General features: G+C 65.9%; 49 protein-coding genes (2 of these 49 only partly in view). 22 read left to right on the top strand and 27 right to left on the bottom strand.

The window, feature by feature from the left end; translation table 11 throughout:
• Together D6M19_RS08320 and D6M19_RS08315 are read left to right on the top strand one after the other, a co-directional pair.
• Nucleotides 1-590: the 3' end of an MMPL/RND family transporter gene (locus D6M19_RS08320; protein ID WP_123024708.1), read on the top strand. It extends 2,557 nt beyond the left edge of the window; the window shows 590 of its 3,147 coding nt (coding positions 2,558-3,147); its start codon lies beyond the left edge, outside the window; its stop codon occupies nt 588-590.
• Nucleotides 590-1,327 (top strand): glycosyltransferase family protein, encoded by a 738-nt coding sequence (locus D6M19_RS08315; RefSeq protein ID WP_234834759.1) that lies wholly within the window; start codon nt 590-592, stop codon nt 1,325-1,327. Before D6M19_RS08320 ends, D6M19_RS08315 begins: the two co-directional genes overlap by 1 nt.
• Here D6M19_RS08315 and D6M19_RS08310 read toward each other — a convergent pair.
• Nucleotides 1,318-2,571: a glycosyltransferase gene (locus tag D6M19_RS08310; protein ID WP_123024707.1), complete on the bottom strand. Its 1,254-nt coding sequence runs from the start codon at nt 2,569-2,571 to the stop codon at nt 1,318-1,320. The two genes, D6M19_RS08315 and D6M19_RS08310, sit on opposite strands and share 10 nt — an antisense overlap.
• 112 nt (nt 2,572-2,683) lie before the next feature.
• Here D6M19_RS08310 and D6M19_RS08305 point away from each other — a divergent pair, with 112 nt between their 5' ends.
• Nucleotides 2,684-3,400: a GAP family protein gene (locus tag D6M19_RS08305; RefSeq protein WP_123024706.1), complete on the top strand. Its 717-nt coding sequence runs from the start codon at nt 2,684-2,686 to the stop codon at nt 3,398-3,400.
• Nucleotides 3,401-3,898: 498 nt separating this feature from the next.
• Here the strand turns inward: D6M19_RS08305 and D6M19_RS08295 are convergent, their stop codons facing one another.
• Nucleotides 3,899-6,229: a thiamine pyrophosphate-binding protein gene (locus D6M19_RS08295; RefSeq protein ID WP_123024704.1), complete on the bottom strand. Its 2,331-nt coding sequence runs from the start codon at nt 6,227-6,229 to the stop codon at nt 3,899-3,901.
• A 182-nt stretch (nt 6,230-6,411) separates the two neighbouring features.
• Between D6M19_RS08295 and D6M19_RS08290 the strand changes: the two genes are divergently transcribed.
• Nucleotides 6,412-6,879, top strand: coding sequence for an Lrp/AsnC family transcriptional regulator (locus tag D6M19_RS08290; RefSeq protein ID WP_123024703.1), 468 nt, complete (start codon nt 6,412-6,414; stop codon nt 6,877-6,879).
• A 37-nt stretch (nt 6,880-6,916) separates the two neighbouring features.
• Here D6M19_RS08290 and D6M19_RS08285 read toward each other — a convergent pair whose 3' ends face one another.
• The gene (locus D6M19_RS08285; protein WP_123024702.1) at nt 6,917-7,612 is read right to left on the bottom strand and encodes a FadR/GntR family transcriptional regulator; all 696 of its coding nucleotides are present in this window, start codon (nt 7,610-7,612) and stop codon (nt 6,917-6,919) included.
• Between the two features lie 160 nt (nt 7,613-7,772).
• Between D6M19_RS08285 and D6M19_RS08280 the strand changes: the two genes are divergently transcribed.
• The 3 genes from D6M19_RS08280 to D6M19_RS08270 all read left to right on the top strand — a co-directional run bounded on the left by D6M19_RS08280 (nt 7,773) and on the right by D6M19_RS08270 (nt 12,033).
• Nucleotides 7,773-9,137: an SLC13 family permease gene (locus tag D6M19_RS08280; RefSeq protein ID WP_123024701.1), complete on the top strand. Its 1,365-nt coding sequence runs from the start codon at nt 7,773-7,775 to the stop codon at nt 9,135-9,137.
• A 179-nt stretch (nt 9,138-9,316) separates the two neighbouring features.
• Nucleotides 9,317-10,525 carry a CaiB/BaiF CoA transferase family protein gene (locus D6M19_RS08275; protein WP_123024700.1) on the top strand — a complete coding sequence of 403 codons (1,209 nt, stop codon included), beginning with the start codon at nt 9,317-9,319 and terminating at the stop codon, nt 10,523-10,525.
• Nucleotides 10,522-12,033: a carboxyl transferase domain-containing protein gene (locus tag D6M19_RS08270; protein WP_123024699.1), complete on the top strand. Its 1,512-nt coding sequence runs from the start codon at nt 10,522-10,524 to the stop codon at nt 12,031-12,033. Before D6M19_RS08275 ends, D6M19_RS08270 begins: the two co-directional genes overlap by 4 nt.
• A gap of 21 nt (nt 12,034-12,054) precedes the next feature.
• Here the strand turns inward: D6M19_RS08270 and D6M19_RS08265 are convergent, their stop codons facing one another.
• From D6M19_RS08265 to nthB, 6 genes are all read right to left on the bottom strand, one after another.
• Nucleotides 12,055-13,137 carry a substrate-binding domain-containing protein gene (locus D6M19_RS08265; protein WP_234834758.1) on the bottom strand — a complete coding sequence of 361 codons (1,083 nt, stop codon included), beginning with the start codon at nt 13,135-13,137 and terminating at the stop codon, nt 12,055-12,057.
• Between the two features lie 102 nt (nt 13,138-13,239).
• The gene (locus D6M19_RS08260; protein WP_234834757.1) at nt 13,240-13,680 is read right to left on the bottom strand and encodes a MarR family winged helix-turn-helix transcriptional regulator; all 441 of its coding nucleotides are present in this window, start codon (nt 13,678-13,680) and stop codon (nt 13,240-13,242) included.
• 80 nt (nt 13,681-13,760) lie between these two features.
• A complete protein-coding gene (locus D6M19_RS08255; protein WP_234834756.1) occupies nt 13,761-14,318 on the bottom strand; it encodes a DUF1097 domain-containing protein in 558 nt (185 codons plus the stop codon).
• Complete coding sequence (locus D6M19_RS08250) at nt 14,290-14,670, bottom strand: nitrile hydratase accessory protein (RefSeq protein WP_123024696.1); 381 nt, start codon at nt 14,668-14,670, stop codon at nt 14,290-14,292. Before D6M19_RS08250 ends, D6M19_RS08255 begins: the two co-directional genes overlap by 29 nt.
• Nucleotides 14,670-15,260 (bottom strand): nitrile hydratase subunit alpha, encoded by a 591-nt coding sequence (gene nthA, locus D6M19_RS08245; RefSeq protein ID WP_123024695.1) that lies wholly within the window; start codon nt 15,258-15,260, stop codon nt 14,670-14,672. The genes D6M19_RS08250 and nthA overlap by 1 nt, the downstream gene beginning before the upstream one ends.
• Nucleotides 15,261-15,302: 42 nt before the next feature.
• The gene (gene nthB / locus D6M19_RS08240; RefSeq protein WP_123024694.1) at nt 15,303-15,998 is read right to left on the bottom strand and encodes a nitrile hydratase subunit beta; all 696 of its coding nucleotides are present in this window, start codon (nt 15,996-15,998) and stop codon (nt 15,303-15,305) included.
• Nucleotides 15,999-16,255: 257 nt separating this feature from the next.
• Between nthB and D6M19_RS08235 the strand changes: the two genes are divergently transcribed.
• The 3 genes from D6M19_RS08235 to D6M19_RS08225 are packed head-to-tail and all read left to right on the top strand — an operon-like array spanning nt 16,256 to nt 18,296.
• A complete protein-coding gene (locus tag D6M19_RS08235; protein ID WP_123024693.1) occupies nt 16,256-16,483 on the top strand; it encodes a CbtB domain-containing protein in 228 nt (75 codons plus the stop codon).
• Nucleotides 16,484-16,495: 12 nt separating this feature from the next.
• Complete coding sequence (locus D6M19_RS08230) at nt 16,496-17,308, top strand: CbtA family protein (protein WP_123024692.1); 813 nt, start codon at nt 16,496-16,498, stop codon at nt 17,306-17,308.
• Nucleotides 17,295-18,296, top strand: coding sequence for an acetamidase/formamidase family protein (locus tag D6M19_RS08225; protein ID WP_123024691.1), 1,002 nt, complete (start codon nt 17,295-17,297; stop codon nt 18,294-18,296). The genes D6M19_RS08230 and D6M19_RS08225 overlap by 14 nt, the downstream gene beginning before the upstream one ends.
• A gap of 68 nt (nt 18,297-18,364) precedes the next feature.
• Here the strand turns inward: D6M19_RS08225 and D6M19_RS08220 are convergent, their stop codons facing one another.
• The 3 genes from D6M19_RS08220 to D6M19_RS08210 all read right to left on the bottom strand — a co-directional run bounded on the left by D6M19_RS08220 (nt 18,365) and on the right by D6M19_RS08210 (nt 22,305).
• A complete protein-coding gene (locus D6M19_RS08220; RefSeq protein WP_123024690.1) occupies nt 18,365-18,640 on the bottom strand; it encodes a hypothetical protein in 276 nt (91 codons plus the stop codon).
• Between the two features lie 47 nt (nt 18,641-18,687).
• The gene (locus D6M19_RS08215; RefSeq protein WP_123024797.1) at nt 18,688-21,477 is read right to left on the bottom strand and encodes an AAA family ATPase; all 2,790 of its coding nucleotides are present in this window, start codon (nt 21,475-21,477) and stop codon (nt 18,688-18,690) included.
• A 603-nt stretch (nt 21,478-22,080) separates the two neighbouring features.
• Nucleotides 22,081-22,305 carry a DUF3618 domain-containing protein gene (locus D6M19_RS08210; protein ID WP_123024689.1) on the bottom strand — a complete coding sequence of 75 codons (225 nt, stop codon included), beginning with the start codon at nt 22,303-22,305 and terminating at the stop codon, nt 22,081-22,083.
• A 122-nt stretch (nt 22,306-22,427) separates the two neighbouring features.
• Here D6M19_RS08210 and bcp point away from each other — a divergent pair, with 122 nt between their 5' ends.
• The gene (bcp, locus tag D6M19_RS08205) at nt 22,428-22,901 is read left to right on the top strand and encodes a thioredoxin-dependent thiol peroxidase (protein ID WP_123024688.1); all 474 of its coding nucleotides are present in this window, start codon (nt 22,428-22,430) and stop codon (nt 22,899-22,901) included.
• On the opposite strand, the gene D6M19_RS08200 is transcribed toward bcp, so the two are convergent.
• From D6M19_RS08200 to D6M19_RS08185, 4 genes are all read right to left on the bottom strand, one after another.
• The gene (locus D6M19_RS08200; protein ID WP_123024687.1) at nt 22,890-24,224 is read right to left on the bottom strand and encodes a dipeptidase; all 1,335 of its coding nucleotides are present in this window, start codon (nt 24,222-24,224) and stop codon (nt 22,890-22,892) included. The two genes, bcp and D6M19_RS08200, sit on opposite strands and share 12 nt — an antisense overlap.
• Before the next feature lie 113 nt (nt 24,225-24,337).
• Nucleotides 24,338-24,730, bottom strand: coding sequence for a holo-ACP synthase AcpS (acpS, locus tag D6M19_RS08195; RefSeq protein ID WP_123024796.1), 393 nt, complete (start codon nt 24,728-24,730; stop codon nt 24,338-24,340).
• A 10-nt stretch (nt 24,731-24,740) separates the two neighbouring features.
• Entirely contained in the window at nt 24,741-33,974 is a 9,234-nt protein-coding gene (locus D6M19_RS08190) for a type I polyketide synthase (protein WP_123024686.1), read from the bottom strand.
• Nucleotides 33,975-34,513: 539 nt separating this feature from the next.
• Entirely contained in the window at nt 34,514-35,245 is a 732-nt protein-coding gene (locus D6M19_RS08185) for a DUF1906 domain-containing protein (RefSeq protein WP_407665314.1), read from the bottom strand.
• 228 nt (nt 35,246-35,473) lie between these two features.
• Here D6M19_RS08185 and D6M19_RS08180 point away from each other — a divergent pair, with 228 nt between their 5' ends.
• The 5 genes from D6M19_RS08180 to D6M19_RS08160 all read left to right on the top strand — a co-directional run bounded on the left by D6M19_RS08180 (nt 35,474) and on the right by D6M19_RS08160 (nt 40,695).
• Complete coding sequence (locus D6M19_RS08180) at nt 35,474-36,634, top strand: epoxide hydrolase family protein (RefSeq protein WP_123024685.1); 1,161 nt, start codon at nt 35,474-35,476, stop codon at nt 36,632-36,634.
• 98 nt (nt 36,635-36,732) lie between these two features.
• Nucleotides 36,733-37,830 carry an ABC transporter ATP-binding protein gene (locus D6M19_RS08175; RefSeq protein WP_123024684.1) on the top strand — a complete coding sequence of 366 codons (1,098 nt, stop codon included), beginning with the start codon at nt 36,733-36,735 and terminating at the stop codon, nt 37,828-37,830.
• 2 nt (nt 37,831-37,832) lie between these two features.
• Nucleotides 37,833-39,017: an ABC transporter substrate-binding protein gene (locus D6M19_RS08170; RefSeq protein ID WP_123024683.1), complete on the top strand. Its 1,185-nt coding sequence runs from the start codon at nt 37,833-37,835 to the stop codon at nt 39,015-39,017.
• 38 nt (nt 39,018-39,055) lie between these two features.
• Nucleotides 39,056-39,895, top strand: a complete 840-nt coding sequence (locus D6M19_RS08165; RefSeq protein WP_123024682.1) for an ABC transporter permease — start codon at nt 39,056-39,058, stop codon at nt 39,893-39,895.
• Nucleotides 39,895-40,695: an ABC transporter permease gene (locus tag D6M19_RS08160; RefSeq protein ID WP_123024681.1), complete on the top strand. Its 801-nt coding sequence runs from the start codon at nt 39,895-39,897 to the stop codon at nt 40,693-40,695. Before D6M19_RS08165 ends, D6M19_RS08160 begins: the two co-directional genes overlap by 1 nt.
• Nucleotides 40,696-40,698: 3 nt before the next feature.
• Here D6M19_RS08160 and D6M19_RS08155 read toward each other — a convergent pair whose 3' ends face one another.
• A complete protein-coding gene (locus tag D6M19_RS08155; protein WP_234834753.1) occupies nt 40,699-41,469 on the bottom strand; it encodes a MerR family transcriptional regulator in 771 nt (256 codons plus the stop codon).
• Between the two features lie 292 nt (nt 41,470-41,761).
• Between D6M19_RS08155 and D6M19_RS08150 the strand changes: the two genes are divergently transcribed.
• Nucleotides 41,762-43,039 carry an MFS transporter gene (locus D6M19_RS08150; protein ID WP_123024680.1) on the top strand — a complete coding sequence of 426 codons (1,278 nt, stop codon included), beginning with the start codon at nt 41,762-41,764 and terminating at the stop codon, nt 43,037-43,039.
• A 3-nt stretch (nt 43,040-43,042) separates the two neighbouring features.
• Here the strand turns inward: D6M19_RS08150 and D6M19_RS08145 are convergent, their stop codons facing one another.
• Complete coding sequence (locus D6M19_RS08145; RefSeq protein ID WP_123024679.1) at nt 43,043-43,462, bottom strand: ChaB family protein; 420 nt, start codon at nt 43,460-43,462, stop codon at nt 43,043-43,045.
• A 160-nt stretch (nt 43,463-43,622) separates the two neighbouring features.
• On the bottom strand, nt 43,623-44,912 hold the full coding sequence (locus tag D6M19_RS08140) for a low temperature requirement protein A (protein ID WP_164478386.1): 1,290 nt from the start codon (nt 44,910-44,912) through the stop codon (nt 43,623-43,625).
• 62 nt (nt 44,913-44,974) lie between these two features.
• Here D6M19_RS08140 and D6M19_RS08135 point away from each other — a divergent pair, with 62 nt between their 5' ends.
• The 4 genes from D6M19_RS08135 (at nt 44,975) to D6M19_RS08120 (ending at nt 47,805) form a co-directional block, all read left to right on the top strand.
• Nucleotides 44,975-45,973 carry an NAD-dependent epimerase/dehydratase family protein gene (locus tag D6M19_RS08135; protein ID WP_123024678.1) on the top strand — a complete coding sequence of 333 codons (999 nt, stop codon included), beginning with the start codon at nt 44,975-44,977 and terminating at the stop codon, nt 45,971-45,973.
• A gap of 76 nt (nt 45,974-46,049) precedes the next feature.
• Nucleotides 46,050-46,547: an AfsR/SARP family transcriptional regulator gene (locus D6M19_RS08130; RefSeq protein ID WP_164478385.1), complete on the top strand. Its 498-nt coding sequence runs from the start codon at nt 46,050-46,052 to the stop codon at nt 46,545-46,547.
• A gap of 223 nt (nt 46,548-46,770) precedes the next feature.
• Nucleotides 46,771-47,193, top strand: coding sequence for a PPOX class F420-dependent oxidoreductase (locus D6M19_RS08125; protein ID WP_123024676.1), 423 nt, complete (start codon nt 46,771-46,773; stop codon nt 47,191-47,193).
• 81 nt (nt 47,194-47,274) lie between these two features.
• Complete coding sequence (locus tag D6M19_RS08120) at nt 47,275-47,805, top strand: DoxX family protein (protein ID WP_123024675.1); 531 nt, start codon at nt 47,275-47,277, stop codon at nt 47,803-47,805.
• Here D6M19_RS08120 and D6M19_RS08115 read toward each other — a convergent pair.
• The 8 genes from D6M19_RS08115 to D6M19_RS08080 all read right to left on the bottom strand — a co-directional run bounded on the left by D6M19_RS08115 (nt 47,798) and on the right by D6M19_RS08080 (nt 57,052).
• Nucleotides 47,798-49,081, bottom strand: coding sequence for an amidohydrolase family protein (locus D6M19_RS08115; RefSeq protein ID WP_123024674.1), 1,284 nt, complete (start codon nt 49,079-49,081; stop codon nt 47,798-47,800). The genes D6M19_RS08120 and D6M19_RS08115 overlap by 8 nt on opposite strands.
• Nucleotides 49,075-50,214, bottom strand: coding sequence for a CoA transferase (locus tag D6M19_RS08110; RefSeq protein ID WP_123024673.1), 1,140 nt, complete (start codon nt 50,212-50,214; stop codon nt 49,075-49,077). Before D6M19_RS08110 ends, D6M19_RS08115 begins: the two co-directional genes overlap by 7 nt.
• Before the next feature lie 4 nt (nt 50,215-50,218).
• Nucleotides 50,219-51,169, bottom strand: coding sequence for an enoyl-CoA hydratase/isomerase family protein (locus tag D6M19_RS08105; RefSeq protein WP_123024672.1), 951 nt, complete (start codon nt 51,167-51,169; stop codon nt 50,219-50,221).
• A gap of 14 nt (nt 51,170-51,183) precedes the next feature.
• Nucleotides 51,184-51,813 (bottom strand): Rv1363c family protein, encoded by a 630-nt coding sequence (locus D6M19_RS08100; protein ID WP_234834752.1) that lies wholly within the window; start codon nt 51,811-51,813, stop codon nt 51,184-51,186.
• The gene (locus tag D6M19_RS08095; protein WP_123024671.1) at nt 51,810-52,682 is read right to left on the bottom strand and encodes an Rv1363c family protein; all 873 of its coding nucleotides are present in this window, start codon (nt 52,680-52,682) and stop codon (nt 51,810-51,812) included. The genes D6M19_RS08100 and D6M19_RS08095 overlap by 4 nt, the downstream gene beginning before the upstream one ends.
• A gap of 145 nt (nt 52,683-52,827) precedes the next feature.
• Nucleotides 52,828-54,291 carry a FadD3 family acyl-CoA ligase gene (locus D6M19_RS08090; RefSeq protein WP_268812304.1) on the bottom strand — a complete coding sequence of 488 codons (1,464 nt, stop codon included), beginning with the start codon at nt 54,289-54,291 and terminating at the stop codon, nt 52,828-52,830.
• Nucleotides 54,288-55,478, bottom strand: a complete 1,191-nt coding sequence (locus D6M19_RS08085) for an amidohydrolase family protein (protein WP_123024670.1) — start codon at nt 55,476-55,478, stop codon at nt 54,288-54,290. Before D6M19_RS08085 ends, D6M19_RS08090 begins: the two co-directional genes overlap by 4 nt.
• Nucleotides 55,479-55,516: 38 nt before the next feature.
• Entirely contained in the window at nt 55,517-57,052 is a 1,536-nt protein-coding gene (locus D6M19_RS08080; protein WP_123024669.1) for an AMP-binding protein, read from the bottom strand.
• An 81-nt stretch (nt 57,053-57,133) separates the two neighbouring features.
• On the opposite strand from D6M19_RS08080, the gene D6M19_RS08075 reads away from it, so the two are divergent.
• Nucleotides 57,134-57,671: the 5' portion of an enoyl-CoA hydratase/isomerase family protein gene (locus tag D6M19_RS08075; RefSeq protein ID WP_164478384.1), read on the top strand. Its footprint extends 179 nt past the window's final position; the window shows 538 of its 717 coding nt (coding positions 1-538); it begins with the start codon at nt 57,134-57,136; the stop codon falls past the right edge of the window.

The following is a 57,671-nucleotide window of genomic DNA, read 5'->3' as shown; positions in this document are numbered from 1 at the left end:
GGGCTATCGTCGCACCGCTGTACCTCATCGCGTCGGTGGTCGTCTCGTACTTGTCGGCCCTCGGAATCGGTGTCGTGGTGTTCCAGGTGCTGCTCGGTCAGCAATTGCACTGGAGCATTCCCGGGCTGACGTTCGTGCTTTTGGTGGCGGTCGGCGCCGACTACAACCTCTTGCTGATGTCGCGCATCCGTGATGAGTCTCCGCACGGCGTGCGATTCGGCGTCATCCGGACCGTAGGTTCGACCGGCGGCGTCATCACCTCTGCGGGGTTGATCTTCGCCGCGTCGATGTTCGGGCTGGTGTTCGCCAGCATCAGTACCCTGATCCAGGCCGGGTTCGTCATCGGCATCGGGCTGCTACTCGACACGTTCCTGATCCGGACCGTGACAGTGCCCGCCATCGCTGCCTTGCTCGGCAGCACAAACTGGTGGCCATCTCGCGCAGCCCCCGCCGGCCGCAAAGGGCCGAAGCACGCAAAACCCCGCAGGGCACCGCCCCGCGCGAAGGCGGGCGACAAAGACTGGGAAATCGCAGACGAGGCATTGGACATGTATGACGTAACCGCGATCGTCACGAAGGTTGAAGTCTGATGGATCGGCTGCTGATCGGCGTTCCGGTGTTTGGCCAGCACGTCTACACCCACAAGCTCGTCGAGGACCTGGATCGGGAGGGCGCCGACTACGTGGTGGTCGACAACAGGGGTGACTATCCACGGCTGCACACCGAGCGCGTAATCGTGCCCGGTCGCAATCTCGGCTGGGCCGGCGGGTCGAATCTCATTTTCCGCGTCGCGTTCACCGAGGGATACACCCACGCCATGACGCTCAACAACGACACCCGGATATCAAAAGGATTCGTCTCCGCGATCCTCGACCCACAGTTGCCGAAGGACGCGGGTCTAATCACGCCCGTATACGACGACCGCCGCGCAAACAAATATCTCGAGGTGCCCTATGAAGGCCCCGCCGCGGAATACCGGCCCGTTGATCGGTACCGCAGGCTCCCCATGACCGATGGCACTGCACTTGCCATCAAATGCGAATCCTGGCTCGAGACGGGCGGTTTCGACGAACGGTCCTTCGGCCAGTTCTCGTGGGGCGCCGACGTCGACCTGAGCCTTCGGACTCTACGCACCGGCCGTGGTATTTATGCGACCGAACGGGCGTTCATCAATCACCTCGGCCGCAAGACGGCGACATCGGGCGCATTCGGGCGCGGATACCACGCCCGCGCCGCCTGGGGTATGTGGCGCGGGATGCAGACCGTGTGGGGTCCGAGGTGGCAACGCTTCCTTGATCCCCTGCAAGTCGTTGACTTTCAGACCTGAGAGACGAGCTGGCGCTCCAATAGATGGGCGGCCGCGTCGACGCTCTCATGGGGCGTGGTCAGTTGCGACGCGACTTCGTGCGCGCGATCGACACAACCCTGGCGAAGAATCCGTCGCAGGTCAGCCGCGAGCGATGTAGGGGTGGTGCCGTTGAGCCTGCCCGACTCACCCACCCCGAGCCGTTTGACCGCGGCGGCCCAGATCGGCTGATCGGCACCGACCCAGAGGACCAACGTGGGTACGCCTGCCCGCATGCCTGCCGCTGTCGTGCCTGCCCCGCCATGGTGCACCACGGCTTTGCACGCAGGAAAGACGACTGCGTGCTTGACGGCGGCGACGACCTTCGTGCGGTCATTCGCCATGCCCCCGGTAAAGCTGGTGCCAGCCAAGCGATTTGAGCAGATCAATGCCCGTTCGCCCAACTGGGCGCACACCGAGGCGATCATCGTGATCGTGTCCTCTGGCGTGTCGAGGGGCATGCTGCCAAAACCGAAATAGATCGGCGGAGTCCCGGCCTTCGCCCATGCCATCACCTCGTCGTCGGCCTCGGTATCGAGTTGCAGCGTCAGAGCACCCACGAATGGTCTGGAGCCGGCCCACTCCTGCGCCAGGCCCGGAAAGCACACCTTGTCGTAGGCCTGGATCTCCAGTGCTCCTCTCCGCATGCTGCGCTCACCCGATGTCGTGCTGGCCTCCGGCAGGCCCAACTCCCGTCGCTGGCGGTTTTCCACCTCCCGCGTCATCTGCCAGTGCAGCCACCAGATCGCGGAAGTGGCCGAGCGGATCACCGGCGCAGGGAACGGCAGGCCGGGAAAGGCGATGTGACCGTTGGCGCGCAGCGGGAAGTAATGCAGCGCGGCGGAGGGGATGTTGTAGTGCTCCGCAACGTTGGCTGCGACCTCCTGGTAGGTGGTGGCCGTCATGAGTAGGTCGGCGCCGTCCGCCAGCGACACCAGCGTCGCGCTCATCTCCGCCCACCCCTGCGCGAGATACTCCCGTCCCGCTCGGATGAGCGCGACCGGGTTCTGGATCCTCCAGAACTCTCTGAAGAACTCGCTATCCAACTGTTGCTGCGAGTCGGGACCGTATGCGACCGCATGCAGCCCGGCCGATTCGACGAAACCGATGAGATTCGGCGGAACCGCCATCCGGACCTCGTGCCCGCGCCGGGACATTTCGAGACCGAGCGCGGTGCACGGCTCGATGTCCCCCCGGGTGCCGTGTGCCGCTATAGCAAATAGCATTTGTTTGCTCCGAAATTGTATCGAGGACGGCAATCAGCGAAATAACATATCGTGTTCAGCGAACACAGTCTAAGCGCCACGAACCAAGTTGGGAGGGGGTAAATTCTTATCCATGTGGGGCACGGTTCTGGTCTTCGCGCTTGTGGCTGCAACCGACCCCATACGCATCGGAATCGCCGTCTTGTTGATCTCGCGTCCGCGCCCGGTCATCAACCTCTTTGCATTCTGGCTCGGTGGGATGGTGACCGGCCTCGCGGCTGCACTGGTCGTGCTGCTCTTCCTCCGGGACGCCGCGCCAGTGCTGGCCGAGACTGTGACGGCCACGATAGGCAGCCCGGCCGCTCGTCACATCCAGATCGCTGCCGGGGCAGCCGCGATCGTGATTGCGGTGGTGATCGCCTCACGTGCCACCGCGCCTCGGAGGATGCCCGTGGCTCCCGTCGCCGAAGGAACGGCCACCGCCCCGCCGATTCCTAACGCGATCGCACGGGCATGTGCGCGCGCAAGCGTTGCGCTGCAGGACCGATCACCCGGGATCCCCTTCGTCATGGGGCTCGGATCGGCGACGCCGCCGGTCGAATGCGTCTTGGTGCTTGCGGCGATCATGGCGTCGGGCGCGGCGATCGGCGCACAGATCGCCGCCGCCGTCCTTTTCACCATTCTGGCGTTCGCGATCGTAGAAATACCGCTCGTCAGCTTTCTGGTGAATCCGGGCGGCACTCTTGCCGTCATGTTGCGAATTCACGGGTGGTCGAGAGTCCACCGCCGCAGCATCCTTGCGGTGATGGTCGCAGTGGTTGGGGTGTTTCTGATGACCACAGGGATCTGACCCGAACGAAAGGGTGAAAATGATCAGACGTGTTCGGACATCACGCCGCACCGGGGCGACCTTCGCCCTTGCGAACCTGTTAGCACTCGCCCCGATGGCAGTTGCAACCGTGGCAACGCCGGCTCCAAGCTGGGCCTGTCAGATCGGTCAGGTCGCCGAAGAGGGCGGCTGCGCCCCCTACTGCGGTGAAGACACGCTACTGGACACGCGATCTGGTGAATGCCGAGATCCACTGTCCGCCTTGGTGTCTGACTTTTCCGGAGTCGACGACTTGCCGGCGTCACCGCAGCTGCCGGAAATATCTTCACCCAGCATCGACATCGGCCTCCCCGGGATCGGACTGCCAAGTATCGGGGTCGACGCAGCGCTGCCGTCACTGCCGGCGCGCGAGCCCATCTGCGGCCCAGGCGTGCAGACCCCCATTCCGATGGTCGGGTTCACGCCGTGCGTGTGACGATCTGGACCGGGACGGGTAGCGATGGTGCGTGGGTGTCGCCGCTACGTGGCGAGGTCGAGCGCGGCGCGCACGATGCTGTCGGTGTCGATGCCGTGATGACGGTAGACCGCGTCGAGCGAGCCGACCTGCCCAAACATGCTGACACCCAATGACTTCGACGCGACCCGATTGATCGAGGACAGGAATGCCAGGGTGTGGGGGTGGCCGTCGATCACGGTGACCATGGGTGCTGCGCGCTCCGGCGGGAAGATCTGGTCCAGGATCCACGACGGCGCCGTGCCCAGCCCGTTGCGGGCCTGCAGGGCCTCGAAGAGCAGACCTGGGCTGCTCACGCAGATCACCTCGGTGGTGATCTCGAGTTGCGCGAGCCGATCGGCGGCCTGCAGAGCTTCGGTGATCATGGCGCCTACGGCAACGATCGCGACGTCAGGCCGAGGGTGCGCGCGCAGCGTGTAGGCGCCGGCGATCACGTGACGGCGTCGCCGTTCGCGTGCGGCGGGGTCAGAGGGGATGCCTGCCAGTGCCTGCTCCACGGGCCTGGTCGATAACCGAAGGTAGGCGGACTGGCCGTCGGGCCGACCCAGTCGAGACATGCAGTGCAACAGAGTCCATTCGACCTCGACGGCAAACGCGGGCTCGTAGCTGATGCAGCCCGGTTGCTCGAGCCCGATCGAGGGCGTCTTGATGGACTGGTGCGCACCACCCTCGGCCGCCAAGGTGACCCCCGAGGGCGTGCCAACGAGGATCGATTGGCCGCCGGCATAGATGCCGTAGGACCACGGTTCGAGGGCCCGTTCGACGAAGGGGTCATAGAGCACTCCGATGGGAAACAGAGGCTGACCCCACCGACTCCAGGTGGCGCCGAGTTCGCCGATCAGCCCGACCAGGTTCGTCTCGGCGATGCCCAGCTCCATGTGCTGGCCCGTCGGCTTCTCGCGCCAGTGCATGATCGTTTCCGGGTCGTCGTCGAACCAGTCGCGGCGCTCCGAGGACGACCACACCCCGACCTTGTTGAGCCAGCCGGTCAAGTTGGTGCTGGAACTGACATCGGGGCTGACGGTCACGATTCGTTGGGCGACCTCGGGTGCGTCGCGAGTGAGGTCGAGCAGGGTGCGGCCCAGTGCCGCCTGGGTGGTGGTGATGGCTTGCGGCGTGCGGCCGATCTCGACCGGAACCACTGGCGGCGTAGCCTCGGATTGTTCTGGGCGCCTGAGCCTTTCGGTGGCCGCTGCGCACAGTCGGCCTGCCGGGGTGGCAGGAGCGAAGCGACTCCACGGCTGGCTAGGGTTCTTGCCAAGGGTTGCGGCGAGTTCGTCGAACTGCTCGACGGTCAGTAGGGCCGAATGATTCTGGGGGTGGCCTTGAGTGGGTAGGCGCCAGCCTTTGATGGTGTAGGCGATGATGACCGTCGGGCGGGTGTCGTCGATCTGTGCGAAGGCCTCTCGCAGGGACGCCAAGTCGTGGCCGCCCAGGTTGGCGATGGCACGCAGCAGCGCGGCATCGGTGAGGCCGCTGATCACCTCGGTGATATTTGGCGCGTCGGGCCCCGATCCCGGCAGCCGGGCCCGCAACTGCTCGGCGTCGCAGCGAAGCAGCCGTTGATATTCCGGGTTGGGCATCTCGATGATCCGCTGCCGCAGTTGCTGCCCGCCGGGCTGGTTGAACAGTTCCGTCAACAGGGTGCCGAACTTGACGTCGATAACCTGCCAGCCGGCGGCGGCGAACATCGCGGCGAGCCTGCCCGCTGCGATGCGGGGAACCACCCGGTCCAGCGACTGACGGTTCATGTCGACGATCCACACCACTTCACCGAGGTCGTGCACGGCAGGATCCAATATCGCCTCCCACACCGCGCCCTCGTCGAGTTCGGCGTCACCGACCAACGAGTACTGCCTGCCCTTGCCGGTGGACGCCAGTGTGGTGTCGACGTATCGGCGCGCGACCGCCCCCCAGATCGGTGCGGTGGCACCGATGCCCACCGACCCGGTGGAGTAATCGACTGGATCGGGGTCCTTGGAACGGCTGGGATAGCTCTGCAACCCGCCGTATTCGCGCAGCGTGGTCAGATACTTATCGTCCAAGAATCCGAGCAGGTAATTGATGCTGTGCAGCACCGGTGATGCGTGGGGCTTGACCGACACCCGATCCCCGGCTTGGAGTTGCTCGAAGTAAAGGGCGGTCATGATCGACACTATGGAGGCGCACGACGCCTGATGGCCACCCACCTTCATTCCGCTCGGATTTGGCCGAATATTGTTGGCGTGGTGCACGATCGCCGTCGACAGCCACAGCACTTGCTCGGCGATCTTTTCCAGCGGGTCGCTGTCGCACAGTTCCGACCGTGCGCGGTCGATGTCACCGCTGGTCGTCATCGGCGCTCCTCAACGGTTCGTTCTTGTCCATCTGCCGATAACCGCAGAGGCGCAGCCGGCGGATACGAGGGGCAGATTGCAGATCAAGTGCAGCACCTGGCATCAAAATGAGCAACTACCGTCACAATAATTGTGCAGAATGCACCCGTGGATCCCGTGGGCGACGTTGAGAGGTGCTCAGAATGACAACCAAAGCCGGCCCTGACCCGATCGACGCCCGGCTTCTTGTCGCGTTGGCACGTGATCCGCGGGCGTCAGCGATCGCCCTGGCTGCGCAGACCGGGGTGTCGCGCAATACCGTGCAAGCCCGGTTGAACAAGTGGGACCAGAGCGGGGCCCTGTTGGCATTCGACCGCCGCGTCAATCCGGCTTTTCTGGGATATCCGATGCGCGCATTCATCCGCGCCCGCCTCAAACAGCGTCTGCTGAGCCAAGTGTCCGATGCATTGGCGGAGATACCGGAGGTTGTCGAAGTGCTCGGCCTGAGCGGCGGTGCCGACCTTCTCATTCAGGTCGTTGCCCGCGACGCCGACGACCTCTACCGCATCGCCGGTCAGATCTTGAGCATCCGCGGCGTCCGACGCACCAACACGTCGCTGGTCATGCGCGAACTCGTTGATCATCGCCTCATCCAGCTGCTCGGCGGCTGAGCCGCGCTGGCCCCCCGTGCAAGAAGTGGATTAAAGGTCAGTCTGCGTTGCGTAGCAACGCGACGTCGGACACCAGCCGAATGTGGTCGGCCATCGCCCGTGACGCCGCGGCCGAATCTTGCTGGCGCACAGCCTCGGCGATCCGCCGGTGACCCTCGAGCGACTGCCGGGGCCGATGCTCTTGCGATAGGGACTCGATACGCGTTTCCCTGACCAACCCGGATATCTCGTGCATCAGCTTGGCGAGCAACGACGAATGCGCCGCAGTCGTAATCGCCTCGTGGAACATTTCGTCACCGACGACGCCACGGTCCCCTGCGTCGACCTCTGACTCCATCTTCGCGATCGCCGCGTCGATGGCTGCCATCTCTACTTCACTGCGCCGCGCGGCAGCAAGCCCCGCCAGCTTCACCTCGAGCGCCTCGCGCGCCTCGATGATGTCGGGAATGCGGTCAGCATGTTCGCGCAATGCCTTGATGGCGCGCTCCTCGGTGGGCCGCCGCACCAGGATGGCTCCGTCACCGTGGCGCACCGACAGGACGCCCTGCACTTCAAGGGCCACTAGCGCCTGACTCAGCGATGCCCGGCTCACGCCGAGTTTGGACGCCAAGTCACGCTCGGCCGGAAGCCGATCCCCTGGCGTCATCGCGTTGTCGGCGATGTACGAACAGAGTTGCTCGACGATGACCTCATACAGCCTTGGCCGGGTGACAGGTCTGAGTTGCTCTACCACTGACTCACCTACTCTCTGCTCCACCATACTCAACCCCTCCGGCGGTCCAGTGATGTGCGGGTCACAATGCGGGTTGACAGTGACTGCGCTCACTGTTTTACTGGCTAGGCCAATGCTCCACTAGGTCAGTCGGCCCAAACGGATAGATCCGGAGATCGTCATGCCCCTCGAACTCATTCCGATTCTGGCTCTCATCGCGATGTTCGCGGCTGCCACACTGCTGCCGATCAACATGGGCACGCTGGGCTTTGTCGCCGCATTCCTTGTCGGCACCCTCGCCGTCGGGATGAACACCGACGACATCATCGCCGGCTTCCCGAGCGAGCTGTTCTTGACGCTCGTCGGCGTCACCTACCTGTTCGCGATCGCCCAGAACAACGGCACGGTCGATTTGATGGTGCGCGGCGCAGTCCGAATGGTACGCGGCCGCGTCGCGTTCATTCCGTGGGTGATGTTCGGAATCACCGGCGTATTGACCGCGCTTGGCGCGCTCGGCCCGGCCGCCGTGGCGATCATCGCGCCGATCGCGCTCAACTTCGCCAGGCGCTACAAGATCAATGCGTTGCTGATGGGCATGATGGTGATCCACGGCGCGCAGGCAGGCGGCTTCTCGCCGATCAGCATCTACGGCGTCACCGTGAACAACATCGTCGCCAAGGCCGACCTGGTGAACAGCCCGGTCGCCCTGTTCCTTGGCAGCCTGTTTTTCAATGCCGCGATCGGCGTGGCGTTGTTCGCCTTCCTCGGCGGACGTTCGTTGATCGGTCGAACTGTGCACGACGACATCGAAACGCCGGAGGACATCAACGAAACGGCCGATGGGTCGGGCGGCCCCACGCCGTCCGGTGACGGCAGAGGCGGCACCACGACCATGTCTTCAACAAGAGTCGAGACCGAGGTTGACGCCCCGCTGCTGCCCACAAAGTCCGTCACCTACGACCAGGTGCTCACCATCATCGGCCTCGTCGCACTGGCGGTGTTCTCGCTGATCCTCGATCTCGACATCGGGTTCGTGTCGATGACGGTCGCCGCAGTGCTGGCGCTGGCCTCGCCGAAGGCACAGAAGGGCGCAGTATCCCAAATCAGTTGGTCCACCGTGCTTTTGATTGGCGGCGTGTTGACCTTCGTGGGCGTGCTGCAGGAGGCAGGCAGCGTCGAATGGGTCGGTAACGGCGTCGCACGACTTGGCATGCCTCTCCTCGTCGCGCTGTTGCTCTGCTATCTCGGCGGCATCGTGTCGGCCTTCGCCTCATCGACGGCCATCCTCGGCGCCACCATCCCTCTGGCCGTGCCACTGCTGCTCGCTGGTGAGGTCAGCCCGATCGGGGTCGTGGTCGCCCTGGCGATCTCGTCGACAATTGTCGACGTCAGTCCATTCTCGACGAACGGGGCGCTGGTATTGGCCAACGCCCATGATGTCGACCGCGACAAGTTCTACAAACAGATCCTCAAGTACAGCGCGCTGGTTGTCGCAATCGGTCCGCTCATCGCTTGGGCGGCGCTCGTGCTGCCGGGATGGCTCTGAGCACCACCTGACGTCCGCGATCGGCGGCCCGCTGCAAATGCGGGTCGCCGATCGCGTTTCTATATGACCCAGATCACATATGCGCTTATCGGCAACCCTTGACGCGCAGGTCAGGACATGGTTTCCTAAATTGGCTAGTCCACTAACCCACTAAGTCACTAGGCCGAAGGTGGTCCCCGATGACATTCCCAGTTCCCTCCGCGACGCGGCCGACCGGGCCCCTGGCCGGGCTGACAGTCGTCGATCTGACGCGTGCCTTGGCCGGGCCGCACGCGGCGATGATGCTCGGCGACCTCGGCGCAGACGTCATCAAGGTGGAGAACCCGCAGGGCGGCGATGACACCCGCGGTTGGGGTCCGCCATTCGTCGAACCGGATCGGGGCGAACGAGAGTCGACGTACTTCCTCTGTGCGAACCGAAACAAGAAGTCGGTGACGCTCGACCTCAAGGATGACGCCGGCAGGGCCGCGTTGCGCGCTCTGGTCCGCCAAGCCGATGTACTGATGGAGAACTTCCGCCCCGGAGTCCTTGACCGGCTTGGCTTTTCCCAACAACAGCTAGCCGAGATCAATTCGCGCCTCGTGGTGTTGTCTATCAGCGGCTTCGGCCATGACGGTCCTGAAGCCGCGCGCGCAGGCTATGACCAAATCGCGCAGGGGGAAGCGGGCCTGATGTCGGTGACCGGCTCGGCACCGACCGATGTGCAACGCGTGGGAGTGCCGATCGCCGACCTGCTGGCCGGGATGTACGGCGCATTCGGCGTCCTTGCGGCACTTCAGGAACGCGAGCGCACGGGTCGCGGCCAGGTGGTCCGAGCCTCACTGCTGGCCGCCGTCGTCGGCGTTCACGCCTTCCAGGGGACGAAGTGGACGGTCGCCGGGCAGACCGGCGAGGCCAGCGGAAACCACCACCCATCGATCAGCCCGTATGGGCTGTTCGACACCGCCGACGGCGCGGTGCAAATCGCGGTCGGCAGCGAGGGCCTCTGGAGACGGTTCTGCGACGGGTTCGGGCTCGACGCCACTACCCCCGGCATGGAGTCGAACCCGCACCGGGTAGCCAACAGCAAGCAAGTCCAAGAGATGGTTTCCGATGCTTTCGCGCTGCACACCACCGACGAGCTACTGAGCAAACTGGATCGAATCGGTGTGCCTGCCGGGCGAATTCGCAGCATTCGCGAGGTTTACGAATGGGAGCAGACCAGATCGCAGGGTCTGCTGATAGACGTTGATCACGAGACGCTGGGGACCATCACATTGCCTGGCCCGCCACTGCGATTCTTCGACTCCGACGGCACTGAACTGACACATAACCAGCACACCGCACCCCCGGTGCTCGGTGCCGACAACGACCTCATCGAATCGACCCTTCTTGCGGAGCACCGATGACTCGGCTCAGCGCGCGCGAGATGCTCGATGTACTCATCGATCAAGGATCGTGGACCTCGTGGGATATCACCCTGCCCGATGTGGGTGGGAGTGCCGAGTATGCCGATGAGTTGGAGTGTGCTCGCGCCAAGACGGGCATCGATGAGTCGATACTCACCGGCGTTGCGTCCATTCGGGGGCATCAGATCGCGATCGCGGTGTGCGAGTTCGGATTTCTCGGCGGCTCGATCGGCGTGGGCGCAGGCGACAGGCTCACCGCAGCCATCCGTCGTGCGACGACCCAACGACTGCCCCTGCTTGTGCTGCCGACGTCAGGGGGCACCCGCATGCAGGAGGGTACGACCGCGTTCCTGCAGATGGTGCGCATCACGGCGGCGATCGCCGATCTCAAGGCGGCCGGCCTGCCTTACCTTGTCTATCTGCGTCACCCCACCACCGGTGGGGTCTTCGCGTCGTGGGGATCGTTGGGTCATCTCACCTTCGCCGAGCCGCAGGCATTGATCGGATTCCTCGGACCACGGGTGTATGAGGCGCTCCACGGAAGCCCGTTCCCCCCGAACGTGCAGACCGCCGAAAACCTGCACCAACACGGGCTTCTCGATGCGGTCTGCCGTCCGGAGGACCTCGCGGGGTTGGTGGCCGCCACGCTGGACATCGTCGCGACACCGTCGCGCGCGTCGGCGGTCACGCCCGCTTCGGAACGTGTCGTCGACACCGTGCCCGCCTGGCTGTCGGTGCAGGCGACCCGGCATGTGACTCGGCCCGGTGTGCAGGACCTGCTCGCCACGGCGGCCACCGACGTCGTTGCCCTCAACGGCACAGCCCAGGGTGAGGTCGACACCGGGTTGATCGTCGCACTGGTGCGGTTCGACGATGTGTCGTGCGTTCTTGTCGGCCAGGATCGCCTCGCCCAGGCTGACAGTGCGATCGGCCCGGCGGCACTACGGCAGGCACGACGGGGCATGCGGCTGGCCGCCGAGCTCGGGCTGCCTCTCGTGTCGGTCATCGACACCCCTGGTGCCGCGCTGTCGCCAGAGGCCGAAGAAGGCGGTGTCGCCGGTGAGATCGCCAGGTGCATTGCCGACATGATTGCCCTCGACGTGCCAACGGTTTCGATACTCCTTGGACAGGGCACAGGAGGCGCCGCGCTGGCACTGTTTCCCGCCGACCGCACGTTGGGGACAGCGCATGGATGGCTGTCGCCGCTGCCACCCGAAGGTGCCAGCGCAATTCTCTACCAGAACACGCGGCGAGCTCCCGAGATCGCCCAAAGGCAGGGCGTTCGCGCGGCGGATCTTCTCGCCAGCGGTGCGCTGGACCGCGTCATCCCCGAATGTCCCGATGCACGCAGCGAACCCAAGCAGTTCTGTAACCGGGTGGCAGCGGCGATCCGACAGGAGCTCGCATCCCTGGCGATGCACGATCCGGCCACCCGACTTCGCAGCCGTATCGGGCGCTTCGATCGGCTGGTCGCGTCGGCGCCGTCGGTTGCCGCCGAAAGCGCCTGAGATCCCGCTCCCGTCCGACGCTCATGCCGCCGAGATACGGTCGCGCACTTCGAAATCCAGGCCGACCGCTTCGGCCACGTAGATGTCCTGTGACATCTGGTTACCGCGCATGGTCACCTCGCCGCGCGGGCTGCAGTATGTCAGGTTGGCCGCTGCCACAGTGAGGTCGGTGATGTCGAGCGATCCCGCCCGCGTAGCCAGCGTCATCAGCAAAGTCAGTGCTTCATAACATGATTCGCCGATGCTGTTCAACGCGGGCGCGGCTGGACCGAAATGCGCGTAGTAGCGCGCGGCGAAGTCCATGCTCGCGGTGGTGTTGAGCGCCTCGAAGTACCCGGCGGACGCGAACAGCCCGTCGTTACTCTCCGAGCCGCTGGCCATGAGCATGTTCTCCTCGACGTGCGGGCTGAGACGCGGCACCGCCGCAGCCATGCCGGTCGCTGCAAATTGTCGGTTGAATGCCACCCCGTCGCCACCGACCAACAGCAGCAGCACTCCCGACGCGGCACTGGCCTCGACGTGACGGATCGCCGCGCTGAAGTCGGTGGTGCCCAAAGGGAAGTACATCTCGCCGACCAGGGGGCGACCGCGCGCCTGGGCGTGCAGGCGTGCCGCTGAGCCGGTCTGTCTTGGCCAGACGTAGTCGTTGCCAACGACGACCCACCGGTCGACTCCGTAGGCGGCGTTCATCCAGTCCATGGCGGGCAGCAGTTGGCAGGAGGGAGTTTCGCCGGTTAGGAACAGACCCGGCGTTCGCTCGCCGCCTTCGTAGAGCGGGCCGTACACGTAGGGCACCCGGTTGGCGGTGACTTTCGCGATGGCCTGCCGCACGGGTGAGATGTGCCAGCCCGTCACCGCGTCGATAACGCCGAGTTCGAGCAGGGCAGCGATCTCGGCCGCCACGGCCAGCGGTGCTCGACTGCCGTCCACGGGGATGAGTCGTATCCGCCGTCCGAGCAACCCGGCGCCGGCATTCACGTCGGCGATCGCCAGCGCGGCGCACGCCTCGCACGACGGCCCATAGATACCCGCCGAACCGGTGTGCGGGACGACGAGCGCAATGTCCAGGGTTTCGCGGGCCACGCCGCGCGTCGCACCGTACACGTTGGACCTCCGTCCACTTTCGTTCGCAACGATCGTGAAGGCTCGCAGTTACCGTTGCATTTCACGCCTGTTCGTGATGCGAAAAGTCACGACGCCACACACTTACTTGCCGGGTACCGATAGTTCGGCCACCCGAGCGAGGGTGCGCACCAGGTGGACGGCCGTCTCCTCGCCGAGCTCGTCCACGAGAGCTGCCTTCATCAACGACTCCTGGCGGGCAAGCTTGCGGACCTTCGCCCTTCCCCTCGCGGAGAGGTAGACCAGAATCCGGCGGCGGTCCATCGCGTCTACGCGGCGCAGGACGAAACCGCCGTCGACCAACTTGTCCACGATCCGCGTCAAGGTCGGCGGAGGCACGGACATCGCTGCGGCGACGTCGCTCATGGTCAACCCCTCGCCACCGCGCAGGGCGCCAAGCACTCGCCAGCCCTCGATGCTGTTCACCTCGGCATCCACCAGGCCGCTCGACAATGCGTCGGTCCACCAGCGCCCGGCCCGCAACAGAACCTCGGAGACGCTGTCCATGCTCGTCGAGGTGGGCACGTCCCCTCCTGATGCAATCGCTTTCACCGCGAATTATTGTTCTCGGCAGCATATCTGGCGACGGGCCCCGGCCGCAGTGTTCACGCCGGCTGTCCTGATTCGACTGCGCGAACGCCTGCAAACTTGGCGATGACCGAGGCGCCCCACTCCGACGCAATGCCGAACGTGGCGCCCACCAGTGCCGTGACACCCGCGATCAGGGCGGGGTTGGTCACCCCTGGCGTGAGGATGCCATTACCGGTGGCGGCGATCGTGCCGACCGTCATCGCGAAGCCGAACACGATGGCGGGGGTGGCCGATAGCCACGGCAACCGCGACACCTGAACCATTGCCAGACTTCCGATTCCGACCGCGACGGCGAGCAGTACGGCACTGGCGGTGGCACTGACGGCAAGCAGCGTGCACGTGGCGATGAGGATGCCCGCCCAGTTGCACGCGACGGACTTCACCAGGCCGGAGCCGCCGGAGCCGACGAAGAAGAACGACGCCCACGCCAGGAACAGCACCCACACGGGAAGCGGCCAGATGGTCGCCGTCAACCACGTGGACAGGGCGCCGAAGATTCCGACGCTGATGGACAGCGCGGTGGCCTTGCTCATCTCGATGCTCCTAGTGGTGATGCGGGTGGTCGTGATCATGGTCGTGGTCGTCGTGGGCGAGCAGCGCCGCCTCGGCCACGGTCTGTTTGTCGAGCGTCGTTGCGTCGAAGAACTTCTTCTGAGCGGCGAGCCGACAGAACGCCTCACCGAACTGGCGGTAATACACCGCGGGGTCGCAGACGTCGGTGAGCCCCGACTCGTCGATCACGGCGATGAGGTGCGTCTTGAATTCGTCCCACTCGAAGGCGCCCGCCTTGCACAGGTGCACCACCAACCCGAAGAGCCGGCCCTGCCACGGCGCGTCGAAGACCAGTTCGCCGTTCGATCTCGGCAGGGCTGAGGTGCCGCGCAGGTCGTCGAAGCCCGTCAGATCGATGGTGGCGGTGGCCATCAGGCCCCCGCCCCAACAAGCGCGGTGCCTACCATGGAGTCGCGGCTGATCAGCAGCATCAGTTCGTCCATCGTCATGCCGTCGGTGCCCTCGGGTCGCTGCGGTATCACCAGATACCGGATCTCGGCACTGCTGTCCCACACGTCGATCTTGACGTCCTCGGGCAGTTCGACGCCGAACTCAGCCAGCACGCTACGCGGCTCCTTCACCACCCGAGCCCGGTACTGCGGGTACTTGAACCAGGCAGGCGGAATGCCCAGCAGCGTCCAGGGGTAGCAGGAGCACAGCGTGCACACCACGACGTTGTGCCGCTCGGCGGTGTTCTCCACCGCCACCATGTGCTCGGTCTGCAGGCCGGTGAACCCCATATCGGCGATGGCCGCGGTGGCATCGCGCAGCAGCCACTCCTTGTACTCCGGGTCGGTCCACGCCCTGGCCACCACCTTGGCGCCGTTGACGGGGCCCATGTCGTTCTCGAACGATGCGACGACGGCGTCGACGGCCTCGTGTTCGGCCAATCCCTTCTCCACCATCAATGACTCCAGCGCATTCACCCGCGCTTCGACGTCGGGTAGTGAAAGCCAGTCCATCTTCTGATCTCCTTGTTCTCGTTGACTTTTGGAGCTAGGCGGTTATTCGGCGGGCTCGAGGTAGTCCTCGAACAGGTCTGCATACAGATCGAATTCCTCGACCGCGGCATCGCCCCACAGTTCGGTGGAGGTGAACCGGACCATGTAGAGCTGGTGAGGCACCTCGGTCTGCTGATGCGCACTGGCCGCGGGATCATGGAACGCGCCGTACTGCTTGGCGATCACACCGGTGGCGCGGTTGAGGTATCCGGGCAGCCGGTTGTGGCTGGTGTCGTGGATGTTGCGCACTCGGACGGTGGCGCCGACGTCGTAGGACGGGGATGTCTCGGCAGGCAGGTCGTGGGGGGTGCCCTTCCACAGCACGTCGATCATCTGTTCGGCAAACGGCGAAAGGCTTTCTGGCTTCTGCGGGTGCGGCGTCATGCTCGGTGCCCCGAGCTCCGCCATCCGCTGGTCGATCTCGTCGTGGGTGATGTAACCCTTGTCGTTGAGCAGCTTCTCCACCGAGAACAGCCAATGCGCGTAATAGGTCGAGTCGGTGTAGTCGCTCCACCGCATCAGCTCAATGCCATGGCGTTGCTCGTCTAGGTTGAACGCGCCCTTGGCGATCGCCATTGCGGTAACCGCGTGCATCCGGCCTTCGAAGGGGTAGCGCCAGTCGGGTATGCCGGGTTCGAGGAACTCCGTGGCAATGGGGCCGAGACCGTCGCGGCCTCCGACGTCGTGCGGTCCATGCATGTCGGTCGTCTCCGATCCTTTAGTTCATTTGCGAAATACTTTCACTGAACAACTAACAGCACGTCTTCGGCTGAGCGCAAACGCTGCGGTCGGGTCGTAACGCAGGATTTACCGGAGCCGAACTCCTTTGTTAATAACTGGTTTCCAGGTTGGCACCCGGTGTGGTTCGGGTTGACGCAGCCCGCCCACTGACACAGACTCACCGCTGCGCGCAATAGTTGCGTGGTGGAACTATTGAACCAAGGAGGACCCTCGCCATGACTGCTTCCCACGATTCGGTTGCCCGCTGGAGCGGTGCCGTCGACACCCCGGACAGCACCGTGATCGGCATCGCGCTCTGGCTCACCGCCACCACAGTGCTGGCCCTGATCGCCTACTACTTCCTCGGCTACGACCAGGGCGCGGTATCGATATTCGGCGCCGACACCCACGTTCACGAATTCGTCCACGACGCCCGCCATCTGCTGGGCTTCCCCTGCCACTGAACAGGATTCGACATGGAGAAGAAGTACATCGCCCTTGGTGTCGCTTCGGGTCTGATTGCCGGCCTGGCGTCGTTCGCGTACGCCCGCATGCAGATCTCGCCGCTGATCGAGGCGGCGATCGGCTACGAAGAAGGCCGGGCACACGCCGAGTCGCTGCTGACCGGTGAGCACGGCCACGCGCACGAGGTCTTCAGCAGGCAGCTGCAGGAGAACGTCGGCGCGGGCGTCGGCACCGTGGTGTTCGGCACAGTGATGGGCGCACTGTTCGCGGTCGCATTCAGCGTCCTGTTAGCAGTCCTGCGCCGGCGCCAGATGCGTGTCGACGCACGGGCAGTTGCGGCACTGCTCGCGGTGGCCGCGTCCGTGTCGACGACCCTCATCCCTTCGCTCGCCTACCCGCCGAACCCGCCCGGCGTCGGCCTCGAGGAGACCATCGGCGAGCGGACCTCCGCATACCTGGCGGTCGTCGTCGTGTCGGTGGTGTTGATTGCGGTGGCAACGGCCGCAGCATTGCGGTTCGCGCCCCGTATCGGTGCCTGGCAAGCCTCGATGGCCGCGGTGGCCGGTTACCTATTGGCGGTCACCGCAGTCGTGGCGCTGATGCCGTCCTTCCACGAGGTGCCGGGACCGATGACCGGACCCGACGGCGACATCGTCTTCCCCGGATTCCCCGCAGAGGTGTTGAGCGACTTCAGGATCGGCTCCCTGGTGACCCAGGCGATCCTGTGGACCGTCATAGCCGCGGGCTTCGTGGTGATGCTCCCCCGCAGCTCCCGAGTCGACTCACCGGCGTCGCTATTGGGAGCAATGCATGGCAACCGTTGAGTTCACGCCGACACCGGATCAGTACGTCTGGACCTTCGGCGGTGCCGAGCCGGTAATGGAGGTGACCCCGGGCACGGTGCTCAAACTGTGGACGGAGGACGCGTTCGCCGGTCGAGTCACCTCGAGCGCCGACAAGCCAAGCGAGGTTCTCAACACCAAGGAGCTCAATCCGCAGACCGGACCCTTCTACGTGACCGGCGCCCAGCCCGGTGACACCCTCGCGTTGCATGTCGTGTCCTTGGAGCCCGCTCGTGACTGGGCGGCGTCCACCACAATCCCCTTGTTCGGCGCGCTCACCGGAACCGACAGGACCGCGACGTTGCAGACGCCCTTGCCGGAGCTCACCTGGATCTACCAGGTCGACAGAGTCGCTCGGGAGGCGACGTTCGTCGCGCACGAGAGCGACTTCACCATGACGATGCCGCTGGCACCCATGCTGGGCACCGTCGGCGTCGCGCCGGCCCTGCGCGAGGTCCGCACCACACTGGTGCCGGACTACTTCGGCGGCAATATGGACACCCCGGAACTGCGGGCGGGGACGACGATCTACCTCGGCGTCAACGTCGAGGGTGCGTTGTTCTCGGTGGGCGACGGTCATTACCGCCAGGGCGAGGGCGAAACGTGTGGTACCGCACTGGAGGGGGCGATGAACGTGACGATCGTCGTCGACCTGATCAAGGGCGGCGCGCCGGCCTGGCCCCGGCTCGAGCACGACGATGCCCTGCTCACCGTGGGCTCCGCGCGTCCGCTCGAGGACGCCTGGCGGTGCTCGCAGGTCGAGATGGTGAGGTGGCTGACCGAGCTATACGGGCTTGGTCGGATGGATGCCTATCAGGTATGCAGCCAGCTTTGCAGGTCCCCGCTGGCCAACGTCGTCGACGTCAACTACAGCGCGGTCACCAAGATCGCGAAGTCGCTTCTCCCGCGGTCCGACCCCTACGACGGCACACATACCCGGCTGCGGGCGGCCGCCGGTGCATTGACGTAGTGCGGGGGCGACGGGGTAGACCGGGCGACCTCGTCGGCTGAAGGCACCGCTCCAGATCACTGCGTCCGCTAAAGGTCCACCTCGGTCGCGGTGCTGACCCGCTGAGCCGGGATCCCGGCGTGGTCACAGGTCTCGGCCACGACGGTCGCCGAGTCGGCGGTGAACACGGCGAAGAGCACCTCGTCGGTGGGCACGGCGAGCAGATTGAGCAGTCGGACCGGTGACCCCTGCGCAGACATCAACACCGCGGAGTCCTTCAGACGCGCGACTGTGTCATCGAGCGGTTCCTCCGTGACGGCGGAGTGATACCACTCGACGAGATAGCAGGGCACCGGAACTGTCATCGATTGAACGCTAACCGGATATCGGCGCAAAGGAATCGGGTGTTTCCCTATATATCTAGGTCGCCGACGTGTCGGCCGAGTTCGATATCCAGCTCGGCGACGTGTCGGCCGAGTTCTGCGCGCGAGTGAATACCGAGCTTGGCGTAGATGCGGGCCAGGTTCGATTCAACTGTCTTCGGGCTGATGAACATGGCGGCGGCAATGTTGCGGTTGGTCAGCCCCGAGGTCGCGAGTTCGGCCACCCGCCGTTCGGACACGGTGAGCACCTTTCGGCGCGCGCCCACGATGACACGACCGAGCTCAGTGCGCGCACGGTCCGCCCATAACGGCGTACCTACCTGTTCAAACGCCTCCAGCGCATCCTGGAAGCTAAGCGCCGACACGCCCTTCATGCGCTGACGACGCTGGAGCTGTCCGACAACGAGTTGTGTACGTGCCCGTTCGAAGGGCATCGCCATTCTCTCGTGCGCCGACATCGCCTGCTCGGCCGCCTCGAACGCCCCGGCAATGTCACCGCGGGCGGCCAACAGCATCGCCCTGCCGCGGCCGCCGACTGCCAGCATCCAATCCCGACGCAGCCGGGATCCGTTTCGTTCGAGCGCCGTCACCAGTTGCTCTGCATGCTCAAGCCGATCCAGCGCGACCATCGCCTCCACCGCATCAGGGATGAACGAGGCAGTGATGATCTCGGTGACGTCCGGCATCATCTCCACCCTGCCCAGCAGAGGCGCAAGGGCCGTCAGCGCCGACCGATACTCACCCAGCGAAACCTCGAGGAAGCCAAGCGCCACTGTGGGCCATTCGCCCAACCTGACCGAGCCGCAACGCTGGCTGGCTGCCCGCGCGTCATCGACCGCGGCGCGCGCTTCATCGACCCGCCCCGTGTAGGCCGCGAGCAATGCCCGGCATGTGAGCGCCACCGACAGCGGCAAGTCACCACCTAATTGCTGCGCGAGCTCCATCGTGTCCTCGGCAATGAGCGCGGCCTCCGCGAAACGGCCGCGCCAGATCTCGACCAAGGTGCCCTGGAATGCGACGAGCATCAGCTCACCGTCCTGGCCGTGTTCGATACAACGCCGCCGAAGCGACGTCATCTGTTCGTGGGCCCAATCCAGCTCGCCGGTACAGGACCGAACGATTGCGTTGTGCACGGTCGGCCGGAGTGCGAACGGGATGTTCGCCTGGTGATCCTCGAGCTGGAGCGCCCGTTGCAGGCCGAGCTCGTCCACGCCGTGACCGTGCAGCAACCGGACCATCGCTCGCATACCGAGCGCCTGACTCAACAATTCAGGCCGCCCAATTTCCTCGGCCTTCTCGACCGCCTCCTCGGCACGCCGTAACGATGCGTCGAGCCGGCCCGAGTTGAACAGCGCGAAGGACAGTGTGACCAGCACCGGAATCAGCACTGCCGGATCGTCGGCAGCCTCAGCGAGCGCTCCGTCGAGCAGATCGGCCGCTTCGGGAAAACTGTCGTCGAGCAGCCGCACGTAGCCGAGTCGACTCATCGCCTCGGCGCGGGCCACGCCCGGCTCGAGTTTCGCGATCGCCTGTTCGAGAAGCGCACGGGCGCGGCCGGATTCGCCGGCATTGAAATGGTCGCCCGCCGCGTGGACGAGGCGTTGCGGCGTGCTTCCGCCCAGCTCGATCGCGAGACCGACCAGTTCGGCCGCCGCGGCTGGGGCCCCGCGGATGCGCGCCGACTCTGCTGCCGAATCGAGCGCCGCAAGCGTCTCGGGGTTTCCCGTGGTGGATCCAAGGGCCATGTGCCTGGCCCTCAGCTCGGGTTCGTCGACGACGCCGGCCAGTCGCCTGTGCATGGCACGTCGCCGCTCTGGCGGTTTGTCGATGTAGACCCCGCGAGCGAAGATCGGGTGGCTGAATCGGAGCTGATCGCCGTCGATATCGATGACGCCGCGGCTTTCGGCAGACTCTAGTTGCGCGGCAACGACATTGAGATCGGAGCCCAGTGCACGTGCAACCAATCCCACGGTCGGAGCGGCGAGGCACGCCACGGCCAGCAACGCATCATCGACATCTGAGTCCCCGCCACGCACCTTCGAGCGGATCAATTCCTTGAGGCTGTCGGGCAACGAGATGCCGGTGTTGGGCTCGCGGTCATCCATCATCCTGGCGATCTCAAGGGCATAAAACGGATTACCGCGGGAGGCCGCTTCGATACGCAACATCGTGGGCCGCGAGAAAGAGCGGCCCAGTCGGTCGGAAAGCACCGCGTGCAGCGCGCCGACACTCATCGGCGGCACGGTGATTCGCCGGATCGAATCAGGACGCGGAAGCTGCAACCACAAGCCCGCACTGTCGTTGTCGCCGGTGCGGACTGTGGCGAGGATGCCGACCGGTCCGGTCAGCCGACGCGCCGCGAAGGCAACAACGAGGCGGCTCGAGGAATCAAGCCATTGCAGGTCGTCCACCGCCAGCAGGACCCGCGTCGTCTCCGCGAGGATGGTGACGATGGACAGGAATCCCGCAGCCACCGCACGCTGGTCAGCTGGAACATCTTCGGCGTCGCCGCGCAGCAGGACACGGTCGAGCGCTAGACGTTGGGGTTCGGGTAGCTCCGTCAGGACGGCGGAGTCGACGTCGCTCAACATGTCGGCCAGGGACGCATAGGCCAGCACCGACTCCGCAGCGACCGGCCGCGCGGCCATCACACGGAAGCCGTCCGCCTCGGCGCGTTGAATCGTCTCCGACCACAGAGTGGTCTTGCCGATGCCAGGCTCACCCTCGATCACCAGAGCCGAGGGCGCGGCAACAACCGAGGTCAAGAATTCGGCGATCGCGGACGCTTGCCGCTCACGGCTGACGACCCGCGCGGACATGAAGTCATGCTGACACGTAGCAACCCGCGGGTCCATTCCTCATAGCCCGGCAAACTTCGAATTAGCCGATGCGTCGCTGAGTCCCGGCCCTGGCAATACCTGCGCCACGAGCAGCGAAAACGTCCCAATCGCAGACCCCGCCATTGGCAGATGGTTGCCCCGGGTTCCCGTGGCAGCGATCTCCCAGAAAATCACACCGAACCGTCAATATGTGCTGCGCACCCGCGTTGACAAGCTAAGCTATCCAGATTGCGAAACAAGATCAGGTAACGGAGATGTTTCGGAAATTGCTAACTCACCGGATCAAGCAGCATAAAAGCCCCGTGCCGTGTTAGTCTGCTGTTAGCTGAGCGTCGTTGCGTATGCAAAAACTGCCAGCTGCAGGAGCAGAAGGGAGGCTTAGCTGATGTTAGCGTTCGATGCGATGCGCTCGTCAGATGGGTCGGCCCACCCTGCCTCAAATGGTGTTGCTATGCAGATGGCGGACTTACCCGAGCCCGCCGCCATCCTCAACTGCAGTCGTCTCGGCCGCAGCGCCAACCCGCCCGGCTTTTCCTTTGGTGACTGGCTACGCGATCGGCGTAGCCGCTGAGAGCAGGCCGGTCAACGCCTGAGCTTGCGGACGAAGAGCACGACCAGCAGGGCGCCAATTCCAGCAAGCGAGATCGCGACCGGCGGCTTCTTGACGAATCGAACCACCCCCGACTTCACATCGTCGGCGATCCTGCGCGGGTTGGCACGCTCAGCGAGGCTATCGACGGTAAGGGCCAGCTGATCGCGGGCCTGATCGATGTCCTGCCGGATGGTTTCTGGATCTCGATCCACCACTGTCGTTCCTCCATCGCCCGCACGCGGCTCGTGCGCTGCTCGCGTCCGCTCTGCCTTGCCGCACTACCCTAGATCAGCCGGCGCCAACCCCCACGCGCCGGTGGAGAAGAAAGGGATAACTGGTGGCACAGACCCCACGCCTGGAGGTCGGCGACAAAGCCCCCGCGTTCAGCCTGGCCGACGCCGACGGCAAGTTGGTGTCTCTGGCCGACTACCGCGGCCGAAAGGTCATCGTCTACTTCTATCCGGCGGCATCGACACCGGGATGCACCAAGGAGGCATGCGACTTTCGCGACAACCTGGGCGAACTGAACGACGCCGGGCTCGACGTCATCGGCATCTCCCCCGACAAGCCGGAGAAGCTCGCCAAGTTCCGCGACAACGAGGAGCTCACCTTTCCGCTGCTGTCCGACCCCGATCGCAAGGTGTTGACGGCGTGGGGCGCCTACGGCGAGAAAATGATGTACGGCAAGACAGTGCAGGGCGTCATCCGCTCCACGTTCGTCGTCGACGAAAAGGGCAAGATCGAAGTCGCCCAGTACAACATCAAGGCCACCGGCCACGTCGCCAAGCTGCGGCGCGATCTATCCGTCTGACGCCAGGTTCGCCAGCAGCAGCGCCTCGGCCGTCGCGGCGCGTTCCAACACCCCCAGGTGCAGGCTCTCGTTGATGCTATGCGCTTGTGTCCCGGGATCTTCCACGCCGGTAACCAAGATCTTCGCCGACGGGAAAGCATCGGCGAACTCGGCGATGAACGGAATCGAGCCGCCCATACCCATGTCGACCGGCTCGTTACCCCACGCCTGCCGAAACGCCGCACGGGCGGCATCGTAGACCGGTCCGGTCGCGTCGATAGCGTACGGCTGGCCGATGTCGCCGGGTGTGACGGTGACCTGGGCTCCCCACGGGGCGTGCTTCTCCAGATGACGAGTCAGCGCGTCCAGGTGGGCCCGCGCATCTCCGCCCGGTGCCACCCGCATGCTGACCTTGGCCCGTGCCCGCGGTATGAGAGTGTTCGACGATGACGCGATCGCAGTGGTGTCGATGCCGATGACCGTGATCGCCGGCTTGGCCCAAAGTCGTTGCGGCACCGAGCCAGAACCGATCTCGGTAACACCGTCGAGCATCCCGGACTCCTCCTGCACTCGCTGCGCGGGGTAGTCGACATCGGCGGCGGTCGCCTCGTGCAGGCCCTCTACCGCGACATTGCCGTCGTCGTCATGCAGGGACGCCAACAGGCGGACCAGCGCACTCAGCGCATCGGGCACCACCCCGCCCCACAAACCCGAGTGCAGACCGTGGTCGAGCGTGGCGACCTCCACGACGCAGTCGGCCAGCCCGCGCAGCGACACGGTCAACGCGGGGGTCTCGGTGCTCCAGTTGTCGGAGTCGGCGATCACGATGACGTCTGCGGCCAGTGTGTCCTTATGGGCGGCCAGCAGCCGACCGAGCGAAGGTGACCCCGATTCCTCCTCACCCTCGACGAACACCGTCACCCCGACCGGCGGCCGGCCGCCGTGCGCGCGGAATGCGGCCAGATGCGTTGCGATGCCGGCCTTGTCGTCGGCACTTCCCCGGCCGTATAGACGACCGTCGCGTTCGGTCGGCTCGAACGGCGGCGACACCCATTGGTCGGGATCGCCCTCTGGCTGGACGTCGTGATGGGCGTAGAGCAGCACCGTCGGCGCGCCTTCGGGTGCCGGATGCCGGGCGATGACGGCCGGTGCGCCACCCTCGCTGACGATCTGTACATCACCGAACCCGGCCTGCGACAACAATTTTGCTACCGCCTCGGCGCTGCGCTGAACCTCGCGTTTACGCGACGGGTCGGCGCCAACCGACTCGATGCGCACCAGGTCTTCCAGGTCGCGCCGCACCGCGGGCAGCACGTCACGCACCCGCTCCACCAGATCGCTCATGCTGTCGAGGTTAGTCGCTCGCCCTTCTTGCGCGAGCAGACGCAAAAGTCCCCGACACGCCGATGAAATCGGGACTTTTGCGTCTGCTCGCCGGGAGAAGGACCGGGAGAAGGTCAGCGCTCTTCGAGCACCGCTACCGCCGCGGCGGTATCCCCTTCATGGGTAAGCGACAAATGAATCGTCACCTTCTCCAGGTGCTCGGCGATCGCGCCGGTCAGCCGCACCCGCGGCCGACCCCACATATCGGTCACCACCTCGATATCGCGGTGTATGCCCTCCGGGAGCACCGGCCGCTTCGAGAACCGCGACCCCGACCACGCCTTGATGACCGCCTCCTTGGCCGCCCACCGGGCCGCCAGGTGCCGCGCCGCCGACGAACTCTTGTCCGCGGCGTCACGGCGCTCACCGGGCGTGAATGTCTCGGCGAACAGCGTTCCAGGCTGGTCAACCTGCTCTGCGAACTCAGGGATCGAAACCAGGTCGATGCCGACGCCAACGATGCTCACGTCGTGCACGCTATCGCACGTAGATGCCGTCTTCGCCTAGCCTCGACGCCGGGTCGAGCAGCATCTCGGCCTCCTCGCGATTCTCCGGCGCCTCGTCGTCCAACCGGCGGTTGCTCGCAGGCCGCTCGTACAACGGTGTGCCACCGGCGATCGCCGAGGCCAGCCTTCGCTGCCCCGCGAAGATCCGCGCACCGGCCTGTTCCTGGTAGGCCTGCCGCTGCTCGGGATCGAGCGCTGCGATGAAGGCCTGCGGATGCACCAGCGCGATGACGCCAGAGACGTGACCGAAACCAAGGCTGGTGATCAGGCCCGCCTTGAGCGGGAACTTCTCGCCCAACCGCAGCGTCTCGCGCACCCACACGAAGTGCTCGGAGCCGGCCAGCTCGTCGTCGACACAGTCCAGGCTGCGGTTCGGCGGGATGACCCCGTCGCGCAGCATCTGGCACATGCCCATCATCTGGAACACCGCCGCGCCGCCCTTGGCGTGACCGGTCAGGCTCTTCTGCGACACCACGAACAGCGGGGCGCCGTCCGAGCGTCCCAACGAGTCGGCGAGCCGCTCGTGCAGCTCCGTCTCGTTGGGGTCGTTGGCAAGCGTCGACGTGTCGTGCTTGGACACCACAGCGATGTCGTCGGCGCCGACACCCAGCTTCGCCAGCGAGCGCGACAGCAGCGAGTCCTTGCCACCGCGACCCGCGCCGAGAGCGCCGAGCCCTGGCGCAGGGATCGAGGTGTGCACGCCGTCGGCGAACGACTGCGCGTACCCGACCACCGCAAGCACCGGCAGGCCCATCCTCAGGGCAAGGTCGCCGCGGGCCAGCAGGATCGTGCCACCGCCCTGCGACTCGAGGAAGCCAAGCCTGCGACGGTCGTTGGCCCTGGAGAACTTCGAATCGCTGATGCCCTTGGCGCGCATCATCTCGGTATCGGCGGTGGCCGCCATGTCACCGAATCCGATGATCGCCTCCAGCGTCAGGTCGTCGAAGCCGCCCGCCACCACGAGCTCGGCCTTGCCGAGCTTGATCTTGTCGACGCCCTCCTCGACCGACACCGCAGCCGTCGCGCAAGCGCCGACCGGATGGATCATCGAGCCGTAGCTACCGACATAGGACTGGATGACATGGGCGGCAACAACATTCGGCAGGACTTCCTGCAGGATGTCGTTCGGCTTGTTCCGACCGAGCAGGTTGCCGTGATACATGGTCTGCATCGACGTCATGCCGCCCATACCGGTGCCCTGCGTGCTGGCCACCATCGCGGGATGCACCCAGCGCATCAGCTCGTTGGGGGTGAAGCCCGCGCCGAGGAACGCGTCGACGGTGGCGACGATGTTCCACACCGCCACCCGGTCCAGCGACGTATTCATGTCCGCGCTGATGCCGTACACCGTCGGGTCGAACCCGGTGGGGATCTGACCGCCGACGGTCCGCGACAGCTTCGTCTTGCGCGGCACCCGGATCTCGGTGCCCGCCTTGCGAGTCACCTGCCAGTCGCTGCTGCCAGGCACCGGCGTCGCAACGGTGTGCTCCGGGTCGAACTGAACGAACGCGCGAGCGTCAGCCTCCGACGACACCACGAAGGTGAAGTCCTTGTCGAGGAACACCGAAACCAGAAGCGGCGACGCGTGATCGGGATCGATCGCGCCGTCGTCGACGAACTCCCGGATGCCGGTCCGCTCCACCACCGCGTCGTGGTAGCGCTCGACCAACTCCGATTCGTCGACAAGGTCCCCGGATTCGGCGTCATACCAACCCGGCTTCGGGTCGTCCTCCCACTTGATCAGGCCGGTGGTCCAGGCCAGCTCGAGCACACCGGCCGCCGAAAGTTCGTTGTCGACCTCCATCTCGAAGCGGGTCCGCGACGAGCCGTAGGGGCCGAGCTCGGCGCCACCGACGATCACCACCAGGTCGGCGGGGTCGACGTCGAGGTCGTTCCACGCCGGCGGAGGTGCGGAGGTGAAGCCGCGCGGTGGCGACGGCAGCGCGGCGATGGTGCCGTCCTGCTCATCGCTCTCGTCGACCGCCTCGCCGACCATCTCTTCGCGGGCCTTGGCGGCCAGCTCGGCCATGTCGATGTCGATATCACCGAGCCCGCCGGTCAGATCGACCTTCAACGGCTCCTGCGCGGCGGCCACCTTCGACTCGACGCTGCACAGATTGAGCAGCATGGCCGCCATCTGCTCCGTCGAATAGGTGGTGACGCCCGCCTCCTCGACGGCGTTGACGATCGCGTCGTTGGCGCCCATCAAGCCGGTGCCACGAGTCCAGCCGATCAGCGCGTGCGCCAGGCTGACTCGCTGCGCCCACGACGACTCCGCACTCCACCGCGTCACGACCGCATCGAGTGCGGACTTGGATTCGCCGTAGGCACCGTCGCCGCCGAACATCCCACGGTTCGGCGAGCCGGGCAGCACCACGTGCAGCCGCGACGCGATATCGCGCTCGGAGCCGATGTGCGAAAGGCCACCGATCAGCCGCTGCACGGCCCACAGCAGAACCTTCATCTCCATCTCGGAACGAGAGCCGGCCTCCGAAAGGTCTCCTGCCACCCGCGGTGCCGCGAACGGGAACAGCAGGGTCGGCGTTTGGGCGTCCTTGAGGTGAATGGACTTCGGCCCAAGGCTTTCACTCTGCTCGTTGCCGACCCAGGCCACCAGCGCGTCGATATCGGAGTAGGACGCCATGTTGGCGGGCACCACCCACAGCGCCGCGCCGAAGCGAGCGTTGTCCCGGTACAGATTGCGATAGAACTCGAGCCGGTTGTCGTCGAGCTTCGATGTGGTCGCGATGACCGTGGCACCACCGTCGAGCAGTCCGGCCACCACCGAAGCGGCGATCGAACCCTTCGATGCGCCTGTCACCACGGCGATTTCGTCGCTGTAGCGGCCCTTGCCCGGGTTCTCCGCACCGGCAGCGGCGCGGCCGAACAACGACGCGTGCACGTTGCGTCCTGCGGCCAGAGCCTTGCCCTGCCACCATGATGCCTGCTTGCCGACGATGTGACCGGCGCCCTCGAACCGCTCGGAGAGCTTCGGCCAGTTGGCATCGACCTCGCCCTCGTCCATCAGCCAGAGCTTCACCAGATCCTCGCGCGCGCTGGCCCACCGATCGTCGAACAGCACCGCCTTGCGGCCGTCGAACACCGGCGCCACCAAACGCGGCCAGTCCGAACCGAGTTCGGTGGTGACCAGGTCGATCAGCTCGGCGTCGGTCGAGGACTCCGGAGTGGAGACGGCATTGTCGAGCCCGAGCTGACTGAGGATCGTGCGGGCTGCCGAAGCCAACACACCGTCGCGTCCGGTGACCTGCTCGGCGAACTCGGTGAGCGCCGCGGAATCCACCACGCCCCCGCCTGCGCCGCCGCCGGCCGACGGTAGCGCCACAGCGATACCACGTCGGCCCGCCACCGCAGCCACGGCGGCGTCGATCACCTTGTCGACGGTCGCGGCGTCGGCCAGCGCACCGTCATGCAGCCCGCCAAGGCTGCCGCCGCGGACACTGGAGCCCTCACGGGTACCAAGCGCCACCTCGGCCGTGACGTGCTTGACCCAGCCGTCGCCGAGCTCCCAGGTCTTCTTGACCCGCTCCGCGATCGCTGCAGGCCGCTTACCGGACGGCCCGAGGACCGTGCGCAGCTGGTCGTTGATCGCGTCGGAAAGCACTGGGCCGTAAGGCTTGTACGTTCGCGCGAGCTTGGTCACCTGGCCCTTGAGCCCGGACAGATCGGCTTCCGCGGCACCGTCTATGGCGCCGAGGTCCAGCTCCGAGCCGAGGTCGACCAGCAGCTGGTTGCGGCGCGACGACGCACCGTCGGTGATCGACTCGATGGAATCCAACGGCTCGATCTGGTCGATGCGCATCTTCGCCGACAGCGCGATCAGCGCCGTGGTGGCGTCAGCGGCGTCGAACGGGATGTCGTCGGGTTGCGGCGTTCCCGCAGGCGCAGTCGCGGGGGCCGGGGCAGGTGCCGCGGCTTCGGCGGCGGCAGGTTCAGCCTGGGCCTCCTGCGCGGGTGGCTGCTGGTCTGCGACGTCGTCGTGGTCGGGCTCGGGGTCGGTGTCCGTCGCGAACAGCACCGCGGCGTCGCGCTCGGAGTTGAGCACTTCCGTTGTGTTGTGCGAATACTCGGGCAGCTTGAGCGTGTTGGTGGCCAATCCGGCGACGGTCGGCGCGGACTTCACGCCGATCTCGACGAACCGCTCAACGCCGAGGCCGCCTGCCGCCTCTTCGATGAAGAGCAGGTCCTGGGTCTCGATCCAGCGCACCGGGCTGGCGAACTGCCATGCCAGCAGCTCGATGACGACCTTGCGGCACAGTTCGGTCGGCTTCTCGTTGCGCCACGTGTCGTAGTCGGCGAGGACCTCGTCGAGCGGCTCGGCGGGCACCAGATCGCGGATTTCCTGGATGAAGTCGCGATCCAGCGTGAACGGCCGCGGCACCAGGTTCGGGATGTACTTGCCGATGAGCAGTTCGGGGTTGGCGTCGCGCGGCATGACCCGCTCCAGCGAGCGGCGGAAGTCGGCGACGCCGACCCGCAGCACCGAGGAGTGGAACGGCACGTCGATGCCGGGCACCAGGATGAAGGACCGCTTGCCACCGGAGATCTCCCGGCGCTTCTCGACCTCTTCCTCGAGCACCTCGAGGCCGCGGACGGTACCCGCGATCGCGTACTGCGAGCCACGCAGGTTGAAGTTCACGATCTGCAGGTATTCACCTGTGCGCTCGGCGATCTCGGCGACGAAGTCCACGACGTCGGCGTCATCGAGGTCGATCTGCGACGGCCGGATGGCGGCCAGCCGGTAGTTGGACCGGCCGAACTCATCGCGCGGCACGATGTCGTGCATCTTCGACCCGCGGTGGAACACCACCTCGAGCAGCGCCTCGAGTTCGTACACGCCACTGACACAGGCCAGTGCGGTGTACTCACCGACGGAGTGACCGCAGGCAATGGCGCCCTCGACGAACGCACCCTGCTCGCGCATCTCGGCGACCTGCGCGGCTGCCACGGTCGCCATCGCGACCTGGGTGAACTGCGTCAGGTAGAGCACGCCCTCTGGATGCTGGTAATGCACACCGCTGGCGATCAGGCTCGTCGGGTTGTCACGCACCACATGCAGCACCGAGAAGCCGAGCGTGTCGCGGGTGAACTTGTCCGCGTTATCCCACACCTTGCGGGCCGCCTTGGACCTGGCGCGCACGTCCATGCCCATGCCCTTGGACTGAATGCCCTGGCCTGGGAACGCGTACACCGTCTTCGGGGCGGCCAGCTGTGCCGTCGCCGACATCACCAGATCAGAACCGACGCGGGCGGAAACCTCGATAATCTCGGCGCCACGGTCGATTCCGACGCGGTCGACGCGGATGTCGACCTCGTCACCCGGTAGCACCATGCCAAGGAAGCGGGCGGTCCAGCCGACCAGCCGGGCAGGCGGAACGGCCTTGCCGTCGGTGGCGGTGACGACCTGCTGGGCAGCGGCGGACAGCCACATGCCGTGCACGATGGGCGATTCCAGGCCCGCCAGCAGCGCGGCGGCGCGGTCGGTGTGAATCGGGTTGTGGTCACCGGACACCACCGCGAACGCGCTCATATTGGTCGGTGCCATGACGGTGACGTCGCGGCGACGACGCCGTGGCGTGTCGGTCGCGTTGTCGGTCATCGCACCGCCGGCACGCGGCGGATCGGTGAGCTCAAGCGCACCGGTGCGCCCGCGAATCGCGAACCGCTCCTTGAGCTTGGCCAGCTCGGTGCCGTCGGCATCGGTGATCGTGACGTCAACCGGCACCACCCGGCCGACCTCGGTGTCGGTCGCCGCCGAAGCCGTTGCGGTGACGGTCAATTCGGCCTGCGTCCTTGGCAACGCGGTCAGCAGATGTCCGGCGTGGTCCAGGTGGACCAGGCTCAGCAGACCCTCGATGACCGGGAACCCCTCGCCGGTGACGGCGGAGCCGATCACCGAGAACACCGCGGGCCAGCACAGGCCCACCAGCGCATCGGGCACCAGCGTGAGACCGGGCGCCAACGGCGCACCAAACGTCGCGGTCACACCCGTGTGGTCGGCGACCCTCTCCGGATCCCAGGCGACGGTCACTTCTGCGGTGTTGTCCACCACCGACGGCAAGCCTTCGGGGCCATCGGCACCCGCAGCGATCGCCAGCACCGAACGCATCGCGTCCGAGGCGTCGTCGACGGTGACCACCGGCATGCCGCCGTCCACCGTGCAGGTCGGCAGCGTGAACCGGATGTTGACCCAAGTGCCGGACAGCGGAACGCTCAGCGTGACGGTGTCGTCACCCGACAGCTCCAGTCGCGCACCCGTGGACGGATGTGTGGCACTTCTGTTTTGGTTGACCTGCCACTTGGCAGGTGCACCGATCCGGTGCACGGGGTTGATGGAGGTGCGGCCTGCCCACAGCACGTCGGGCGCGTCGAGCACGACGGCCAGCGGACCGGTGACGTCACCGCGCGCCTGGCGGCGGCTGACCACCGAGACTGGCTCGGCGCCTGAGGCCAGCACATCGTCGATGGATGCCTTCTCGAACCGGTCCAGCAGCTCGCCGACGGGCTCGTCGACCTTCGTGATGCCCGCGACGGCCTGGGTGCCCGGGATGATGCACACCTGGTCGGCGTCGTAGCGAGCGTCGTGGGCCTGCCACAGCGAGTCGCTGCGCCACCAGCGCCGCACGTCCTTGTCGATGACAGGCACGAAGTTGACGGGCTTGCCCAGTGTCTTGCACAGCTGGACGAAGAACGGCACGTCGGCCGGATGCAGCTTGATGATTTCTGCGTCGGGGTAGCGGCCCTGCAGGGCGGTGATCGCCTGCTGCGGCTTGTCGAGCAGCGCTTCATCATTGAACAGCGTGTCGATGGGGCCGAAGTCCTTCGGGTGCAAGCGGGCTTCGGCACGCTTGAGCATCTCGGCGAACCGGTCACGCCAGGTGTCGGCGAGCCACGGGCTGCCGGGCGCCGCGGTGTCGGCGGTGCTGTTGCCGTCGCCGATCGCCAGCTCGACGTAGCGCTGCAGCCACCCCAGGTACGTCATCTCACCGATGTCGCCGAAGTACGGCTTGCAGGTGTTGGCCATCGCGGCGATGATCTCGTCGCGGCGGTCGGCGACGGCCTCGGCGTCACCGGCCACCTCGTCTAGTAAGCGGCCGCAACGCGACGCGGTGTTGTCGATCTCGTGGATGTCCGCGCCGAGCTGGCTGCGGCTGGAAGCCATGCCGCCCTGGGCTTTTCCGGCGCTGATCCAGTGGTCGGTGCCGCCGGTCTCGACCAGCATCTGCTTGACGGCGGGCGAGGTCGTCGCCTCGAGTGTCGCCATCGCTGCGGTGCCGACGAGAATGCCGTCGACGGGCATCAGCGGGAAGCCGTAGGCCTGTGCCCATCGGCCGGACAGGTACTCGGCAGACCGCTCGGGGGTGCCGATACCGCCGCCGACGCAGACAGTGATGTTCGACCGCGAGCGCAGTTCGGAGTAGGTGGCCAGCAGGAGGTCGTCGAGGTCCTCCCATGAGTGGTGGCCGCCGGCGCGGCCGCCCTCGATGTGCATGATGACCGGCTTTGTCGGCACCTCGGCGGCGATCCGGATGACCGAACGGATCTGCTCGATGGTGCCCGGCTTGAACACGACGTGGCTGATGCCGACGTCGTTGAGCTCCTCGATCAGCGCGACGGCATCCTCCAGCTCGGGGATGCCTGCGCTGACCACGACGCCGTCGATCGGCGCGCCGGATTGACGCGCCTTCTGCACCAGCCGCTTGCCGCCGACCTGGAGCTTCCACAGGTACGGGTCAAGGAAGAGCGAGTTGAACTGGACGGCGCGGCCCGGCTCGAGCAGCTGCGTCAGCTCGGCGATGCGGCCGTCGAAGATCTCTTCGGTGACCTGCCCGCCGCCTGCGAGCTCAGACCAGTGGCCGGCGTTCGCGGCGGCCGCCACGATCTTGGCGTCGACGGTCGTCGGGGTCATGCCTGCGAGCAGGATCGGCGACCGCCCGGTCAGCCGGGTGAACTTCGTCGACAGCTTCACCGAACCGTCGGGAAGGGTGACGACCGTCGGTGCGTAGCTGGACCACGGCTTGGCCACCTCGGGCACCGCGCCGACGGTGAACAGGTTGCGCTGCCCGCCGCGGGTGGCGGCAGGCACGATGCCGACGCCCAGTCCGCGGATGACCGGCGCCGTCAACCGGGTCAGGATGTCGCCGGGCCCGAGGTCCAGAATCCAGCGGGCGCCAGCCTCGTGCAGTCCGCTGATCTCGCCGACCCAGTCCACCCGACGGACGAGGATGGCCTCGGCCATCTCGCGGGCCAGGTTGACGTCGAGGCCGACGACCTCGGCCCAGTTGCCGACCATGTCGATGGCGTCCGACAGCCGCGGGGTGTGGAAGCCGACCTCTACCTGGACCGGGTCGAAGATCGGGTTGAACACCGCGCCGCCGCGAACCTTGCTCTTGCGCTCGGCTTCTTCCTTCTCGGCGATCTGCTCGCAGTAGAGCTCGAAACGCGACAGCTGCTCAGGAGTTCCGGTGATGACGACAGAACGGCGGCCATTGCGGATCGACAGCACGGGCGGCAGTACGGTGCGGACGTCCTGGGCGAACTCCTCGAGAAGCTCGGCGATGCGCGCGGGGTCAGCGTTGGTGACCGAAACCATCGGCGGTCGGTCACCAAGCACGGAGATGCCGCGGCGACGGGCCACCAGCGTGCCTGCGGTGCCGATCAGCTGCGCCAGCGCCAGCAGCTCCACGTCCTTTGCACCCTTGGCTGCAAGCGCCTCCACCGCCAGCACGCCCTGCGAGTGGCCTGCAACGGCGACGGGCGGTGTCGCGGTCAGGTCCAAGCCCTGGCGGCTCAGCGCACGCACCGCGGCGATCTGGGTCAGCAGCACGCCGGGCACCGAGACGGCGGCCGACGTCAGGTGCTTGGCGGTCGGCACGGCCTCCTCGGCCGCCAACGCACGGACCCAGTGCATCGGCTGGAACCCGATCGGCCGCACGACGATCAGCTCGCGCGCGACCGGCTCCAGAAGGAGCTCTGCTTCGCCCACCAGCGTCGACAGCTCGGCCTCGATACCGGCCGAGGACACCAGTTCCTCCAGAGTGTCCAGCCAGGCGCTGCCCTGGCCGCCGAACGCGACGGCAAAAGGCTCGCCTGTGGTCAGGCGATCGACGAGGGCGTGGCTGGACTGAGGGGCTCCCGACTCGTCGTCGCGGCCGGTGGACACCCTGTCATGTTCATTGATCGTCACGTTTTGTAATCTCCTCAGTCCTGCTTCTCGCACGTCTCGTGTCGCGCTTCGTTGTTGTCTGTGGGCTGTCGTCGTCTGGGTTGTGCGACCGGCTCCCCTGCGGGGCCACACCTGATTCGTCGTCGAATCCCGACTGGCTCTCGGACACGTTCCGCTTCAGCGGACGGTCTGGCGGCCTTCGTGGACGTCCGTCGGACACTCCAGCCGTACTAAGAGTGTCATAAGAGCAAGCGTCATTTTTCCGCCTGAAATGGTTACTGGCGAGTTCTACGCGCGGGTAACCACGCGTTCGGTAACACCGGCCTCGACAACCGCCGAAGTCATCTAGGACAAACGTCCTGCATGCACGTGGTTACGGTCGAGTAGGCCAAACAGTGCAGATCAAGGCATGACTGTTATCAAATCGTTATGTAAAAATTTCGCCTTGTTCGCGGCGCTTCGCGGACAGCTGCAGAAGCGACAAAATGGTGAATTTTGTCTTGCCGGAGGCGTCGGACAACCCAGAAAGTTTGCTGACGCTTATTACTGATCGGTAAGGTTTAGTCCCATTGGCCGAACCGGGGCTTGAGGACGTGGTTGATGTCCACTCCGATGCCGCCAACGTTACGCTCGTCGATCTCGACCTGGTGAAGATGTGCTGCGGGATGGACGAAACCCTTCGGCGAACCCCAGTTGTGCTGCCAGAAGTAGGCGCCCAAACCGTCCTGGAGCGCCCAGTCGATGGTTTTGGAGTTGGCATAAACGCCGACCCGTTGATGGCCGAGCACGGTTTCCCAGGCCCGCAGATAGGGCGCAACCTGCTGCTTGTACTGCTCATATGACGGGTCGTCGTCGATCGATGCGTATATCGGGGCGCCATACGAGCCGCCCGCGGCGACATGCAACTGCCAGCCTCGCTTGGCGTGCCGGACACCGGCGTCCTGTCCGCCGAGCCAGTCGGCGGTGTCCTGCTTGCCGTACTGGTAGCACGAGACGATCTTCAGGCCGCTCTGATACAGATCGCGGGCCTCGGGAAGCTGGATCGGCTTACCGAGCATCCAGCCACCGCCGGGCCTGCGATCGGAGACATAGCGGATAGCTCCGTGCGCACCCGCGGCGCGGATATCGGCGGCCTTGATGACCCCGGCCGCATAGTCCAGCAGGATGCCGAGCGGCGCAGCCTGCGCCCGCGGCGGCGGCAGCAACGAGGACGCGGCGAGCACCGCCGGGGCCGCGGCCGCGTACTTCAGGACCGTCCGACGGGACACCGACCGAGAGGCCGAATTGGGCACCGTCACGTGCCACAGAGTACGACAGAAACCTCAATATTCACTTCAACGCCACTGGTCACACTTGCATCAAGATTCTCAGAAACGCCAGCGGCCGCAGGGCCCGCATGTACGCCGCACGGCGTTGACTCTGCGGTGAGGGTCTAGCCGTCTCGCACTTCTGCGCCCTGCGCGCAGAGTCAACGTGGCGCCCTTCTCGCGAACGCTCCGCCGTTGCCGCATGATCGCGGTGTGACCGCACAGCTGACCCTGGAGCCGTTCCGCATCGCGATTCCCGACGCCGACCTGGACGACCTGAAGGCCCGGCTGGCCGCGACGCGCTGGCCCGAGCAGTTGCCAGGCACACCATGGCAGCGCGGCGCACCCGTCGACTACCTGAGGCAACTGGCCGACTATTGGGCCGACGGCTTCGATTGGCGCGCCCAGGAGGCCGAGCTCAACTCCTACCCACAGTTCCGCACCCAGATCGACGGCCAGACGATCCACTTCCTGCACATCGAGTCACCCGAACCGGCCGCACGGCCGCTGATCCTGCTGCACGGCTGGCCAGGTTCGGTGGTGGAGTTCCTCGACGTCATCGGTCCGCTGAGCAATCCCCGCGCCAACGGCCTCGACCCCGGCCAGGCGTTCCACCTCGTCATCCCGTCGCTCGTCGGCTTCGGCTTCTCTACCCCGCTGTCGGGGGCCGGCTGGACGGCCAATCGCATCGCGGCGGCGTTCACAAAGCTGATGGCCGGGCTGGGCTACGACCGGTACTGCGTGCAGGGCGGTGACTACGGCTCGTTCATCGGTCCGCTGATGGGCGGTCTCGCGCCCGATCGGGTCATCGGCGTGCACGTCAACGCGGCCGCCTTCGGCTTCAACCCCGGCCGCAACGTCTCCGACGACGACCTCGCGTCGATGACCGACCGCGAACGCGACAGGGTGGCCAGATCGCGAACCTGGGCCGCGGAGATGACGGGTTACTTCAGGCTTCAGGGCACCCGGCCCCAGACTCTCGGCTACGGCCTCGAGGACTCGCCGGCCGGTCAGTTGGCGTGGATCGTCGAGAAGTTCAAGGAGTGGACGGACGCTTCAAAGGAGCTGCCCGACGATGCCGTGCCCAGGGATCGACTGCTGGCGAATGTGGCCGTGTACTGGTTCACCCGTACGGCGACGTCGTCGGCCAATCTCTACTACGAGACGACGCACACCCGCGCATTGCCAGACCCCTCGCCGGTACCTACGGGCGTCGCGGTCTTCAGCGCCGATCTGGCAATTCGCCGATACGGCGAGCGGCTGTTCAACATCACCCATTGGAGCGACTTCGACACCGGCGGGCACTTCGCCGCGATGGAAACGCCGCAGTTGCTCGTCGACGACATCAGGGCGTTCTTCGCCACAGTCCCCTGAATGCGAATTCGGCGCGGAAACGTGCGCTCAGCGTCGAGGAACGCGCCGAAATCGCTAATGGCGCTGCGCGTAGACCGCGGAATTCGTAGGATCTCCCAATGCCCTCAGGGATGGCCAGCGCCCAGCAGCGCGTAGATCCCGCTGCCGCCGTTGACGATCCGCAGATCGAGCTCATCGGCGTCCGCAAGGAGTTCGGCGACGGCCGCGGCCACAGGGTGGTCGCCGTCGAGGGTGCAGACCTGAACGTCGGCGACGGGGAGCTGTTCGCGATCCTCGGCCCGTCCGGTTCTGGCAAAACCACCGTGCTGCGCATGGTCGCTGGGTTCGAGCAGCCGACGGCGGGCACGATCCGCCTCGGCGGCGTCGACGTCACCGCGTTGCCCGCGCGGCGTCGCGACGTCAACACCGTCTTTCAGGAATACGCGCTGTTCCCCCACATGACCGTCGCCCAAAACGTCGAGTACGGACTGAAGGTCAAAGGAGTGGCGCGCGACGAACGCCGCAGGCGCACTTCGGATGCGCTCGACATGGTCCGATTGAGCGGCGAGGCGTCTCGGAAGCCCGCACAGCTGTCGGGCGGTCAGCGTCAGCGGGTGGCGTTGGCACGCGCCCTGGTCGGCCGTCCCCGGGTGCTGCTGCTCGACGAGCCCCTCGGCGCACTCGATCTCAAACTGCGCGAACAGATGCAGATCGAGCTGAAGGAGATCCAGCGCGAGGTCGGCATCACATTCGTCATCGTGACCCACGATCAGGACGAGGCCCTGACCCTGTGCGACCGGCTGGCGGTGTTCAACAACGGCCGCATCGAACAGATCGGCAAGGCCCGCGACGTCTACGAGAACCCGGCGAACCGGTTCGTCGCCGACTTTGTCGGAACCTCAAACGTGCTCGACGGACCCGACGCGCAGGCACTCGTCGGCCGACCGGGCACGTTCGTCGTGCGGCCCGAACGTATCGCGGTCTTCGCACCGGGCACCGATCCGGTATCCGGCGTCCGAACGGTGGACGCGACGGTCCTCGAGGTCATCTACGCCGGCCCGACCACGAAGATCGCCGCGTCGACCCCCTCGGGGATCACCCTGACCGCGACCGTGCTCACGGCCAGCACCTGGTTGCCGCCGGACCTTACGCATGGCACCCCAATCACGTTGGCGTGGCCCGAAAAAGCCCTTCATCAACTGTCAAACGAGGAGTAGCCATGAAAGCAACCGTCCGGATGGGTCTTGTGCTCGGCGCGTGCGCCGCGCTGATCGTCGGGTGTTCGGGCTCCGAGGAGTCCGGCACGGGTGAGGCCCCGCCGAAGCTCGAGAAGCTGAGCTCGATCGGTGACGGCGAAGGTGAGCTCAACCTCATCGCGTGGGCCGGCTATGCCGAGGACGGCTCCAACGACAAGACCGTCGACTGGGTGACGCCATTTGAGAAGGAGACCGGCTGTCAGGTGAACGTCAAGCTGGGCAACACATCCGACGAGATGGTCCAGCTGATGCGCACCGGGCAGTACGACGGGGTGTCGGCTTCGGGTGACGCGACGCTGCGGCTGATCTACGCGGGCGACGTCGCGCCGGTGAACACCGACCTGGTGCCGAGCTACGCGACGATCTCCGACTTCCTCAAGGACAAGTCGTGGAACTCGGTCGACGGCCAGATGTACGGCATCCCCCACGGTTGGGGCGCCAACCTGTTGATGTACAACCTCGACGTCGTGCGTGACGCGCCGAACTCATGGGGTGCGGTGTTCGATGGCGCCGACAAATACAAGGGCAAGGTGACCGCATACGACTCCCCCATCTACATCGCCGATGCGGCGCTGTATCTGATGAAGTCGAAGCCGGAGTTGGGCATCAAGGATCCGTACTCGCTCACCTCGCAGCAGCTTGACGCCGCAGCCGAATTGCTCAAGAAGCAGCGCGAGAACGTCAGCGAGTATTGGTCGGACTACACCAAAGAGGTGCAGGCGTTCGAGTCCGGCACGTCGGTGATCGGCACCACCTGGCAGGTGATCGCCAACCTGATCGGCACCGACAACAAGGTCCAGGTCAACACCGTGCTTCCGAAGGAGGGTGCCACGGGATGGTCTGACACCTGGATGATCTCGTCGAAGGCCGCGCATCCGAACTGCATGTACAAGTGGATGGACTGGATCACGTCACCGAAGATCAACGCGCAGGTGGCCGAATACTTCGGCGAGGCACCGGGCCAGACCAAGGCGTGCGAGTACACCACCGAGAAGGACTTCTGCGACATCTTCCACGCGACGGACGCCGACTACGCGGCGCAGATCCACTACTGGACGACGCCACAGAAGAACTGTGTCGACGGCAGCGGTGACAACTGCACGACCTACGACGAGTGGGTCACCAAGTGGCAGCAGATCAAGGGGTAACAGAGGCCGCTCCGATCTCGGTGTCCACGCTGACTCGAATGTCGCCGCCGCATCGGCTCCGGCGACGCGCCGGGCTTGTCTTTCTTCTGGTCCCGCCGATGGCCTGGCTGGTGCTGGCCTACCTGGGATCGCTTGCGGTGCTTCTCGTCTCGGCGTTCTGGAGCACCAACAGCTTCACCGGTGCGGTGGTACACAAGTTCACCACCCACAACATCGTGGCGGCGTTCACCGAGACGGTGTTCCGGGTCACCACGCTGCGCACACTCGGCGTTGCCCTGGTAGTCACGGTGATCTGCATCGTGCTGGCGGTGCCGCTGGCGTTGTACATGGCCAAGGTGGCCTCGCCGCGAATGCGGTTGCTGTTGGTGATCGCGGTGACGACGCCGCTGTGGGCAAGCTATCTGGTGAAGGCGTACGCGTGGCGGATGCTGCTCTCCCCTGAGGGTCCGCTGGCGTGGGCCGGTGGCTACACACCGGGATACGGCCTGACGGCTACCGTGATCACGCTGACCTACCTGTGGTTGCCCTACATGATCATCCCGGTGTTCGCGGCGTTCGACCGCGTGCCCGACTCATTGATCGATGCCAGCTCGGACCTCGGCGCCTCCGACCTGTCGACGGCGCGAATGGTGATGGCGCCGTTGGTATTTCCCGGCATCGCCGCCGGTTCGATCTTCACTTTCTCGCTGTCGCTCGGCGACTACATCGCGGTGACCATTGTGGGGGGCAAGACGCAACTGCTGGGCAATGTCATCTACGGCCAGTTGGTGACCGCCAACAACCAACCGCTCGCCGCTGCGCTGTCGATCATTCCGCTTGCCGCGATCATCCTGTACCTGCTGGCGATGCGCCGGACCGGCGCGCTGGAGAACGTCTGATGCTCTCCGGCGGTGCGCGGCATGCGGTACGGACATGGACCGTTTTGATCCTTCTGTTCCTCTATGCCCCGTTGGCTCTGGTGCTCGTCAACGCATTCAATTCATCGCGCACCTTCGCCTTCCCGCCGAGCGGCTTCACGACGCAATGGTGGGTGGTGGCATGGCACAGCGAGGGGATGTGGACGTCGTTGGCCAATTCGGCGGTGGTTGGCCTCGGGGCGACGGCGATCGCGTTGGTCCTCGGCACCATGGCCGCGTTCGCGGTGCAGCGGTACAGGTTCTTCGGCCGCGAGGTCGTCAGTTTCCTTGTGGTGCTACCGATCACGCTGCCGGGTATCGTCACCGGTATCGCGCTGAACGCGACATTCACGTCGGCACTCGGCGTCACGCTGGGCTTGGCGACGGTGATCGTCGGTCATGCCACGTTCTGCGTCGTCATCGTGTTCAACAACACGCAGGCGAGGCTGCGGCGGCTGGGCGCCAGCCTGGAGGATGCGTCGGCTGACCTCGGCGCCTCGCCGTGGCAGACCTTCCGTTACGTGACCTTCCCGATGATGCGCGGCGCGCTCGTCGCAGGCGCGATTCTGGCCTTTGCGCTCAGCTTCGACGAAATAGTGGTGACGACGTTCACCGCGGGTCCGACGGTGCAGACGCTGCCGATCTGGATCTTCGGAAACCTGTTCCGGCCCAACCAGGCTCCGGTCATCAACGTCGTCGCGGCGGCCCTGACCGTGGTTGCGATCATCCCGGTGTGGCTGGCCCAGAGGTTCGGCGGCGACCCCGCGACAACGCGGGTGTGAGCTCTAGGAGCCGGCCGGTATCCAGTTCCCGCGGGCCCCGATCCCGGTGGTGTAGTCGGAGAAGGCAGACACCATGTGCCGCCGCAATCCCTTGTCGAGCAGGTGGGTGGCGAGTGCGATGCCGAGATCACGGTAGTCCGCGATGAGCGCGGCCACCTCGTCGGACTCTTGCGGCTTGGGCACATACCCGGACCCGTAGCGGGCGGTGACGGCCTCCTCGATCGCGCCAACCAGTGTGGCCGCCAGTTCGTCGATCGTGCCGCCGGTGGAATCGACCACCCGCAAAATCATCTGAACGGAGGAGAGTTGATCCGTTGAACGCGTGACGATCTCGGCTATCGCCGGATGAACGAGGGCAACCGAGTTCTCGACGAATTCGGCAAGCCCGCACGACACCAGCCGCTGGGCCTCGTCACCATCGGGATCGATATCGAGAGCCGCGGGCTCGGCGACGGAATCGTCGGCCTTGCTGCCCAGAATCGCCTGCTGGACGCCCAGAATCGCCGCCAAGTCGTGGCCCTCGCGCATGCGGGCGAAGAACTCGGCGATGTGCGCGCTGTTGAAACCCTTGCGAAGCAGCTGGTTGATGGTTTTCAGCTGGGACAGGTGGTAGTCGTCGTAGAACGCCGACCGGCCCTGGCGCCGGGGCGGGTCGAGCAGCCCGCGCTCACGGTATGCGCGGATATTGCGCGGACTGACTCCCGAGATCCGTGCGAGCTCGTCCAGTTGGTACTCAGCCAACGAGACGCACCACACATTGACGGGGGCGGACATCGGGCATGCCCACACTGTAGTACGCGAAGAGCGATCTTGAGCGAAGTCACGGCGGGTTCGGTCAGAAATTAATGATTGCGCTCTAAAAGCCACTCATCTGCGTATTTATCCGATTCCGGCTTTCGAACACGACGCGGGTGTGCAGTTTCAGCCAATTTTGCGACGCATCCATCGACTATTCCCGACGACCCGGTGAGTGATCTCACCGGCAATGAATTGGCGCATCGACATGTCGCTACGGGACGATGGAGCGGCAAGTTGTCAAGACAAAGTCTGCTAAGAGAGGTTCCGCGTGCGTCCCTGGATCGTTTGGGCCACCGGACTCCTGGCATACATCGTCGCCGTCCTCGACCGCACCACGCTCGGCGTCTCCGGCCTTGAGGCCGGCGACCGGTTCACCGCGGGCCCCGGCGTTCTGTCGTCGTTCGTCGTGCTGCAGATCGTCGTCTACGCGGGCGCGCAGGTGCCCGCGGGACTGCTGCTCGATCGCTTCGGCTCCAAGGTGCTGATTGTTTCTGGCGCGACGCTGATGGCCGCTGGCCAGCTGACGCTAGCGTTCACCGAGGCGCTGCCCGCCGCGATCGCCGCCCGCGCGGTGGTCGGGCTCGGCGACGCGGTCACGTTCATCTCGGTGCTGAGGCTGGTGCCGCACTGGTTCCGGCCGGACCAGGTTCCGTTGGTGACCCAGCTGACGGGCATCTGCGGCCAGCTCGGCCAAGTGCTCTCTGCGCTGCCGTTCCTGGCGCTGCTCGCGGGTGAGGGGTGGACCACGGCATATCTGTCGGTGGTCGCGCTCGGCGTCGTGTCGATCGCGCTGACGTTGGGCCTGGTCAAAAACACCCCGAACGGCAGGGCCGCCGGACCGCCGTCGACCTCCGTGCGCGAGATCCTGGTCAGCGTCAAAACCGTCTGGCTGCGACCAGGGACCCGATTGGGCTTCTTCACCCACATGGGCACGCAATTCTCGGTGACCGTCTTCGCGCTGATGTGGGGCCTGCCCTATTTGACCGTCGGGCAAGGGCTTTCGGTTCACGTCGCGGGCATGCTGCTCACCCTTTCGGTCGCCGCGGCGATCCTGTCCGGAATCGTCATCGGCATCTTCACCGGACGACGGCCGCATCGACGGTCACGGCTGGTGCTGGCCATCATCGCGAGTAACGCCGCAGTCTGGACTGTCGTGCTGGCACTGCCGTCGGCCGCGCCGCTCTGGCTGCTGACGCTGCTCGTCATCGTCATCTCTGTCGGTGGCCCTGGTTCGATGGTCGGCTTCGACTTCGCGCGTACGTTCAATCCGAGCGCCACACTCGGCACCGCCCAGGGCATGGTCAACATGGGTGGCTTCCTGGCCTCCCTGCTGGTGATGCAGGCGATGGGCCTGGTGATCGGGGTGGTGGGCGGCTATTCGTTCGACTCGTTCCGGCTCGCGTGGACGGTTCAGTACGCGATCTGGGCGATAGCGACGGTCGGCATTCTGATCACCCGTAAGAAGGCGCGCAAACAGTTGCGGGAGGAACGAAAGCTGTTGGAGGGCTTCGAGCCTCACCCGACGGCGCCCGCGGCAACGGGGTAACGGCTACCTGTTGCGGCTGGTGACCCGCCGGTTGGCCTTCTTGATCGCGTTCACCAACTGGATTTTGCTCATGGTCGATCGACCCGAAATGTCCAGGCGCCGTGCGATGCCCATCAGGTGCGCCTTCGAGGCATTGGCATCGACGCCTTCTGCCGACGTGCCTGAGGGATTCGGGCCACCGCTGCGCGCTCGCGTGTCAGACGGGCCCTTTTGAACCTTCGGCTCCCAGTGGTCGCCGACTTTCTCGAAGCTGTGCTTCAGCGCGTCGTAGGCGACCCGGTAGGCCCGCTCGCCTTCGCCGTACTGCTCGAGGGCCGCATCATGGACTTTGGCGAAGGTCCGCTGCGCCTTCGCGGACGACTTGCGCAGTGTGCTCGGCAACTCGCTCGCCTTGGCGGTGCCCCGTGACGTGGTCTTCGGCATGGCGTGCTCCTGCGTCGTGGCCAGAGGTGTGAACCGCCGAAGTCGCGAGGTTGGTTCGTCGATCCCAGATGAGTGACAGCCGCTTTCTTGACCAGACGACTCGAGTGCTCGCCCTCGCGAGACAATGGTGCCGGTTGCAATCCCGCGCGACTTCGGACGGCTACGAGGTGGATGTACCCGGCCCGTCGGCCGCTAAACGGGCAGCGATGGCTTCCTCGGCGTGCCGATAACCGAGCAGCTCGTAGCCCACCACGGTCACCGCAGGCGCCAGCATGACGATCATCAGCGCGTTGGCCATCGACATGCCCCAGCCGACGAGCAGCACCGCCGCCACCAGCACCGCGACGGTGAGCACGACGAGGAGCAGGTGGAAGGCGTCCCGCACCCGGACCAAAGAGGCGTAGAGCAGATAAACGGCGGCGATGTAGATCGCCACCGGCACCGCCACCGAGAGCACGGTGGCAGGCGCATCGAGCTTCGAGTGGTGCTCGACGTAGTAGGCGGCGGCGTGCAGGCCGGCGCCCGTACCCACGATCGCCCCGAACACCACGATGTGCAGGTAGCCGAACCGGAAGGACAGCTCGCGACGAGCGTGCAGCAGCTGTGATTGCGGCACGATGAAGTACACCCACCACATGCCGAACGTCAGACCGGTGCCTGCGACCGCGACCAGGACGGCGGCCACACTCCAGCCCTGCGCCGAGACGACCGCCGACAGCGAGGCGACGGTGCCAACGACACCCTCACCGAGCGCGATGATCGTGAGCAGTGAATAGCGTTCGGCGATGTGATGGGCGTGCCACGGTGTGCCGCCCATGCGCCGTTCGGCCAGCCACGGCCCGAACATCTCGAAGGCGACCAACATCGCCGCCCACACGAACGTGGTGACGATCGACGTGCTGACCGGGATCATCGCGATCCAGCCGATCTGCGCGACGGTGACGACGGTGGCGTAGGTCAGGCATGCCGCTCGCCGCTGCGGGTCCTGCCTTGCCGCACGTAACCACTGCGCCACCAGGGCAATTCGCATCACCACGTAGCCGGCGACCATCACCCGGTTGTCGACGTCGCCGCCTTCGGCGATCGAGGCGTACATCGCGGGCAGACCCAGCGCGAGGATGATGACGCCGACCATCTGCAGCATCGTTGTCAGCCGGTAGATCCAGTCGTCGGTGTCGTAGGCCGAGGCGAACCAGCTGAAGTTGATCCACGCCCAGCAGATGGAGAACGTCGCGAACGCGAAGGCGGCCAGCCCCGTCCCGACGTGGTCTTCTGCGAGTTGATGGGCAAACTCAGAGGCCGCGATGCCGAACCCGATCACGAACGTGAGGTCGAACAGCAGCTCCAGCGGTGTCGCGGACCGATGCACCTCGTGGGGATCACGGCCGGACATCCTGCGGACGCGGTGCACCTCGACCTTTTCGGGCCGGTGCGACTCAACCTCACTCATGACCTGCAGAGTTTGCCCAGCCGTAGCGGCGCTGTCCAGGCGCCCCCGGTTACATTTGCTCGATGGCCGGACAGAAGAAGCTGGTGATCGGCGCCAGCGGGTTCCTCGGCTCGCACGTCAGCCGGGCCCTTGTCGAGCGCGGCGACGACGTCCGCGTGCTGATCCGGACCACGAGCTCGACGGCGGCCATCGACGACCTGAACGTCGAACGCTGCTACGGCGACATCTTCGACGACGCCGCGTTGGCCGCCGCCATGACGGGCTGCGACGACGTCTTCTACTGCGCGGTGGACACCCGCGCGTGGCTGCGCGACCCGACTCCGCTGTTTCGCACCAATGTCGAAGGGCTGCGGCATGTTCTGGATGCGGCGGTCGCTGCCGACCTGCATCGCTTCGTGTTCACCAGCTCGTTCACCACGATCGGTCTGCGCGACGACGGTCCTGCGACGGAGGCGGACGCGTTCAACTGGGGCGAAAGGGCGGGCGGCTACATTCGCTCGCGCGTCGAGGCCGAGAACCTCGTGTTGCGCTACGCGCGGGAGAAGGGCCTGCCCGCCGTCGCCATGTGCGTGTCGAACACCTACGGCCCCGGTGATTTCGGCCCGACACCGCACGGCATGTTCGTATCGGCCGCCGCGAGCGGCAAGGTGCCGTTCTACGTCGAGGGGGTCGCAAACGAAGTGGTCGGCATCGAGGATGCCGCCGACGCGCTGGTGCTGGCCGCTGAGAAGGGCCGCAACGGTGAGCGCTACATCGTCTCCGAGCGCATGCTCAGTGCCCGCGAGCTGGCTGAGACCGCCGCCGCCGCGGTGAGTGCGCGCCCGCCGAAATTCGGTGTCCCCCTTCGTGTCATGTACGCACTGGGATATTTTGGCGACGTCATGCGGACGGTGCTGCGGCTCGATATGAAGCTGTGCAGCCAAAGCGTGCGGCTGCTGAACGTCATGCCGCCGATGGATCATGGCAAGGCCGAGCGGGAATTGGGCTGGCGGCCCGCGCCGGTGCACGACGCGATCCGTCGCGCCGCGGTCTTCTACTTGGAGCTTCGACGAAACAGGTAGTCGACTACGCATGCCACCGCGACCCGGGCTTCGCATCATCAACTGCAGAAGCCGGTCAGGCGGAAGGCAGGTCGCGATGTCCGAACAGTTCACGGTCACGATGCTTGGTGGCTTCGAGGTCTACCGCGACGGGCAGCTGCTCGACCTGCCGCCCTCGTGCCAGCGTCTGGTCGCGCTTGTCGCGCTGAAACGCAGAGCTGTGCCCCGTAGCTGGACGTGCCGAACACTGTGGCCGACGACGCGGCCGGACCGGGCGACGGCCCGGTTGCGCACCACGCTGTGGCGGCTGCGGCCGATGGGCGCCGACACCCTGATGGTTGTCACGCCGCAATCGATCGCCCTCGCACCCGACGTCTCGGTGGACTGGTATGAATCGGTGGATCTGATCGGGCAGCTGGTGGGTCATTCCGAACGGGCGCATCCGGACCGCGACCTCACCGCCGAGCTGCTCCCCCTGTTGCGGGAGGGCGCCCTGCTGGACGGATGGACCGACGACTGGAACGCCCACGCCCGCGCGACCTACCGCCAGCTGCGACTCGACGCACTCGACGCACTCATGGGTTCGCGCGAATAAGACAGGTAGTGCACTACGCGCGCGTGTCGCTGTGAACGATTCCTAGGCTTTCATCGTCAAATAGATACACACGACAGAGATTGGACGAGAGCCATGAACGCCCTACTCGTGATCTTGAGCCTGGCGGCGCCGATCGCCGCGCTCGGCGTCCACGAGTTGCAGGCGCGGCTCGAACGCTGGGACTACGAGCGGCACGCAGAGGACTAGCACTAGCCTTTCCCGGGTGGACGAACTCACCGACGACGTTATCGCTTTCATTTCTGACGGCACCCGGACCGGGAAGCTCGGCTACACGGCGTCCGACGGCCGCCCGCTGGTGGCACCCGTCTGGTTCGTCGTCGACAACGGCGAACTGGCCTTCAACACCGGCAAGGACACCGCCAAAGGCCGTGCACTGGCCCGTGACTCGCGAGCGGTGATCTGCGTGGACGACCAGCGGCCGCCGTATGCCTTCGTGCAGGTGCAGGGCACCGTGACGATCAGCGAGGATCCGGCCGACCTGGTCGACATCGCGACGCGGACCGGCGCCCGGTACATGGGTGCCGACCGTGCCGACGAATACGGCCGCCGCAACGGCGTGCCGGGCGAGCTGGTGGTCCGGCTGCGGCCGACCAAGGTACTCAAGGCGTTCAACCTGGCTGAATAGTCCGTCGCGCGACGATGCCGGGCCAGGGATCAGGACGGTGGCCGGCACCATGCTTTACACAATGAACTAGGTTTGTCAGTCATGAACGGTTACGCCCACGACACTGCGCTGTTGATTCTTCGCGTGTGCCTCGGCCTCACCATGGCGGCACACGGATACAACAAATTCTTTGGTGGCGGCCGGATACCCGGCACCGCGGGTTGGTTCGAGAGCATCGGAATGAAGCCCGGCGTGTTGCACGCCCGCATCGCGGCGACCACCGAGATGGCGGCGGGCCTTGGGCTGGCCGTCGGGCTGCTCACCCCGATCCCTGCCGCGGGTTTCGTCGCGCTTATGTTGGTGGCGGCGTGGACGGTGCACCGCCCGAACGGCTTCTTCATCGTCAAAGAGGGGTGGGAGTACAACCTGATCCTCGCGGTCAGTGCGGTCGCGCTGGCCGGGCTCGGCGCAGGCCGGTTCAGCCTGGATCACGCACTGTTCTCCGGCACCGGTATCTACGACTTTCTGCACGGCTGGTGGGGATTGCTGATCGCGGCCGGGCTGGGCCTGGCCGGTGGCATCGGTCAGCTCGTGCTCTTCTACCGGCCACCACAACCGGCCGACGCTAACTGACCCGTCCCCCGATGATGGTGGTGGCGACCATGTCGGACGCCAGCGTCTCCACATCGGCGCCCGGCGTCAACACGATGAGGTCGCCCGGCTGACCGACGTCGACGGTGCGGGGCACCGACGGGCGGTCAGGGTGACCGAGAAACAGTCGCAGCGCCTCCTGCGCGGAGATCCGCTCGTCGAGGCCGAGGACCTCTCCCCCCGGGGTGCTGCGATGAACCGCGGCTCGCATCGCTGACCACGGGTCCATCCCCCCGAACGGTGCGTCGGTGCTCGCGGCCAACGGGATGCCTGCGCGTAGAAGCGATGCCACCCGCCACAGCTGGGGATGATCGTCGGTCGGCACGTCGCGCAGATAGTGTTCGCCTCGTTCGGCGACAAAGTTCGGCTGGGTGACGACGGTGACCCCGGCCTCGGCCAGGTCGGCGATCATGTCGTCGGGGACGACGGCCGCGTGTTCGATGCGGTCCTGCGGGTGAATGCCCGCCGACCGCAAGGCGGTGAGCGCGACGACCAGTTGGGCGAGGGTGACACAGTGCAACGCCACCGGCACATCGCCGTCGTGGTGATCGCCAACCCAACCGATGAGCTCGTCGACGTCGAGCCGGTCGTCGTGCAGGATTCGCTTACCGGGCGCAAGGAAATGCAGCCGTTGCGGAATCTCGCCGCGCTTGTGCGCCAGTGAGAGTGTCACCACGTCGTCGGCAGTGAGATCCGGTGTGGCATCGGTGATTCCGGTGACGCCGTAGCCGGCCAGCCGGTGGGTGATATCGGCGAGCGCGGTCACTCGGCGTGGAAGCGCGTCCGCCCAGTCGTCGGCGCTGTGCAGCCTGCCGTCCGGATGATCGGCCAGCCCGACGCGGGTCAGCGCGGCCGAGTTCAGGATCCACATCGCGCCGCTGCGGTGCTGGATGCGCACCGGTGCGCCGGCGACGAGGGTGTCGAGCTGTTCGCGGTCGAGCTCACCTGCGACCGAGGCGTGGTACCCGATGGCGCGGATCCAGCCGTCTGGCCCAGGCTCGGCGAATTTCAATGCCTGCGCCAGTTGCGCTTTCGTCCGGACGTCCGGCGGCCCGACCACGAGGGAGTCCAGTGCAGCGGCCATCGCCCGCAGGTGCAGGTGATGGTCGTGCAGCCCGGGCAGCACGACAGCGGCGTCGGCATCGATCGCCTGCTCGGCGTCCAGCGGGTCGAGCCGGTCGGCCACTTCGACAATGCGCTCGTCGACCCGGATGTCGACGACCCGATCGTCCGGCAAGCGGGCGCGGCGTATCAGCATGTGGCGAGCCTGGCCTCGATGAGCTCGCGCACGCGCCGGTTGTCCGCGCCGAGCTCGGGTGCATGCACCTGCGGCGGGTCGGGGATCCGCGGTGGCTCAGCGCTTTTCGATCCGTCGGTGAGCGGCAACGCGGCATAGTCGGCGGCCACCCCCGCGAGGGCGGTCTCCACGATCTCGCCGCCGCCACGCCCGAGCGAATCGAGCACGGCACGGGTTGCCGCCAAGCCGGTCAGCGGGTCGGCGATCGCATCTCCGATGAATTCGACGCCATCGCCGACGAGACCGCCTGCAACAGCGGCATCGTCGCCGAAGGCGACCCGGTCGGCGCGCTCCCCTTCGGTGCCGTATCCGGTGATCCGCAGCCAGATCCGGCCGTCGCGACCCCGCACCTGATCGGGACCGAGACCACGCCGGATCAGCGCGGCGGGTCGCGATCCCTCGATCACCACGTCGGCGGCCGCCAGCAGTGGGCGCAGGTCATCGTCGCGGAAATCGATGGCATAGGACAACTTTGCCGCGTTCATCCAGTCGAAGAATCGGGGGTCTCCCTGCCGGGTGCCGTCGGGCCTGCCGCGGCCCTCCACCTTGACGACAGTCGCCCCGGCCGCAGCGAGTAGGCGCCCGCACAGCGGGCCCGCCCACATCGACGAGAGGTCGGCCACCAGGAGTTCGGGTACCGCCCGTGCCGCGCAGTGCCAGGTAGGCACGAATCGCGTTGGCGTGGAATCGACTTCACCGAGTACCGCGGCAGGCAGGTCGAGCATCCGTGCCCGTGCGACGAACTCGTCGGCAGCCCGGACCGCAGCCGCGGCGGCCAACGCCGCCCACACGTCGGTTGGTTGTTCGGCCAGTTCGAGAAGTGCGGGAACCGCCTCGATGTCGTCGGCGCGCGACAACGTGACAGCACACCAGCCGTCCCTGGTGGCCAGCAGCCGCGTCGAACCGCCTGCCGAGATTCGCCCGGCCGGCGCCAGCCGGAGCAGTCCCGCTCGCCCGGTGAGGAGCTCGTCGGCATCGACGCTCACGGCGCCACCGAGGTCCGCCGCACTGCGGCCGATGCCGTCGGCTACCCGCCGCGCACGGGCGAACACGGCGTCGGGGATGCCCAACGAGCCCACCACGCCATTCTGCATCGGTCTATGCCAATTCGATCGCATCTACCAAACCCCAGTCGAGCGCGGTGCGCGCGTCGATCGTGCGGCCGGACATCACCAGGTACGCCGTGCGCCACCGGCCGATTCGTCGCGGCACGCTGACGGTTCCCCCCGCTCCGGGGATCAGTCCGAGGCTCATCTCGGGCAGGCCGAGCACCGAATCGCGGTGCGCCTCCACCCAGCCGCAGAATGCAGCCATCTCCAGCCCGCTGCCCAGCACCTGGCCGTGCACCCGCGCGCGGCAGCGCATGCCGAGCCTCGCGGTGAGTTCATCGAGGATCAGGGCCGGGCTGTGCCGGACGCGTGCGATGTGCGCGCTGGCCGGGTCGGTGAACGAGCCGAACTCGGCGAGGTCGCCGCCGCTGCAGAACGACGGCCCGTTGCCGGACAGGATCACCTCGTCGACCGACGGGTCGTGACGGGCAATGTCGAGTGCCTCGAGCAGCGCCGCACGGGCATCGTTGGAGAAGGCGTTGTGCCTCGCCTGCCTGTTGAACCGGATGTGCAGCGTGTCGCCGTCCCGCTCGGCCACCACAGGGTCCGGCAAGACCGGCGCCGTTGCGGGTCCGCGCTGCTGCAGCCACGCCGCGAACTCGCCACCCGACTGCAGCGTCGAGTACGCGAGCGATTCCGTGATCACCCCCGCGAGCGCAGGCGCGGCCGGATCGACCGACCGCAATACCTCGTCGCACACGGTCGCGGCCTGCGGCCACATCTCGAACCGGGTGGTCAGCTCTGTGACCGCGGCCGCCGCCGATGCGACGGTGATGACCCGTCGATCGGAGACTTTGTCCTCGGTCAGGGCGAAGGTGGCGTGCTCGACCCACGGCTGGGCGGCCGGTGACGCGATGTCGGCGGTGGATCCGACCGCCACGACCACCCCGGTCGGGGCAGGCGAACCGGTCGGCGGGTCGCCGAGGTCAATGACGAGCACGGCCCCGCACGGCGCTACACCGGGTCGAAGGACGAGATGAGCCAGCCGCCGTCGACCTTCTGCATGGTGACCCGCACAGCGCTGTTGATGAAGCTAGCGTCGGGCCGGTCCTTGCTTTCGGTGGTCTGGTTGATGAACACCAGAACCACTGCCGTATCGGGGTGAATCTCCGAAACCGCGGCCCGGACCACCGCCGCCTCCGTCTTCACGGCTTTCTGCTTGGCCGCCGGCGCCACGATCTGCTCGGTGAACTGGGTGTAGTAGGACAAGAAGCTGCCGGTGAGCTTGCTCTTGGCGGTCGCGAAGTCCTTGTCGAGGCTGTCCGGCGAGTACGACAGCAGCGCGACGGTGCCGTCGGATGCCGCCTTGATCGCGGAATCGGCGGCGGCGGTGTCGGTCTCGCGGTCCGGCTGGTATACGAAGAAGAACGTCCACGCCGCCAGGCCTGCGGCCGCGACGAGCGCCAACGCCAGCGCGATGGTCGCCCACTGCTTCCTGGCGCCCTGCCTGACCCGGCCGACCAGGTCGCGTTTCGGCTTTGGCGTCGCCTTTGCCGTCTCGATGGCTTCTGCCTCGGTGGCTGTTGACGTGGGCTCGTCGCTGTCGGTCACAGCGACGTCGGGGGCGTCCTGCTCAGCGCTCACGGTACGAACTCAACTTTCGCCAGCTTCAACTGTCCGCCGTCTCGGGCCAGGTCCACGCTGAGCCGCCACGCTCGGGGCTCCTGCTTGGCGCCCGCGGCGTTGGTGACGCGCGACGTGGCCGCGACGAGAACGGTCGCGGTGTCGTTGGTCATCGACTCGACGGCGGTTGCGGTCACATTGGTCTCGGTGATCGCTTTGGAATCGGTGGCCACCTTGACGAAATCGTCTCTCGTGTTCTCGAAGTCGGTCTTGAACTGGCCGGTCGAGTTGTCGATGATGCGCTGAACGTCTTCCTTGGCCCTGTTGTAGTCCAGCGACATCAGCGTCACGACGGACTGCCGAGCGGCGGCCGCGAACTCGGCCCTGCGTTGTTGCTCGGCCTGCGCCTTCTTGTGACCCATGAACATCCAGCCGGAAACGGCGAGCAGGGCGGCGATGATGAGGATGGTCAGTGCGGCCGCGACAGCCTTCCACGACGGCAGCGGTATCCGCACGCCTCGACGCTCGGCGCCGGCGGAGTCCTTCACGGATTCCTCGGCGACGGCGCCGCCTTCCTTATTTTCTTCGTCTGCGTCGTCGTCTTGCTCGGTGTCGTCGTCGGACTGCGCGACCGTCTCTGTCGCCTTGACGGTCTCTGTCGCCTTGACGGTCTCTGCCGCCTTGGCGGCCTCGGCCTCGGCTTCCCGGCGCAGCCGCAGGGCTTTCGCTCGCGCACGCGCAGCGGCAGCGGCGGCTTCGGCCTCTGCGGCCTCGGCCTCCGCCTCTTCCGCGAGGGCGAGCGCGTCGACGGCGGCCGAATCCGGCTCCTCAGCCGAGTCGTCGATGTGGTCGCCGTTGAGTTCCGGCGGAGTTTGCTTCCGGGACCGCATGCAACCTCCTGTCCGGTAAGCACTTTGTTCAATGAGAATGGCGTTTGCTATTTCGGTATCGCCGCGACGATACATGATGCGCAAGGCGGCAAATTTTAAGCATGTCCTGCGGAAATGCTATTTACGCGCTGTGCGGGCGCTTGGGCTATCTCCCGATCAGTTGGTCCTTCATCACTTTGCCTGTCGCATTCAGCGGCAGCTCGTCCAGAAACTCTACGTACCGCGGCACCTTGAAACCAGCCATCCGGTCCCTGCTCCACGACACGACTTCTTCGGCCGTCAACGTGTCCCCCTGGCCACCCTTGAGCACCACGAATGCCTTGCCGACCTGTCCTAGGCGGTCGTCGGGCACACCGATGACCGCCGCCTGCGCGACAGCGGGATGCTCGAGCAGGAAACCCTCGATCTCGGCGGGGTAGGCGTTGAAGCCGCCGACGATGAACATGTCCTTTTTGCGGCCCACGATCAGCAGCCTGCCGTCGTCGTTGAACCTGCCGAGGTCACCGGTGTACAGCCAGCCGTCGTCGTCGATCGCTTCTGCTGTGGCGACCGGATCGTCAAGATAACCCTGCATGACGCTGTAGCCGCGGACAAGCACCTCGCCGTCGTCGGCGATACGCACCTCTACCCCGTCGCACGGCACGCCCGCGGTGGTGGCGATATCGGTGAACGAGTCGCCCGGCCGCGACAGCGTCACGGTGCCCGCTTCGGTCAGGCCGTAGCCGGTCGCCAGCGTCTGGAACGGCAGCTCCTCGTGCACCCGTCGGATCAGCTCGACCGGAATGTCCGCCGACCCGGTCACCCCGGCCCGCAGCGTCTTCAGCTTGCTCTTGTCCTCGACGCCCAGCAGTGAGTGATACAGCGTGGGCGGCCCGGGCAGCATCGTGATTTGTTCGGCCGCAATCAGTTCCACTACGCGGTCGACGTCGAACACGGGAACCGGAACCATGGTCGCGCCGCGGGTGAACGACGCGATCAGCCCCGCCTTGAACCCGAAGGTGTGGAAGTACGGGTTGATCATGAGATAGCGGTCGCCTTCGCGCAGGTCGGCCAGCTCACACCATTCGGCGTACAGGCGAAGGTTCTGACGGTGATTCATCATCACACCTTTGGGCCTGCCGGTGGTGCCCGATGTGTAGATGATGTCGGAGATGTCGGTGCCGCCCACCTCGTTCGCGAAAGGCGAACCGCTGGAGAGGAAGTCGGACTTCAAATCGATCACCGGCACACCCGAAGGGGCGGCGTAGTCCTGGTCGAGGAAGCCCTTTTGGATCAGTACCGCCTTGGCGCCGCTGCGACCGATGATGTCGGCGGCCTCCTCCGCCTTGAACCGCGTGTTGACGGGAACGAGCACGCCGCCCGCGGTGAGCAGACCGAACGCCGCGATCATCCACTCCGCAGAGTTGGGCGCCCAGACGGCGACCCGCTCCCCCTTGGCGATGCCGAGGTCCCTGAATGCCCCTGCGGCGCACCGAATCCGGTCGACGACCTCGGCGAAGGACAACCGCAGCGGACCGTCGACGACCGCCTCCGCATCGCCGAAGCGGTCGGCCGCACTCAGGACCATCTCGGGGATGGTCTGCCAGCGTTGGCCGTCGCCGCGCGTCACACCGTGACTAGGCGGCCCAGGTTGCCGCCCATGATCTTCGCCTGATCCTCCAGTGAGAGGTGCTCGAGCGCGGTCACGTAGTGGGTCGGCTCTGCCAAACCCTCAGGATGCGGCCAGTCGGATCCGTAGAGCACCTGGTCAACGCCGATCAGGTTGATCAGATCGTCGATGCCCTCCTCGTAGAACGGGCTGACATAGATGCGGTTCTTGATCTCCTCGATCGGGTTGCCCGCGAAGGCTTCCGGAGCCTTCTTCCACACCTCGGCCATGGAGTCCAGCAGCGGGAACATCCACTTCGACCCGGCCTCGACGATGCCCACCTTCAGCTTCGGGAACCGGAAGAGCGCGCCGTGGATCACCCACGAGGCGACCGCGTCCTGGATCGGACGCCACTCGTTGAGGATCGACATGGCGTTGGTCTGGAACGGCAGCATCTCCTGGGCGGCGCCGTCCCACTCGGAGGTGTAGCGAGAGTAACCGCTGTCCGACGAGTGCATGCCGATGAAGACGTCGTACTCGACGCACCGCTCCCAGAACGGGTCGAACTCGGGCAGCGCGAACGACCGCGGGCCGCGGAAGCCGGGCACCGGCGCAGGGCGGATCAGAATCGCGCGGGCACCGCGCTTGACACACCATTCCAGCTCCTCGATCGCCTTCTCGACGATGGGCAGGGTGATCACCGGCGTGGTGAAGATGCGGTTCTGGTAGTTGAAGCCCCACACTTCGTCGAGCCACTGGTTGAGCGCGTGAATGAGGACGTGGATGGCGACCGGGTCGTCGCTGAGGCGCTCCTCGATCAGGCTGGCCAGCGTCGGGAACATCAGCGAGCGCTCGATGCCCAGCTCGTCCATCTTCTCGATGCGGGGAGCGGGCTCGAAAAACGCCGGGATCGCCCTCATCGGCTCACCGAACAGCTCGCGCTTGCTCTTACCGTCGGGGTTGCCGAACTTGAAGTACTCCTCCCAGGCGCCGGGCCTTGCGACCACCGAGAAGGTGGGGTTGGGAATGTAGTTGCTGATCAGGCCCTTCAGCGCGATCTTCGTGCGGCCGTTGATCTCCACGTACTGGACGACGTCCTTGTACTCCTTGGGTAGGTACTTGGTCATCGCCTCCGGCGGCTCGTAGAGGTGGTTGTCCGCGTCGAACAGCGGAAACGGTATATCGACGCGATGCGAAAGCTGCCCCATGAAACACTCCTTATCGTCTTGAGAGAATCCTATTCTCACTACTTGCTCAACGCAATGTGCTGGCGCACGAGAAACTTCTGCACCTTGCCGCTCGCGGTGCGGGGGTAGTCGTCGACTTCATGTAACTCCTCGGGCCATTTCTGCTTCGCAACGCCGATCCGCGCGAAGTGCTCGTGCACCTCGGCCATCGTCGGCATGCTCTGCCCCGGCTTGACCCGCAGGACGGCGGCTGCGCGCTCGCCGAGCCTGGCGTCGGGCGCGGACACCACGACGGCTTCCGCGACGGTGGGCATCGTCAGCAGCAGCTCCTCGACCTCGAGAGCGCTGATGTTCTCACCGCCGCGGATGATGACGTCGGCCTTGCGGTCGGTGATGGTCAGGTACCCGTCGTCGTCGAGCACACCGACATCGCCGGTGCGATACCAGCCGTCGTCGTCGAAGGCCTGCTCCGTCAACGCGTCGTCGGTGTAGCCCAGGCACAAATCGGGTCCGCGACTGTAGATCTCGCCGTCGGGCCCGAGCCGGACCTCCACCCCCGGTCGGGCATTGCCGTCGGTGTAGAGCCGCTTGTCCTCTGGCGCATCGCGACACGATCCCGTGATCGACGGATGCTCGGAACTTCCGTAGGACCGGAATACGAAGATCCCCATGTCGGCCAGCCTGCGGGTGACCGCGTTGGGCACCGTCGACCCGCCGAAGCCGACGGTTTTGAAGTGCGCCATGTGTTCGGGAGTGCAGTCGGGATGGTCCATCAGGCTGGTGACGAAGTACGGCGGGCCGCCGCCGATCGACAGGCCGTGGGTCTCGATGAGCTTGAGCACGTTGCCCGGATCCCACACGTCGGCAAGATCGATCGCCGCGCCTTCGAGCACCGGGATGAGAAACGCGCCCAGCATGCCGATGAAGTGACCGACGGGCGTTGCGGTGAGCTGCCTTCCGCGGTCCGGCGGGTAGTTCGCATGCAGCTGGCGGGTCTCGAAGCCGAGCGTCTGATGGCTGTGGATGACGCCCTTCGGGTCGCTTGTCGTGCCCGAGGTGAAGGCGATCAGCGCTGGGCTGGCCGGATCGGCGGGAATGGTGCCCGCCAGCGGCTCATCGGCCAGCAACTCGTCGAATGTGCTACCGACCAACCCGACGATCGGCACGTCCGCGCACAGGTCCGGTTGGTATTTCATCCGCCCGAACTCCTCGGCGGTGATGAACACCTTCGGCCGGGCGGTTTTCATGATGTGGGTCAGTTCTTTCCGGCCGTAGAAGTGCACGATCGGCACCACGACCGCACCGAGGAACGCCGATGCCCAAAATGCCGCCGCGGCCTCCATCCAGTTCGGCAGCTGCAACGCCACCACATCACCCGGCCCGACGTCGCGCCGGCGCAGCCCCTCAGCCAGCCTGCGCGCCCGCAGTTCGACGTCGGCGAACGTGCCCTCGAAGGGCCGCACGGCCGAGTGCACGACGAAGCCGGTTGCCGGGCTGGCGGCAAGGCCGTCGGCGATCAGATCGCCAAGTGTTTCGGGCCGCCACCACCCCTCGTCCTCATAGCGTTTGGTCAGCTCTACAGGGATTTTTCGCATCGCGCGCCGAGGCACCTCCGTTCAGTCGTGATGCTATTCTCCGCTAGAGAGAATGCCAATGCCGCAGATGGAGAACGACTCGTGGTCGACCTGGAGATGGATGAGGGTTTGGCGGTCATCACCATCGACCGCCCGCACGCCCGCAATGCCATCTCACTGGAGACGATGGACCAGTTCGACAAGGCGCTCGACGGGGCCGAGGGGGCGTCCGCACTGGCCATCACCGGCGCAGGCGATCGCGCATTCGTCTCGGGTGGCGATCTCAAGGAGCTCAGCGCACTTCGTACCGAACGCGAGGCAGGCGCGATGGCATGGCGGATGCGCTCGATCTGCGACCGCATCGCAGGCTTCAGCGGCCCGACCATCGCGGCGCTGAACGGGCACGCGCTCGGCGGCGGCGCCGAGGTGGCGGTGGCGGCCGACATCCGGCTGGCCGCCGACGACATCAAGATCGGGTTCAACCAGGTGACGCTCGAGATCATGCCCGCGTGGGGCGGCGCAGAGCGCCTCGTCGCGTTGGTCGGCTTCAGCAAGGCCCTGCTTCTTGCGGGTACGGGCATGATCCTGACCGCGCAGGAGGCGCAACGCAGCGGGCTGGTCGACCACCTGATCCCACGCG

Origin of the sequence: Mycolicibacterium stellerae, assembly GCF_003719305.1 — a bacterium.
GTDB classification, from domain to species: Bacteria; Actinomycetota; Actinomycetes; order Mycobacteriales; family Mycobacteriaceae; genus Mycobacterium; species Mycobacterium stellerae.
The sequence above is the reverse complement of the archived record's forward strand: the minus strand, read 5'-3'. Positions and strand labels throughout refer to the sequence as shown.

Bases quoted from the DNA above. Each gene is read 5' to 3' on its own strand.
- D6M19_RS08175 (WP_123024684.1), top strand. From the start codon at position 36,733: ATGCCCTCAGGGATGGCCAGCGCCCAGCAGCGCGTAGATCCCGCTGCC.
- D6M19_RS08140 (WP_164478386.1), bottom strand. From the start codon at position 44,912: ATGAGTGAGGTTGAGTCGCACCGGCCCGAAAAGGTCGAGGTGCACCGC.
- D6M19_RS08165 (WP_123024682.1), top strand. From the start codon at position 39,056: ATGTCGCCGCCGCATCGGCTCCGGCGACGCGCCGGGCTTGTCTTTCTT.
- D6M19_RS08280 (WP_123024701.1), top strand. From the start codon at position 7,773: ATGCCCCTCGAACTCATTCCGATTCTGGCTCTCATCGCGATGTTCGCG.
- D6M19_RS08120 (WP_123024675.1), top strand. From the start codon at position 47,275: ATGAACGGTTACGCCCACGACACTGCGCTGTTGATTCTTCGCGTGTGC.
- D6M19_RS08160 (WP_123024681.1), top strand. From the start codon at position 39,895: ATGCTCTCCGGCGGTGCGCGGCATGCGGTACGGACATGGACCGTTTTG.
- D6M19_RS08130 (WP_164478385.1), top strand. From the start codon at position 46,050: ATGTCCGAACAGTTCACGGTCACGATGCTTGGTGGCTTCGAGGTCTAC.
- D6M19_RS08080 (WP_123024669.1), bottom strand. From the start codon at position 57,052: ATGCGAAAAATCCCTGTAGAGCTGACCAAACGCTATGAGGACGAGGGG.
- D6M19_RS08270 (WP_123024699.1), top strand. From the start codon at position 10,522: ATGACTCGGCTCAGCGCGCGCGAGATGCTCGATGTACTCATCGATCAA.
- D6M19_RS08115 (WP_123024674.1), bottom strand. From the start codon at position 49,081: ATGCTGATACGCCGCGCCCGCTTGCCGGACGATCGGGTCGTCGACATC.
- D6M19_RS08255 (WP_234834756.1), bottom strand. From the start codon at position 14,318: ATGATCACGACCACCCGCATCACCACTAGGAGCATCGAGATGAGCAAG.
- D6M19_RS08110 (WP_123024673.1), bottom strand. From the start codon at position 50,214: ATGCAGAATGGCGTGGTGGGCTCGTTGGGCATCCCCGACGCCGTGTTC.
- nthA (WP_123024695.1), bottom strand. From the start codon at position 15,260: ATGGACTGGCTTTCACTACCCGACGTCGAAGCGCGGGTGAATGCGCTG.
- D6M19_RS08215 (WP_123024797.1), bottom strand. From the start codon at position 21,477: ATGTCCGCGCGGGTCGTCAGCCGTGAGCGGCAAGCGTCCGCGATCGCC.
- D6M19_RS08095 (WP_123024671.1), bottom strand. From the start codon at position 52,682: ATGCGGTCCCGGAAGCAAACTCCGCCGGAACTCAACGGCGACCACATC.
- D6M19_RS08155 (WP_234834753.1), bottom strand. From the start codon at position 41,469: ATGTCCGCCCCCGTCAATGTGTGGTGCGTCTCGTTGGCTGAGTACCAA.
- D6M19_RS08230 (WP_123024692.1), top strand. From the start codon at position 16,496: ATGGAGAAGAAGTACATCGCCCTTGGTGTCGCTTCGGGTCTGATTGCC.
- D6M19_RS08145 (WP_123024679.1), bottom strand. From the start codon at position 43,462: ATGCCGAAGACCACGTCACGGGGCACCGCCAAGGCGAGCGAGTTGCCG.
- nthB (WP_123024694.1), bottom strand. From the start codon at position 15,998: ATGCATGGACCGCACGACGTCGGAGGCCGCGACGGTCTCGGCCCCATT.
- D6M19_RS08235 (WP_123024693.1), top strand. From the start codon at position 16,256: ATGACTGCTTCCCACGATTCGGTTGCCCGCTGGAGCGGTGCCGTCGAC.
- D6M19_RS08220 (WP_123024690.1), bottom strand. From the start codon at position 18,640: ATGACAGTTCCGGTGCCCTGCTATCTCGTCGAGTGGTATCACTCCGCC.
- D6M19_RS08310 (WP_123024707.1), bottom strand. From the start codon at position 2,571: ATGCTATTTGCTATAGCGGCACACGGCACCCGGGGGGACATCGAGCCG.
- D6M19_RS08305 (WP_123024706.1), top strand. From the start codon at position 2,684: ATGTGGGGCACGGTTCTGGTCTTCGCGCTTGTGGCTGCAACCGACCCC.
- D6M19_RS08170 (WP_123024683.1), top strand. From the start codon at position 37,833: ATGAAAGCAACCGTCCGGATGGGTCTTGTGCTCGGCGCGTGCGCCGCG.
- D6M19_RS08085 (WP_123024670.1), bottom strand. From the start codon at position 55,478: ATGGGGCAGCTTTCGCATCGCGTCGATATACCGTTTCCGCTGTTCGAC.
- D6M19_RS08135 (WP_123024678.1), top strand. From the start codon at position 44,975: ATGGCCGGACAGAAGAAGCTGGTGATCGGCGCCAGCGGGTTCCTCGGC.
- D6M19_RS08290 (WP_123024703.1), top strand. From the start codon at position 6,412: ATGACAACCAAAGCCGGCCCTGACCCGATCGACGCCCGGCTTCTTGTC.
- D6M19_RS08200 (WP_123024687.1), bottom strand. From the start codon at position 24,224: ATGAGCGATCTGGTGGAGCGGGTGCGTGACGTGCTGCCCGCGGTGCGG.
- D6M19_RS08250 (WP_123024696.1), bottom strand. From the start codon at position 14,670: ATGGCCACCGCCACCATCGATCTGACGGGCTTCGACGACCTGCGCGGC.
- D6M19_RS08225 (WP_123024691.1), top strand. From the start codon at position 17,295: ATGGCAACCGTTGAGTTCACGCCGACACCGGATCAGTACGTCTGGACC.
- D6M19_RS08295 (WP_123024704.1), bottom strand. From the start codon at position 6,229: ATGACGACCAGCGGTGACATCGACCGCGCACGGTCGGAACTGTGCGAC.
- D6M19_RS08275 (WP_123024700.1), top strand. From the start codon at position 9,317: ATGACATTCCCAGTTCCCTCCGCGACGCGGCCGACCGGGCCCCTGGCC.
- D6M19_RS08315 (WP_234834759.1), top strand. From the start codon at position 590: ATGGATCGGCTGCTGATCGGCGTTCCGGTGTTTGGCCAGCACGTCTAC.